A 57068-nucleotide genomic window follows, 5' to 3' on the forward strand; every position below is an offset into this window, starting at 1 on the left:
GATAGCTGATAGCTGATATCTATTCCCTTTTATTTTAGCTACAATACGCGCCGAACAAATTTTAGGTAATAGCCCCCTTGAAAAATCCCCAACATAACTCAGTATTAGTTTTACGTGCTCAGCAAATTAGCGAATCGCGCCGTGAGTTTAATGCCCGCGGTGGTAAAATGGAACGTTGTGAGCAATGTTTAATAGCTAAGCATTACTGTATATGTGAGGGTGTAGAGCAAGCGCAGTGCGATGCTGGGGTGTGTTTGTTAATGTATCATAACGAAAGTTTTAAACCCTCAAACACAGGGCGTTTAATAGCTGAAATAGTCCCAGATAACTATGCATTCAGATGGGATAGAACAGCGCCAAGCGCTGAGCTATTAGCCTTATTAAACAACGCTGATTATCAACCTATGGTGATATTTCCAGCTGAAGATGTAGAGCCGGGCAGAGCAACCACCGAAGTAAATATTACGCCTGGTAAAAAGCCATTATTTATATTTTTAGATGGCACTTGGCGTGAAGCTAAAAAAATGATCCGCAAAAGTCCGTATCTTGATAATTTACCGGTGTTGTCGATCACGGCTGATAAACTATCAGATTACCGTTTACGCGTTGCACCTCACGCTTATCAGTTAGGCACTGCTGAGGTAGGCATTATGGTGTTAGCGCTCGCAGGTGAGCAAGATGCCGCCTTAAAGCTTGAACAACACTTTATAAAATTTCGTGATGCGTACTTACTTGGCAAGCGAAATAAGGGCAGGCCACAATAACTTAATTTTAGACAAAGAAAAGCGCGCTCTATCTCTAGGCGCGCTTGCGGAATCTTCTAATTTTGCATCCTGCAATTGAACTTAATCAACTCCAATTTTTACTTATCCATGTGATTACGATATTACTTTTTAGTTCTATGTAATTTAGGCTATCCGGGCCTATCTCCTTTAAATCCCTGTACATCCTGTATTGGTAAAAACTATTACCCATTCCTTTTAGCACGTCCTAGTGCAGTCCGTTAATTTACAATTCCATTGCGTTGCCTCAAGGGCCTGTCCATTTAATTCCATGTAACTTCCTGTTAAACAACTATCCGATGTTGTTATCCTTACTATATCATCCTGATACGTTCCTTTGTGCAACAATCCATTGCGATACTCATCCTGAGCCTGTCCTAATTTCCGTGTTGTCCGTAGTAACCTAATCATTGGTTGTTCGAGTAAGCAGTCCATTTCCATTTACTCGATAAGCATCACTGCTTGGTTGATGTAGTAATTGTAGCGTGTTGATGCAACTAAAATAGGTTAAAACGGTAATAGATTTACTTATAAAATATGAGAATTTTAATAATATTAATTAAAAACAATGCCTTATAGTAATTCTAACTAGTTGTTATCGCTTTTTTTACTCATTAGCTGTCACCCCTGTAAGAGATGTCTTACGCAGTATTTCTGTTTTGTACATTAATTACTTATTTACATTTATGTAAAGAGTGTATATTTTCACTTATCGCGATAAAATTCCCTGTAAATAAAGACTATTTAGGTACACTGATATGAGAACTGCATTGGCTATACTCACCTGTATTATTAGCATTTCACCTGCGTTTGCGAGTGATGTTGTTAATATTTACTCTTTTCGTCAACCGTTTCTAATTCAACCAATTTTAGACGATTTTACAAAACAAACGGGCATTAAAACGAATGTAGTTTTTGCAAAAAAAGGGTTAATAGAGCGCGTTAAGCGTGAGGGAAAACACAGTAAAGCCGATTTAGTCTTAACATCTAACTTTAGTGCACTCATTCAGCTAGAAGACCTAAATTTAACGCAAAGTATTAACAGCGATCGTATTAAAAATAATATCCCCGCATCATACAGAGATAGCGGTGGGCAGTGGGTGGCGTTAACTAAGCGAATACGTAATGTGTACTCATCAAAAGAGCGCCTAGGTGCATTACCTGAACTTACCTACGAAGATTTGGCAAACCCTCAGTATAAAGGGCAAATTTGTACCCGCTCTGGTAAGCACCCTTATAATCTTGGCTTGGTTGCTTCGATGATTGCTCACCATGGCGAGGCAAAAACTAAAACATGGCTAGAAGGTGTCAAAGCTAATTTAGCACGTAAGCCACAAGGCAATGATCGCGCGCAGGTCAAAGCGGTTAAAGAAGGTTTGTGCAACCTTGCTTTAGGAAATAGCTACTACCTTGGCAAAATGCTTCAAGACGACGAACAAAAAGCATGGGCTGAGTCTGTTTATATTAATTTCCCTAATCAGCAAAATCGCGGCTCACACATTAATGTATCGGGAGCTGTTATTACTAAGTATGCAAAAAATCCTGATAATGCCCTTAAACTTATTGAGTTTATGAGCGAAACCAAAGCACAGAACATGTATGCCTCTGTAAATATGGAGTACCCAGTTAAGCAAGGTGTTGAGCTATCAAGCTTAGTTGCATCTTGGGGGAGCTTTAAAGAAGATGGCCTAGCACTTGATGAGATCAGTAAATATCGTCCGTTAGCCCTTAAGCTAATAGATGAGGTGAAGTTCGACCTTTAATGAATTTAATATTTAAGCTGTCTAAATGGCAGCTCTTTGCTTGGTCGACAGGCCTTTTATTATCGGCCCCGCTGTTTTTTTTGATATATGAATCTTTACAAGGCGATTCAGAAGTATTTTCTCATTTGTGGGATACCGTGCTGTGGGATTATATTACCAATACTGTATTGCTTATTTTTGGCGTATGCCTGCTTAGCTGTGCAATTGCGCTACCGCTTGGTTGGCTCAGCGCGTATTGCTCCTTCCCCGGAAAAAAGCAATTTGAATGGGCGCTTATGCTGCCCCTTGCAATGCCTACCTATTTAATAGCCTATGTGTATACCGACTTGCTAGATTACGCAGGCCCGGTTCAAATTGCCCTTAGAGACTGGTTTGATTGGCACTCGCCAACGGATTATTGGTTTTTTGATATTCGCACTTTGCCAGGCGCTATCGTGATGATTGCACTTGTGCTGTATCCGTATTTATTTTTAATTTTTAAAACCGCACTGCGAGAGCAGTCATTTAAGTTAGTGCAAGCGAGCCAATTAATGGGCTTATCGCCTTGGCAAAGCTTTTTTAAGGTAAGCATAGTACTCTCTCGTGGCTCAATTGTGGCTGCCCTTGCGCTTATTAGCATGGAAACCATGGCCGACTATGCAACGGTGAGCTACTTTGCAGTGAGCACATTAACCACCGCAGTGTACGATACATGGTTTGGTTATTACTCACTCACAGCTGCAGCAAAAATATCAGGCGTTATGTTGTTACTGCTATTTTTAGCGTTAATGGCGGAGCGCTTTAGTCGGCGTAACCAGGCCGTGTTTGAGCGCCAGTCGGGCGTTAATAGCGAGTCGTTGTATAAACTTAAAGGTAAACATGCATGGTTGGCTACGTCATTTTGCAGTGTTATTTTACTCATTGCTTTTATTATACCTATGTTTGTGTTGCTAAATTATGCAATAACTTACTTTGATAAAGCGTGGAACACCGCATTTTTTAGTTACGCGTGGCAAAGTCTAAAAGTAGCTATTATTGTCAGTGTGGCCAGCATAATACTCGCTACACTAATCGTTTTTTATCAGCGCGTGGCAAAGCAAGGCTACTCTTTAATACCAGGTCGCTTAGCAAGCACCGGCTACGCACTGCCAGGTACGGTACTGGCTATTGCAGTGTTATTACCGCTTAGCGTATTAGAGAACTCAATAAACACAGCGCTTGAGAGCTACAACCTCGATATAGGTTTATTACTGACCGGTAGCATTGTCACTATTATATTGGCTTACATAGTGCGTTTTTATGCCATAGCGCATGGTGCGATAGAATCGAGTTTTGTACGTATTAGCCCATCACTAGATATGGCTAGCCAATCTATGGGTAAAAGCCAAGGGCAAACACTGCGTCTAGTTCATCTTCCTTTATTACGACGAGGGCTTTTAACGGCAGCATTACTTGTATTTATTGAGTGTATGAAAGAGCTGCCAGCCGCTTTACTATTAAGGCCTTTTGATTTTGAAAGCTTAGCTACACACGTATTTCAATATGTGAGCGATGAACAGCTTGAGCTTGCTTCTATTTCCGCTTTATTTATTGTTTTGGTTGGGTTGATCCCTTTGTATTTTATTAACCGTTCTATGGAGCAACACAGTTAAATGAGCCGTTTAAATTTACAAGGTGTAGGTTATCACTACAATGGCACACCGGTGTTAAACAATTTGGATTTAACGGTGGGTCAAGATGAAATAGTGTGTTTACTTGGTGCCAGTGGCTGCGGTAAAACAACCACCTTAAAAGCCATTGCTGGCCTTATTGAAGTAAAGCAGGGGAGTGTATCTATAGAGGGCAAATGCGTAAGCGATAAGGATACATTTGTCTCTCCAGAGCATCGTAATATTGGGATGATGTTTCAAGATTATGCTCTGTTTCCGCACCTCAGTGTGGCCGATAATATCGCATTTGGACTAAGTAAAATAAGTAAAGCTCAAAAACAGCACCGGGTAGAGGAAATGCTGGAGCTGGTGCATTTAACTGGCTGTGCAAAACGCTACCCTCATCAACTCTCAGGTGGCCAGCAGCAACGTGTCGCTATTGCGCGAGCGCTGGCTTATAAACCTAGCTTATTGCTCCTTGATGAGCCTTTTTCGAACATAGATACACAAGTGCGTTTTGAGTTAATTGCTGATATTCGGCGCATTATTAAAGCGCAGCAGGTTTCTGCGGTGTTTGTTAGCCACTCAAAAGAAGAGGCCTTTGCGTTTTCGGACACGTTGGCCATAATGCATCAAGGAAAAATAGCCCAACAAGGTACGCCGGAGCAGCTTTTTGCCAAGCCAGCGACAAAGGAGGTTGCAGAGTTTCTGGGTCAGGGCATATACTTAGGCGCAGAAGTGTTAACGGCAACTGAATACGAAACCGCTTATGGTGTTGTTCAATCGCAGCAAGAACATAAGCACAGTGCAATAAAAGGGCTGGTGTATATACGTCCGCACCATATTGAGCTTGCGCAAAATACGCAGGCTGATAATCCTCAAAGTGTGAGCATTTTAAGCCGTCGGTTTATAGGTTCTGCTTATGTTTACACTGTTTTAATTGCAGATCAAGAGATTGAAGTTGCCGCACAATATGGCCAGTCATTTGAAATAAATGAGCAGGTTATAATAAAAATAAAACCTCACACGGTGAATTTTTTCGAATCATAACAAACGTGTTATTCGCTGTGTTTTATAAAGCTAAGGAATAACAATGGCGCAAGCGCAATCTGGGATTTGTGCTGAAGCAAACTTACACGGTTTGCATTTATTTTTTAATGTATTTGATGGTCAAGACGAGTCATTGCGCGCAAAGCTTAAGCGCGTAAGCGCAATTGAAGAAGAGTTTAGTGATCAGTTCTCGGAGGCCATGCTCTCTTGCATGGTGGCCATAGGCGCGCAATATTGGCCGCATATACTACCTGAATATATCCCAAGCGAGCTGCAAAGCTTTCCTAATATAAATCACAGCGATTTTGTTATGCGCGTACAGCCCTGTGATTTATTTATCCAAATTCGCTCAGACCGAGAAGATGTTAATCACCTTTTTGCATTGCAAATATTAAAGTTGTTTTCGCCCGATGTAGAGCTGGTTGAACAAATTCGCAACTTTAGGTTTTTAGATGGGCGAGACTTTAACGGCTTTATTTACGCAGGCGACACCCCGCATGGGCGGCAAAAACGAATCACGGCACTGGTTAATAAGCCCGACAGCTTTGAGCACCAAGGTAGTTATATTCATGTCCAGCGTTATAAGCATGACTTGAGTGTATGGCAGCATTTATCACTCAGCGAGCAAGAGCATATTATGGGGCGCACGCGTTTAGATAACACTTTAATTGAGCCTAAGGTAGATACTAGCCACGCCACTAGAAGTGAGCTAAAAAATGAGAGCGGCCAAGCAATATTGCTTAACCAAAGCATGCCGTATGGCGATGTTTATGAGCAAGGTATGCTAAGTATTACATGCTCTGCATCGGGAAGTGCGTTTGAAAAGGTACTCAACAGCCGCATAGGAAAAGGAGAGTGTTACGACCATTGGCTTGATTTTACTCAAGCCGATATGGGCTCAGCGTTTTTTGCACCGTCAGTTAGTTTTTTAAAACAGCTTTAAACCGTATCAAATAAAATGCGTACGCGCTCAAGCGTAATGTCAATTTCAGAAATTTTTGCAGGCGCAATAAAAATAGTGTCATCCCCAGCAATTGTGCCTAAAACACCATCAGCTTTACCTAAAGAATCTAACAAACGAGCAATTAACTGCGCTGCGCCTGGGCTGGTGGTAATAATAATCATCATCTCGTTATGCATAATATCAATAACAAGCTGGCGCAGTGGGCTTTTAGCTGTTGGTACGCCCATTTCTGCGGGAAGGCAATACACCATTTCTTGTTTAGCATTACGGGTTCGCACAGCGCCAAACTTGCTAAGCATACGCGACACTTTACTCTGGCTTATATTGTCAAAGCCTTGCTCTTTTAATGCTTCGACTATTTCGCCTTGCGAGCCAAAATTCTCTTCTTTTAAAAGTGCTTTAAACGCTTTTACCAGTGCTTCTTGTTTGTCTTGAGGTTGCATAGTCTTTATTCATTTTTGTTATTTATAATGCAAATTCTACACAAAAATGAATAATTATGCAGCAGTTGTTTAGTTAACTTGCCAGTTTACTGCGATAAACCAACAAAGTTTACAACTATGGTCGAAAATATACCTGAAATAAGCAGGATAAATTTGTTTTTAGTCGCTAATTTCATTATCTTAAGAGCCACAAATATTTCCTACCTCAAATTACGGAGAATTCCAATGAAAGTTGCTGTATTAGGTGCTGCAGGCGGTATCGGTCAAGCGTTGTCTTTATTATTAAAAACAGGTTTACCAGCTGGTTCTGAATTATCACTTTACGATGTTGCACCAGTTGTACCAGGTGTTGCGGTTGACCTATCACACATCCCTACAGATGTTAAAGTAGCAGGTTTTGGCGCAGACGATTTAAATAAAGCGCTTGAAGGGTGTGATATCGTACTTATCCCAGCGGGTATGCCACGTAAACCAGGTATGGATCGTGCGGATTTATTTAACGTAAACGCAGGTATCATCAAAACATTAGCAGAAGGCATTGTTGCTAGCTGCCCTAAAGCATTAGTGGGTGTTATCACTAACCCAGTAAATGGCACTGTGCCAATCGTTGCTGAAGTATTCAAAAAAGCAGGTACTTACGATGCAAGCCGCGTATTTGGTATTACTACGCTTGACGTAATTCGTTCAGAAGCATTTGTTGCTGAGCTTAAAGGCGTAGACGTAGCATCAGTAAAAGTACCCGTAATTGGTGGCCACTCTGGCACAACTATTCTTCCTCTACTTTCTCAAGTTGAAGGCGTAAGCTTTACCGAAGAAGAAGTTGCTACACTAACTCCACGTATCCAAAATGCTGGTACTGAAGTAGTAAATGCTAAAGCGGGCGGTGGTTCAGCTACACTTTCTATGGGTGCTGCTGCAGCACGTTTTTGTATGTCTTTAGTTAAAGGCCTACAAGGTGAAGACGTAGTAGATTACGCATACGTTGCTGTTGAAAATGGTGATGCAGAGTACTTTGCTCATCCAGTACGTTTAGGTAAAAACGGCGTAGAAGAAATTCTTTCTTACGGCGAGCTAAGCGCATTTGAAGAAAAAGCTAAAAACGATATGCTTGAAACGCTGAAAAAAGACATCAAAGAAGGTGTCGATTTCATGGCGTAATAGCCAAATTTCATACAAAAAAGCCTGCATATGCAGGCTTTTTTATTGCTCGAAAATTATTACCCTTTACTAATTAAGGGCTATGGCCTTAGTGATCTCGCTCTACAGCAATACGCGCTAGGCTTATTAATGCTTGCTTATACTGTGATTCAGCTAAAAAGTCTAAACAGGCTATCGCTTTATCTGCTTCTTGCTGCGCCTTTTGCATTGTAAATTCAAGCGCCTTGGTTTCTTTTAAAGCCGTTAAAATAGCCTCAAGGTTATCCATACCATTGCAATGTTCAATAGCATCTCGAATAAGGGCTCTTTGCTCATCACTACCATGCTGCATAGCATAGATTAATGGTAAGGTAGGTTTGCCTTCTGCTAAATCATCACCAATATTTTTACCTAACTGGTTAGCGTCTGCGTTGTAATCAAGCACATCATCAACTAATTGAAAAGCAGTACCTAAGTGCATACCGTATAAGTTAAGCGCATCTAGCACACTATTATCTTGCTCGGTAATAATAGCCGCAAGCCCTGTAGCGGCCTCAAACAATTTAGCCGTTTTAGAATAAATAACCTGCATGTAACTTGCTTCGGTAGTGTTAGGGTCGTTGCAATTCATAAGCTGCAATACTTCGCCCTCGGCAATAACATTGGTTGCATCAGCAAGTACTTGCATAATCTGCATTTTACCAAGTCCCACCATCAGCTGAAACGAGCGGGTGTAAATAAAATCCCCAACTAACACGCTGGCAGCGTTACCAAATTCGGCATTGGCAGTAGGTGTACCACGGCGTAGGTTAGATTCATCAACAACATCATCGTGTAATAGCGTTGCAGTATGAATAAATTCAACAATTGTTGCTAAGGTAATGTGATCTTTACCTTGGTAGCCCAAAGCTCTTGCAGCCAATAGAGCAAGCATAGGGCGTACGCGTTTGCCACCGCTGTTAACGATGTACAGCCCAAGTTGATTGACTAACGCCACATCTGAGCGCATTTGCGCGTGTATAAGTTGATTGACGTCATTCATATCGCTTTCGATTAACGCCTGGATAGCTTTTATATCCATTGATCTCCGAGCCAATTTTTATGTGTGAACGGCGCCGATTGTACAACAAAAAATGCACTAGCTCGATATTTTGTGACGATTCATTAAAAAAACCGAGTTAAAAACCTGAATTAGTGCTTAATTAGCGTATTTAACTGTGTATTTAATAGACTTTTTGTGGGTGTTTATTATTCAGTTGGTAGGTTCTAGAGCAGGCATCGCTGCACGGAAATTTATTTTATTTTTACGCTAAAAAGCGCTTGGCAACAGGGCAATTTAATATAAAATGGGGGAAATATTGAATTGCTCTCAATGCAGCTACTTTTTATTCATTTTAATTACAAAATAGGCTTGCTAGTTTTTATGCATTAGCGTAAACTTCGCGCCCTATCGAAGAATATTTTAGTTGCGTCGATTTGAGGGCGCACAGACGGAGTTAATTATGTACGCGGTTTTCCAAAGTGGTGGTAAACAGCATCGTGTGACTGAAGGTCAAACGATTCGTCTTGAAAAATTAGACGTTGAAACTGGTGCAGCAGTTGAATTTGATTCAGTACTTTTAGTTGCTGATGGTGAGAAAATCGAGATCGGTGTACCGTTCGTAAACGGTGGTAAAGTAACAGCTGAGGTTGTTTCACATGGTCGCGGTGAGAAGATTAAGGTTGTTAAATTTAGACGCCGTAAGCATTCTCGTAAGCAAATGGGCCATCGTCAATGGTTCACTGAAGTTAAAATCACTGGCATTAGCGCTTAATTAGAGGTACTTAGAAATGGCACATAAAAAAGCAGCTGGTAGTACTCGTAACGGTCGCGATTCAGAAAGCAAACGCCTAGGTGTTAAGCGTTTTGGTGGCGAATCAGTTCTAGCGGGTAGCATCATTGTTCGTCAACGTGGTACTCGTTTCCACGCTGGCGCAAACGTAGGTATCGGTAAAGACCACACTATCTTCGCAAAAGCAGATGGTAAAGTTCAATTTGAACAAAAAGGTCCTTTAAACCGTAAATACGTAACTATCGTAGCTGAGTAATCAGTAAGGTAGTAAAAAACCCCGCCTTTGCGGGGTTTTTTGTTTTCAGATGTATCAAATATATACCCAAGCCTGCATTTGTGTTGGCTTGGGTATATAATAGTTAAATTAAAGCCAATCCCTAAAGTGAGTAATCATGAAGTTTGTAGATGAAGTAGAAATTCGCGCAGAAGCTGGTGACGGCGGCAGCGGTGTCGTGTCTTTCCGTCGAGAAAAATATGTACCCGACGGTGGCCCGGACGGCGGTGACGGTGGAGACGGTGGTAGTGTTTATCTACAAGCTGATGAAAACTTAAATACCCTAATTGACTACCAGTTTGAGCGTTTTCACCGTGCAGAGCGTGGTACTAATGGTCAAAGCCGTAACTGTACAGGTAAGAAGGGCGAAGACTTAGTAGTGAAAGTACCTGTTGGTACACGTATTACCGATGTAGATACCCAAGAGGCGTTAGGCGATTTAACGCAGCATGGTCAAAAAATTGTGGTTGCAAAAGGTGGTTTCCATGGCTTGGGGAATGCACGTTTTAAATCAAGTACCAACCGTGCTCCGCGTCAAAAAACGTTGGGAACACCAGGCGAGGTTCGTAATCTTAAGTTAGAGCTTATGCTCCTTGCTGATGTAGGCCTTTTAGGGTTACCAAATGCAGGTAAATCAACGTTTATTCGTAGTGTATCGGCAGCAAAGCCAAAAGTAGCTGATTACCCGTTTACCACGCTGATTCCTAATTTAGGGGTTGTGCGTCCAGAGGCTAACAAATCGTTTGTAATAGCTGATATTCCGGGCTTAATTGAAGGTGCCTCAGATGGTGCAGGCCTTGGTATTCGCTTTTTGAAGCATTTAGAGCGTTGTCGTGTTTTGTTACACGTGATTGACGTTATGCCTGTTGATGGTTCAAACCCTGTTGATAATGCATTTGCCATTATTAACGAGCTACACCAATACAGCCCTAAGCTCGCAGAAAAGCCACGCTGGTTAGTGTTTAATAAAATAGACTTGTTACCAGAAGATGAAGCGCAAGCCTTGTGTGAGCAAATTGCGCAAGAGCTAGGTGAGGAAGAAAACGTTTACCGTATTTCTGCAGTTAATAAGCTTAATACTCAGCCGTTAATTCACGATATTATGGCGTTACTTGATAGTATGCCTAAAGAGAAATTCGAAGAAATCGAAGACGAGGAAGTTGAGTTTAAGTGGGATACTTACCATCAAAAAGCGACTAAGAATGACGACGATGATTGGGACGACTGGGACGAAGACGACTACGATGTAGAAGTGGTCTACGAGCGTTAATAAAAACATATTTTTAAAAAAGGAGCTCAAGCTCCTTTTTTTATATTTTTAAGAATAAAGTACTAGGTATTTAATGTGATAATTTCAATGATTGCCGCTATGGCAAATAACCGTGTAATTGGTCTTGATAATAAAATGCCGTGGCATTTACCCGCCGATCTACAGCATTTTAAAAAGGTAACAACAGGCAAGCCCGTCGTTATGGGGCGTAAAACGTTCGAATCAATTGGGCGCCCTTTACCAGGGCGTCGTAACATAATTATTACCCGTAATAGCCAGTATAGCGCTCAAGGTATTGAGACGGTTACTACCCCAGAGGCAGCGCTGGAGCTGGTTAAAGCCGAAGAGGAGGTAATGATTATTGGCGGTGGTAATATTTATCAGCAGTTTTTATCAAGTGCTGAACGTTTATATTTAACCTTTATAGATTTGGAGGTTGAAGGGGATACGCAGTTTCCAGATTACCAAGCGGTAGCAACGTGGGAAAGCGTCGACGAACAGTCAAATAAACCCGATGAAAAGAATCAATATAGTTATAAATTCGTAACTTTATATAAAAAAGATTAACATTATTGCGAAACTTACAGTAGGTTGGTACAATATTAGACAATCAACATAGGTAAAAAGTACCATAAAGGGTGTTTCATGTTTAAATTGTCAAAGCTAATTGTTATTACAGCCGTTGCTGCTGGTTCGTTAATGTATACCGTGCCTGCTAAAGCCAATGACCAATTAGCAGTATCTATTTGTGAATATATCGCAGCTGATGATAAAAACCGTTTACGTAGTAAACTAAAAAGCTCACGTGTAAAAATTCGCAATATTTACGATGCTATTCAATGTAACGGTAATAACTTACTTCGCCATGCTGTAGCTAGTAACGCTGTCGATTCTGGCGAGTATATAGTTAAAAACTTATCAAAAAGCGCACTGTCTGATGGCGCTGATATAGCGTGGGCTGAAGGCAATGGCCACGGTGGTTCACCGTTAATTGCTGTAATTAAAGACCGTGCTGGCCTTTAATTAACACAATAAAATAAAAACCGCGCTGGTCGCGGTTTTTTTGTGCCTGGCGTTAGCTAATACACAGCGCTTTAATAAATAGCTGTATTAAGGCTATTTAATTTACTCACCCAAGTGATAAAATTCTCACCTTGTAATTAATCCGCATCTATTATCTTTAAGAGCATATAAATTAAGTCGATTTGTTTGATAATGTGATCGCTAAGCCTTTACTCGTATATTTGCCGCAAAAATACGTGTTTTCTCTGAGTTACATAAAATTGTCATAAATAGTTAATAGTCTACGCGCTTAAACAATAGGGGGTGTTATTTATGCGCGTTTCTTCTTTTACTCGGTTATTAGCTATTTTGCTAACGCTTGCTAGTATTTTATTGGCCATCACACTATTTTGGGCAAGCCAAACTTTACTTAAGCTTGAGCAACAAGACAGCGCATACAGTAAATTAAAAAACACGATTTTAGTGGATTTAGCCGGTGACCTAGGCAGTTATCTAGAACAAGGTGATAGCCAGTACTTAAATCAATCATCAGCCCTAATTGAACAAGTAAAAACACAGCAACTCGCAGTGCTCCCCTCGGTACTTGCTGAGCAGTTAAACGAGCAGCTAAGTACGTTAGATACCGATATTAAAGGTAAGTACAGAGCGCTGGGTAAATTATCGGGCAACGAAACGGCGTTACTTGATAATGCAATTCGCCAAATGGCCGGCTCAGGGTCGTCACTGATTGGTTATGCAAATAAGTCCCCTAATCAAAATAGCGATCCGCAAGCTTATTACACACTTGGCGCTGATTATTATAATGAGGTGACCAACCTTGCCTTATTTACTTACCAACTAGTCGTAAGCTACGACAGCAATACTGAACAAAGTTTGCAGCAAAGTATTGCTAATTTAAATGCGTTGGCAGCTAAAATAGAGCAACTCCCTAATTTGGGTGTTATGAGCGAAGTTGACGAGGATGCTTTATTTTTTGACGAAGAAGCTGAAGATTTGGCCGATGAAATAAAATCTGAAATTATAAGCTGGCCTAACCGTTACCCCCGCGATTTAGCTAATACAATAGCGCAAGCACAACAGCGTGAAGCGGGCACTGATGAATTACGTGAGCAAATTAGCTTGCTCTCTAAAACCGTTATTAATGCAGAGCAGCAACTAAAACACGCACAAGGGGTGCTAAAAGAAAACGTATTTTGGGTATTTTGTTTTGCTATTGGCGCTTTGGTAATGCTAGCCGCGGGTGTTTATATTGTACAGCGTAACCAAGTGCTGAACCCATTAAGGCAACTAAGAGACGGGTTTGCCTTTTTAATTGAAAGTAACGAGCTTAAAAATATTAAAAGTAATAACCCAAAAACAGAGGTTGGCGAAATAGCCAGTTACTTTAATTTATTAATTGAGCGACAGCGCAAAGAGGCACAAGCGCGTGCCCAAATGCTAAAAGTGGTAAATGATTTTATGCAGCAAATCGGCGAGCAGGTAAATAATATTAATGCCCAAGTGGCAGATAACGCCCAACACACGTTTAGTGCTATGGAGCAAAGTTTAGGCTTTGCACAAAGCATGCTAAGTGCCAGTTCAGATACGCAAACACGGGTTGAGCAAAGTATGCAAAACCTACAAGAGCTGCTTGCGGGGGTTGAAGGCGTTGGGCAAATTATTGAAGTGATCCGTAATATTGCCGAACAAACAAATTTACTCGCGTTAAATGCAGCAATCGAATCAGCACGCGCTGGCGAGCATGGCCGAGGCTTTGCTGTTGTAGCTGATGAAGTACGCCAGCTTGCCCGTCAAACTCAAGGCTCATTGAGCGATATTAATGAGCAACTCACACTACTGAGCGAAAATTCGGGCACAGTATCTACACAAATTGCGGCCTTGGCAGATGGCGCACAATCGCAAACACAAAATGCACAAGAGCTAAAAGTAAATTCAGAAGGCGTGGCCGACAACGCTCAGCAAGCCAACAAGGTGGCCTTTGAAGCCATGGAGTTGGCTAAACAACAAAGTACTTTACTGGATAACTTTAGTCAGTCAATGCAAAGCATGAAAGGCCAAGTAAGTGAATCAAGCCTACTGGTTGACGATATTCGCGCTCAGCTTCAGCAACAAATGCAGACGATAAAAGCGAATCTCGGTTTGTAAATTCAGCATTAAAACTTTGCTTTTAAGCGTGCTTTATAACGTTATACTGTGAGTACATTAATCAAATGCTTAAGGATTTATCATGATTGAACAAGGCCAAACGTTACCTGCAGTGACATTAACGCAGCTAACAGACGAAGGCATGCAAACTCACACTAACGCTGAGCTTTTTAACGGTAAAAAGGTTGTGCTTTTTGCTGTACCCGGTGCATTTACGCCTACCTGTTCAAATGCGCATTTACCTGAATTTATAACCCTTAGTGATAAAATTAAAGCGAAAGGTATTGCGGCAATTTACTGTGTATCAGTAAACGATGCGTTTGTAATGAAAGCATGGGGAGAGTCTCAAAATGCGCAAGAAATTGATATGCTTGCAGATGGCGATGCCAGTTTTACTAAAGCATTAGGCCTTGATAAAGACACCGGCGGTTTTGGTGGTACACGTTCTACGCGCTATGCAATGATTGTTGATGACAACGTAGTAAGCGGTTTATTTGTTGAAAAAGACAAAGAGTTTTTAGTGAGCCGTGCTGAGTCTGTGTTAGAAGCATTATAATCGATTTATGACGGCCCTAAGTGCATGCACTTAGGGCCATTTTAATTATGGCTGGTATTGGCCACTTAAAGTTAAACCTGAAAAGGTTCTGTAAGCGTTAACGCTTAAATGCCATGTACCCGCTTGCGGATTACTAAATGTACATGTTTCTGCGTTGCCGTTTTTATAAGGGCGACAATCGTAGCTAGATGCGGTAGGTTGGCTGCCATATTTAACAAATAAGTCAGCATCACCTGTACCACCTGAGGTGGTGACTGTAAATGTACTCATTCCTGCTGGCACATCTAAAGTGTAGTGCTTCCAATTACCTGTTGTAGCCGTTACATCGCTTACCGTGCCGCCACCGGCTTCTGGTGTAGTTGAACCGCCACCTGTTGAGCCTCCTGTAATATTACCCACTAAACTAACGCCAGAGTATGCAGAATAGCCACGCAGCATTACATGGTATGTACCAGCTGTTGGGTTATCAATAGAGCATTCTTCGCTATTACCGCCTTTATACGGACGACAATCGTAGCTTGATGTCGTTGGTTGGCTGCCAGCGCGCACGTATAAATCTGCATCGCCGCTACCGCCACTCATAGTAAATGTCACATTCGTTGCGCCACTTGGTACTGTCATTGTGTAATACGCTTGTGAACTTGCAGCACCGCTTAAGCCTGTTTTAGCTTCGCCATCTGTCAGTTCGTTATCGCCACCTGTAGGCGGTGTTGTACCGCCACTTGCTGCAGCTACTGCGGCTGCTGCATCAACAATACCCGTACCACAACTTGTACACGTTGCAGGGAAAGAGCGGGTGGTTGATTTTAAAATGCTTTCTATTTCATCTGGGGTCGCATTTGGTTTAGTTTGTTTTATCAGGGCAGCAACGCCGGCAACATGAGGCGCCGCCATTGATGTACCTTGAGAGAACGCATAGCTATCGTTTGATGGTGTAGATGAGCCAGAGTTATAGGTTGATAAAACCCCTTCAGAATCGTTTGCAAAGCTTTGTGCGCCGCCCGGAGCTGCAACATCAATATTGCTGCCGTAGTTTGAATAATATGCTCGCCCGCCGTTACGTCCTACAGAGGCAACATTGACAACGCCGCTACAGTTACCTGGGTTATAGTTTGCTGAGTTATCGTTATCATTACCGGCAGCAATAACCACAACAGCACCATTACTGCGTGCCGTGTTAATGGCATTTTGTGTGGTAGAGCTACACGAGCCGCTGCCACCTAAGCTCATGTTAATTACATCAGCAGGATTTGGGTTAGCAGGAATGCCTGATACACTTCCGCCAGATGCCCAAATAATGCCATCTGCGATGTCGGATGTTAAACCACCACATTTACCAAGTACACGTACAGGCACCACTTTAGCGCCATAGGCCACACCGGCAACACCTTCACCGTTATTAGTAACAGCCGCAACCGTACCTGCTACATGCGTACCGTGCCAGCTTGAGCCTTGTGCACCGTTATTTCCACATTCGCCAGCAACTACAGCATCACCCGGATCACGTGCGTCACTGTCGCGACCGCCGCCATCGTTTGCTACCGATAGGTTAGAGATCATGTCGTAACCCGGTAAAATGTTAGCATTTAAATCAGCATGTGGGCGGTAGCCAGTATCAAGTACCGCAACCACTACGCCACTGCCCGTTGCTGTATCCCAAGCAGTAGGTAAGTTAAGCCCGCCAGCTTGCTCGTAGTAGTGCCATTGATCGCCGTAACGAGGGTCGTTAGGCGTTGCAAATGGTTTTAACATTTGATCCACTTCAATGTATTCAACATTGCCAGAATCAACCATTTCTTGCATAAATTCTTGTGCTTCTGCAGCGCTCAGTTTTTTATCTGCGCGCATAACGTGGTGGTTATTAAGGGCCATTGCACGAATATATTTCGCTTTCACTTTGCCTTTTTTAGAAGCGAAATTTTTTACAAAGCGCTGAGCACGCTTTTTCATATTTGCGGGGCTAGCGTCAGCTGACGAGATGCTTAACATATCGCTCGCGCTATCTTTATATTTAATAATAAACTGTGTTTCAAAGCCCGCTTGGGTTTGTAGCTTGGCTGAGGTTTCTGCCATTGAGGTTGAAACATCTTGAGCAACACTTGCAGATGCTGCAAATACCGTACTAATAGTGAGCGCGATAGCGCACCGCTTAAATGATTTACTTGTTGTCATAATTATCCCTAGTTGTTATTAGTCAATTCGTAATGCTTGATTACGAAACAGAAACAAAGGTAAATGATCTGTTAACTTCTTTAAAATACCAATTACTTATGTACCTATTTCTTTTGGTTATAACTTAGGCAGTTAGCGGTTTTGCAGCATTTTAGTATTTGTTATTAAATAACAAAATAAGGTTTAAGTATTAGTGATTTTAACTGCTTTAATATGGAGGGTAATTAAGCGTAATTACATTTGTTGCTATAAAATTAACAATAAATTCTGTTCAGGGTGTTTAGCTAAACTTTGCTATAATCGAGCAAATTTTTTAGTAAGGTAAAGTAATGAATCAAGTAGATGTAATTGTGATTGGCGCTGGTGCAGCCGGATTAATGAGTGCAGCACAGGCCGGTTATCGCGGGCGCAGCGTTACAGTGCTTGATATGGGGAAAAAACCAGGCCGAAAAATTTTAATCAGTGGCGGTGGGCGTTGCAACTTTACCAATGAAAATGCCAGTCCAGAGAACTACTTATGCAGTAACCCTCACTTTGTTAAATCGTGCTTAAGCCGTTACACGCAACACGATTTTATTGAGCTGGTAGACCGTCATGGCTTGGCTTATCACCATAAAACTTTAGGCCAGCTTTTTTGCGATAACAGCGCGCAAGATATAGTCGATATACTAATTACTGAATGCGAGTGGGCAGGTGTTACTATTAAATTGCGCAGCGAAGTGTTAAGCGTTTCTAAAACTGAGTCTGGCTACAGCGTTACTACAGAGCAAGAAATCTTAACATGCGAGTCGTTAGTTATCGCATCGGGCGGTTTAACAATGCCCAAACTAGGCGCCACTCCTATAGGTTATAAAATTGCAGAGCAGTTTGGCTTAAACGTACTACCTACCATGGCGGCGCTAGTGCCATTTACTTTGCATCAACACGATAAAGAGCGCTTTGAAGGGCTTTCGGGTATTAGCATACCGTGCGAAGTGTCAAGCGAAGACGGCACAGTATTTAAAGAGAATATTTTGTTTACCCACCGTGGTCTTTCGGGCCCTGCTATATTGCAAATAAGCTCATTTTGGCGAGCAGGGCAGGCAGTTACTATAAACCTACTCCCTGAGCTCGATTTAAAACAGCAACTGGCCGATTGGCGAGAGACACAATCTCAAAAGTCATTAAAAAATAGTCTGGCAACTATTTTACCCAAACGCTTTATAGACATACTGCACGACAGCAAAGCCATTCCAGATTGTAATGTTAATCAACTTACCCATGCCCAAATAGATGAGCTGGTAAATTATATTCACGCGTGGCAAATAAAACCTAATGGTACAGAAGGCTATCGTACCGCTGAGGTAACGTTAGGCGGCGTTGATACAGGCGAGCTTAGTTCTAAAACCTTTGAAGCTAAAAAAGCCAAAGGCTTATATTTTATAGGCGAAGTAACCGATGTAACAGGCTGGCTTGGCGGCTATAACTTCCAATATGCGTGGAGTTGTGGGTTTGCATGTGGGCAATACGCATAAGTATTTTTGCGTATTGTGATAGGCGAGATAAAAATATTACACTCTTAATTAAAGGTAACTTTGAAGAGTGTAATATCAGTGCGTATATTTTTGCTGTTAAGTATTGCCGCTACCAGTTTTAATGCATTAGCATCTGAAAACTACAGCGATCATGAAGTGTTTTGCTTGCAACAGCCCCAAACACACTGCTTAACTTATATTGAAACGCGCCTTAATAAAGCCCAAGGTAATCCTGCACAATGGTTTAAACTAAAAACCTACCAATTTGATTACTACTACGACTACCAACAGTTCGAAAACTTACTTAACGCAATTACTCCGTTTTTAGAGCAAGATAAGCTGCCCGATGTATTTAAGCTACAAATGTATTTTTATTACGCTAAAGCACTTAATTATATTGACAAAAAAGCAGAGGCTAAAGCGTATGCAGCAAAAGCATTTACCCAGTTAGACGGTATTTATAATGCGTTTGGCGATCCGCTAAGGCTGGTGGAGTTGGCTAACTTGCACTATGTGTTTGGAAGTAAAAAAGCCGCCATGCGTTTGCTAATAGATGCCGAGCAGCGCTTTGCAAAAAACAATGATCCTATTTTTCATTTAGAGCTGCATATTAACAAAGCGCATATTTACTTAAATTGGCAGCAATACAAGCAAGCTATACGTAGTAATTTAATGGCCTATAACGCCATAAAAAGCACAAATCATGTCGCTAAAATAGTGCTTACGAGTGGTAATTTAGCTTACAGTTATCATCAAAATAAAAATTATAAAGAGGCTATTAGCTATTATAAAAAAGCGTTTGATTACACAGAGCCGCAAAGTATTTACCACGCTATTTATAGCTTGCGCTTAGCGCAGGTATATTTACAAATAGGTAAAAAGGCACAAGCGAAAGAATGGCTTAGTAAAATTGATAGAAACGCCACTATGCTTGGTAAAGGGCATGCTGCATTGTATAGCAAGCTGCAACAAGCCCTAACAGAGTCGTAAGACTAACTAATAAACTAACTCTAGAACTTTATAAAAGATCTTATTGAGTATTACTTACTCTTCAACGAACGGTTCACCTTCTGTCATCCACTTAGCGGCTGGCTTGCCTTTTAAGTAATGATCAAAGTACTGCATCATACGTACTGAAAAATCGACCTGATTAGGAAACTTTTTCAAATGATGTGGTTCGCCTTCATATTGTAAAAAGGTCGCGTCTTTACCCGCTCTGCGCAGTGCTAAGTAGTATTGCACGCCTTCGTGCCAAGGCACTGCATCGTCTTTATCGCCAAACATAATTAAAATAGGGGTATTTACTTTATCTGCAAAAAACACTGGTGAGTTTTCTATATACAGCTCGGGTGCTTCAAATAAGTTTTTACCTATACGGCTTTGTCCTGTTTCGTATTGGAATTGACGTGCAAGGCCCGACTTTAAACGTATGCCACTATACGCACTGGTCATGTTTGATACCGGTGCGCCGGATACAACCGCTTTAAACATATCTGTTTGAGTGATCATAAATGCACTTTGATAACCCGCCCATGAGTGCCCTTGTAGGCCTATTTTATCTGGGGCGGCTATGCCTAAATCTATAAGCTTTTGTGTGGCGTTTATCATGGTTTGCGTTGACGATTTACCTGGGTGGCCTATTTCAAAGCGAATATCAGGCAAAAATACAGCGTAACCATTTGAGGTGAACATAGGGAAGTTAGGACGATGATTTAGCTCCATTTTAGGAAAATCATACATGCGCTGGCTCATATAGCGGTAAAAGTATACAACAACCGGTACTTTATCGCCTTTTTTGTAGCCTGCAGGTTTAATTAATACCCCTTGTAGGTCTTCGCCGTCAAAGCCTTTATAACTAATTAGCTCTGGCTTTTCGCCCCAGGCAAAATCAGCAATTTGTGGGTTTAAATGAGTCACCTTTTTAGGCGCTGAAAAGCTAAAATCAGTTTGGTAGTAATCAGGGAATTGTTGGTAAGTTTGCTCGGTAAATAGGTATTTATCGGCATTTTTTGCTTTTTTAACTACATCAAAGCGTTTATTACCGTTAAGTACTTTAGTGACTGTGTTTGAGCCTAAGTCGAGCTTAGCAACTTCACGCTGTTTTGATTGTAAGTTCACAGCTGATAGTAGCAACGTGTCGTCTTTATTATAGCCAACTAGGTTTTTATCTAGCTGAATTACGCGGTATTGGGTGTTTGTATCTTTACCGTTTGTAAGTTGGGTTGCTTGCTGCGTATTTACATCAAACGCCCAAATATCGTATTTGCTATACACTAATACTTGGCTGCTGTTATTTAACCAACCGGCAAACCCATAACCAGGCTGCGCTGACGGGTAGTCGTGCTTGTCATCTGCAAAGGTGGCATTAATGGCTTTGCTAAGCGCGGTTACTTTATTATTTTTTAAATTTTTAAGCTGAGCTTGGCTATTAGCAAAATAAGCAGCGTACTGACCATTTGGCGCAAGGCTTGGTGTAAACGGTGAGTTTTTAACAATGACTGTTTGCTCACCAGTATTTACATTGATGCTGTAGTAGTCGGCAAAAAAGCCGCCGTACATTATTTTTTCAAGATGTGCTTGGTTTGAATAGCCTAATACACTTTGACTACGGTTAGTGTTAAGCGCTAAATCGCTCACTTTTTCATTACTAAGCTGTACTGTTTTTTGACTATCTAAATGTAAAACTGCGCTGTAATGGCGGTTTTTATTTACCTTGTTCCACTGTTGTTCTTCGCGTGGTTTTATTTGAGCGTCGTTATTGTGCCAAACTTTCAGCCCTTTATGCTCACGAATTGTGTCAAAGTCATACAATGACGCTTGGTCGGTGTACTCTTTTGCTTTTACTTTTGCAGCAAGTTTTGGGTGGTTTTCAAAGTATAAACGCTCGCCATCTTCGGAGAATGTAATTTTTGCTGTTTTACCTATTACCCAGTCTTTATTAGGGGAGTCGATAGTGCTAAGGGTATTATTTTGCCAAAGTTTTAGTTCATATTGCCTACGGCGTGTATCGTCATTTACATAATTACCTAAGCTAAATGCTGCAATATCTTTACTTGGGTGCCACACAATTGTTTGCGCAACAACACCAGGCTCATCGATTAGTACACTTTGTGCAAAGTTGTTGTTTAGTTCAAGTAGTACAATTTGATTATTATTGCCATCGCTGTAACTTTGGCTTGCGAGTAACTGGCTGGCTTTAGGGTTTAGGGCGTAACTAAATACATTATTTATGCTATGTGTTGTATTGTTTTTTAAATCGACAATAACCAGCTCAAAGCTTTTATCTTTTTTATCTGGCGTGATCTCGCTTTTTTCTTCTGTTTTATTGTCGGTGGTTTCGTCTTTTTCAGCTTTTTGATCAACTCTGTAAGCAAGCCACCGGCCATTATCAGCTAATACATAATCTTTAACGTCGGCAAATTGTTGTTTTTCGCCTGTTTGAGTGTTGATGAGTATAAGGTTGTTTTTTAGCTCAGACTTCTTTTTAGCGGTCTCTTGCTCTAGAAGTGTTGGCACTTGTGTAAAGGCCACCCAGTTAGCTGATTTATTAATAACAGGCTTAGTGCCACGCTCTACAGTACTTAATAGGGTGTTTGTAGCTAAATTATAAACTTGGCCACTGGCGTTTCCGCGATATGGTTTGGCGCTAAAGCTAAGAATGTTTCCGTTTTCAGAAAGTTGCGTTTGCTTAGCGTATTTAAAATCAAATACATCTTTAAATGCTAACGCCTGCTGAGCAAAAGCAGAGGAACTCGCTAAGCTTGCTATAAGTGCAGAGCTTAAAAAGGTGAGCGTTGTTTTCATTATTGATTCTCGTTTTTACGGTGCTTTTAGGGTAACAACCATTGTAACGAGTTTGGCTTATATTTCGAGCGGATCAGATAAGCGGTATAAGAAAAGGGATGAAAGGGGGTAAGCTAAGCGCGATTAAGTACCGCGCTTAAACGAAGTGAGTAAATTTGTGTTATAGCCAAATTTTTTGTAGTTCAGGCCATTGTTTTTCAAATTGAGAGCTTGGCTTTACTTTAAAGTCGCTGCGTACAAACTGGTTCATTTTACCTTCAACATAGGCTAGTAAAAAGTTAGCCAGGGTAAGTTCGTCACTTTGGAAGGTTTTTCCTTCACGAAGCTTTCGCTCGCGCAGTACTTGTTTAAATTGCGTTTCTAGTTTTTCAAATAAACCTTGTACACGTTCGCGTAAACGCTCTTGCTCGCCTTGTAGGGCGTCGCCGGTAAGTATACGTGTAATTCCTGGGTTTTTTTCTGCAAAGGTGAGTAGTAATAATAAAATATTATAAACGCGTGTTTGGCTTTCTTTTTCGTTTTCTAAAATAAGGTTGATGCGCGATAAAAGTGTGTCTTCGATAAATTCTATTAGGCCTTCAAACATACGTGCTTTGCTTGGAAAGTGACGGTAAAGCGCCGCTTCAGACACGCCCACTTCAGCAGCAAGCTTTGCAGTTGTAATCCGTTGTCCTGGGCTGGTTTCTAACATTTGCGCGAGGGCTTGCAGTATCTGCTCTTTGCGATTACTTCTTTTTGTCGCAGGCATGAACCTTCCTTTTTTATTTGTTATTTTTAGCTGGGGCTAGTCATTTTCTGTTCAAATGAGTGGCTTATGTTAATGTTTTATTCAGTTTGTTTCCAGCATTTTTATAGATGTTTAGCGAGCTGTTCGATCACTTGATGCGCAATTTCTGTTTTACTTGTTGCTGGTAATTCTACGCTTTGATTATGCCAATAAAGTGTTAAAGCATTATGATCGGAGTTAAAGCCTAAGCCACTTTTTGATACATCATTTGCACAAATCATATCTAAGTTTTTATTTTTAAGTTTACCCTTTGCGTAGCTCTCTACATTTTGTGTTTCTGCTGCAAAACCTACTGTATAAGGGCGGCCTTGCTCTAAGCTTGCAACGGCGGCAATAACATCGGGGTTTTTAACAAGGGTAAGGGTGAGCTCATCGCCTTGTTTTTTCATTTTTTGAGTAGCTACATTCGCTGCTCTGTAGTCGGCAACTGCTGCACAGCCAATAAAAGCGTCAGAATGTACGGCATAGGCTAATGACTCGTTTAAAAGTTGTTCAGCACTTTCTATGTTTATTAAATTAGCACCAGCAGGGGCTTTAATAGTCACTGGGCCTGAAATTAAATTAACCTTAGCACCAAGCTCTAACGCAGCTTGTGCAAGGGCATAGCCCATTTTTCCTGAGCTGTGATTAGAGATAAAGCGTACAGGGTCAAGTGGCTCACGTGTTGGCCCAGCGGTAATGGTAATTGTTTTACCCGCTAATAATTGCAGCTGCTCTGTGGCCGTGCACAAAGCTACAAGCTCATGCGGCTCTAGCATGCGCCCAGCACCTACATCGCCACAGGCTTGCTCGCCTTTGCCAGGGCCCCAAATTAATACATTGCGAGATTTAAGCGTTGCCAAATTAGCTTGTGTAGCAGGGTGAGCATACATTTGCTGGTTCATTGCAGGCGCTATTGCTACTTTTGCGGGGGTTGCCAGTAATAACGTGGTTAGTAAGTCATCGGCAATGCCTGCAGCCATTTTGGCAATAGTATTACTCGTTGCAGGTGCGACTAAAATTAAGTCAGCCCACTTTGCAAATTCTATATGGCCCATTGCAGCTTCAGCTGAGGGGTCAAGTAATGAGTCAGACACTATCTCGCCGCTCACTGCTTGCATGGTTAATGGAGTTATAAAGTGTTTAGCTGATTCGTTCATAACGACTTTTACTTCGCAACCTGCGTCTTTTAAACGCCTAACGAGCTCTGCGCACTTATAGGCTGCAATACCGCCGGTGATGCCAAGTACAATTTTTTTGTTTGATAAGTTAGTCATGAGTGTTTTCAGCTTGAGTATATATGTAGGCTAAAATAACAAATCTTTGTGCTTTGAGCTAAGTTTTTAAGATTAAATAATCAGGCTAATTTTGAAATTTGCATTACAGTTATATGACTGTTTTTTAATCATCAAGGATGAATAATGCAATTAACTTCGTTACCTAATTCACTTCGCCCCCGTGAAAAACTCATTGCTAAAGGACCTAAAGCCTTGAGCGATGCGGAGTTATTAGCAATTTTTTTGCGTACGGGTTTACCTGGCATGAATGTTATTGAGCTTGCGCAGCACCTGCTTAACGAAAATAAAACATTGCATAATTTATTTAACGCCAGCCAAGATGAGTTTTGTGCGCAAAAAGGCTTAGGGATGGCAAAATATGTGCAATTGCAAGCTGTGCTTGAGCTAAGTCAGCGTTACATGCAGGAGCGCTGCCAGCGCGATGCGGTGTTTAATTCGCCAAATGCGGTATATGAATATTTAACACTGCAAATGCGTGGGTTACAGCAAGAAGTGTTCATGGTGCTCTACCTTGATAGTCAAAACCGTTTGGTAAAAGACGAAATATTGTTTTATGGCACGATAAACTCAGCCAGCGTTTACCCAAGAGAGGTGCTAAAAGCGGCCTTAAAAAACAATGCTGCGGCTATTATTTTGGCGCACAACCATCCTAGTGGTATTGCCGAGCCAAGCCAAGCAGATAAACTTATCACTCAAAAATTACAGCAAGCGTTGCAATTGGTAGACATAAATGTGCTTGATCATATTATTGTGGGAGGAGAAACGTGTGTTTCATTTGCACAGCGAGGCTTGATTTAACTTTGCTTGGTGAATAAGTGTGTTAAAAATGAGCTGTTTGAGGTGTTTTGGCAAATTAGTTTAATTTAAATGCAGTTTTTACTTTCCCTAAGGGCATTCGATCTTTATAATTAGCCGCTATCAAATTTACATATGAGCTGGTTGGATAGATCAGTATTTGATCTTTGCCTGTAAAAGCTGTATAAAGAGCGCCCTTCGATTTATCTAGGGCACAAATACATGGCCTTAGGTTAAATTAAGCTCGAGCGAAGTTATTGGAGATATATAGACATGTCTAAAGTATGTCAAGTTACAGGTAAGCGTCCAACGGTTGGTAACCACCGTTCACACGCGAGAAACGCGACTAGACGTCGTTTCCTACCTAACCTACAAACACACCGTTTTTGGGTTGAAAGTGAAAAACGTTTTGTAACACTACGCACTACTACTAAAGGTATGCGTATTATCGATAAAAAAGGCATCGACGCGGTACTTACAGATATCCGTGCTCGCGGCGAAAAAGTTTAAGGAACTGAATCATGCGCGATAAAATCCGTTTAGTTTCAACTGCTGGTACTGGTTTTTTCTACACTACCGACAAAAACAAGCGTAACATGCCTGAAAAGATGGAAATCAAAAAGTTCGATCCTAAGGCTCGTAAACACGTGATTTTCAAAGAAGCTAAAATCAAGTAATTTAGTTTTCTTTCAGAATTGTAAAAACCCAGCTTATGCTGGGTTTTTTGTTTTTTAAAATCACATACTCGTAATGTATACGCTAACTTACGCTAACTTACGCTAAAATTTAGGCAAAAAAAAACCTTGCAGGTAAAACCCACAAGGTCATTATTTTAAAGCTTAAAGCTTGGCAAACACGTCTTGTAGTGGTGGTACTACTTGCTTTTTACGGCTTAATACACCGTCTAGCCATACTTTACCTTCGCTTAGTTTTTCACCATAAGCTTGCTCTACAAGTGTTGCATCATCTGATGCGATTAACATTTGTGAGCCTTCTTTCATGATGTCGGTAAGTAGTAAAAATACTGAGTGGCGGTTACCTTCAATTTTTAGCTTAGCAATATCGGCTTCTAAGTCGGCTTTAATTTCGTCAAACACTGCAAGGTCGATTACTTCTAGCTGGCCAATGCCGACTAGATTGCCGTTCATGTTGAAGTCTTTAAAATCACGCATTACTAAGTCACGTACTGGCGTGTCTTCAACTGCAGACTTAACACGGAACATGTCCATGCCTAGTTCTTTAAAATCTTCAATGCCGGCGATCTCTGCAAGTGCTTCTACACATTTAATATCAGCCGTTGTACAAGTAGGCGATTTAAAAATAACGGTATCGCTTAAAATTGCACATAGCATGATGCCAGCGATGTCTTTAGGGATTTCTACGTTGTAGAAGTCATACATCATTTTAATAATAGTGTTAGAACAGCCAACTGGGCGAATCCAGCACTCAAGTGGTGTAGATGACGTTAAGTCACCTAACTTATGATGATCGACAACGCCAACAACGCGTGCTTGGTCGATATCGTCAGGTGCTTGTGTTTTTTCGGTGTGATCAACAATATATACATCTTCGCCAGCGTAGCTTAATTTAAGCTCAGGTGCTTCGAAGCCAAATTTATCTAGGATAAATTGTGTTTCTGGTGACACTTCACCAAGGCGTGTTGGAATTGCTGGCTCATCGATTTGGTTTTTTAAATAAGCCAGTGCAATTGCACCACAAATAGAATCTGAATCTGGGATTTTATGGCCCACTACATACATAGACATTGACGGAACTCCTTTAAATTTGCAGATATTCTACCAAAGTCTGTGGCCTTTAACATATAGACAGTGCAATTAAGTTTTAGTTACACTTTAAAATCTTGAATTTACTGGGTGTATAAATATGCGACTAGGCCGCAAAGGTTGGAACAACGTTATTATTTTTTCGATGTTGATTATGATCTTTTTTTTAAATGGCTGGCATAAGCAGTTTTTAGGGGGCGAGGACGGGCCTAAATTACAGCCTGTACTGCCATCACAAAGTTTTGTGTTAACACTGAGTTTTGTTGATCAGAAAATTGAACGTATTGGTACTAGTTGGCGTACAACCGCATTAAAAGAAAATACGCCAGTGAGCTGGGATGCATCACAGCAGCAGTTAGCTGAGCTAATCAATAGGTGGCAAACGGCTGCCTTATTGGAAGTAAATGAGTCGATGGTATTTAACCCCAATTCACCACTTTATGTTGCCACCTTTGAGTTGGCTGGCGAGCGCTTACCTTGGGTTTATTTACTTTATAAAGGCAGCGGGCAATATTATTTGCTCGAGAAAAATAGCCAGCGTGTTATGGGGCTTGATTTAGAAACTGCAAAGCAGTTATTTCCACGTGTTGATTTTTCAAAAAGTGAGTTGCATTAATGCCTGAATTACCAGAGGTAGAAGTTAGTAGACTGGGGATCACCCCACATATTGAAAACCAAGTTGTAAGCAAAGTTAATATTTATAATGCCAGTATGCGCTGGCCTGTGCCAGATGATGTTTATAAGTTAGAAGGGCTCAAGCTAGAGCGAATCGAGCGCCGTGCAAAGTATTTGTTACTGCACTGCGAATTAGGGAGTGCTATTTTACATTTGGGAATGTCGGGTAATTTGCGCGTTGTGGATAAACGCGAGCCACTTAAAAAACATGATCATGTTGAGTTTATTCTTAGTAATGACAAGGCGCTGCGATTAAACGACCCTCGCCGGTTTGGTTGCTGTTTGTGGCAAGCACCGGGGGATGTACATAAGTTGCTTTCAAAGCTTGGGCCTGAGCCGCTTACGGATGATTTTTTTGCAAAGCGTGTATACGAGCAGTCGCGAAATAAAAAAGTCCCCGTGAAGCAATTTATTATGGATAACGCGGTGGTTGTGGGCGTAGGTAATATTTATGCCAATGAGTCGTTATTTAAAGCGGGGATACACCCAAAACGCGAAGCAGGCAAAGTCTCGCTAAAGCGTTATCAAACCCTGGTTCCTATTATTAAAGACACTCTCGCAGCGGCAATAACACAAGGTGGTACAACCTTAAAAGACTTTGCCCAAAGTGATGGCAAACCAGGTTATTTTGCGCAGCAGTTATTAGTGTATGGGCGAAAAGGAGAGGCGTGCGTAACGTGTAAAACGCCACTTGAAGAAATTAGGCTAGGGCAGCGCAGTACGGTGTTTTGTAAGCACTGCCAAAAATAGCCATGTTATAGCTCAAAGGGTGCCACACCGACGGCTTTCATTTTATAGCCCACTTGGGCTATTTCGCCCGACCAGGTTTCAGTGCTGATAACGCCGGTAACTACAATCGCATCGTACAAGCTCTCTATGGGCACTCCGCCTTTTACTGTTACATGAACGATTTGATTTGGCGGCGGGGGCGGTACGTGAATACACGCGCCAAAGTAGGGCACAAGTAAAAACTCAGTAATGACTTCGCTGTCGCCCTCAAGTGGAACAACAAACCCCGGCAAGCTCACTGATTGCCCATTTAATGCTTCAACCACGGGAGCATCTAGCTCTGGTTGCACCCAGTTTTGCTCGCTGCCCTCGTGATTGGCCTGTGCTTGAGTATCTATTTGTACATGCCCTTGTGGGATTAAGTCTTCCCAAAAAATTTCTTTTGGTGGATTTGCACTGCTGTTAAAGCTAATAAGGAAGCAGCCCACTAGCATGCTGTAATAAAGCGCAGATTTAAAAAGTATCATGAAATTCCTAAAATTAAGTTTTTATACTCATACCATCGCTAAGCGAATAAAAGTAAGCGCGAGTGGCGGGTATTAAGCCAATTATAAACCCAGCGGCCATAATAACGCCTATTAAAGTGAGTTCATAGTAAGAGAGCATGGCTATATTAACGCTTATACCTGCATGGCTTTGCAAATAGCTACTACTAACAAGCATAACGCCATAATATAAACCACAGCCAACTAGGCAGCCTAATAACGTTGTAAATAACGACTCCATGCTTATGAGTGTAAAAAGCTGCCATGGCCTTGCGCCCACTGAGCGTAAAATAGCAAGCTCTCTTCGGCGTTGGTTTAAATTGGCCAGTAGTGTGGTTAACATGCCCAATAAACTGACCAATATAACAACGCCTGAAAACAGTAAGAGTACTTTTTCGACAATGGCGAGCATTTGCCACAGCTCTTTTAAGGTGACTGTGGGCATAATGGCCAGCAGAGGCTCTTTCTTGTATTGGTTAATATTGCGTCTAATTTGCAATGTATATAAAGGTGAATCGAAGCCCATTAAAAATGCAGTAATTTGATTTGGTTCACCGATTAGGTTGTTATGTTCATCGTGTTCATCGTGGACATGGTGCTCATCGCTTTCACCATGTTCAACATTCGATGAGTGTGCGCCGCCATGGATTAAATCAATTGCAGCTAGAGGTATGTGCAAGGTTTTATCTACTGGGGTGCCGGTGGCGTTTAAAATACCGATTACAGTAAACGGGTTGTCTTTATGATGGTGAAAACTTGTATTACCCATGCCGTGTGAGATTACTATGCTATCACCTAGTGTATACCCTAAACGGCTCGCCACATCGCTGCCAAGTACCACCTGGTTTACACGCTCAAACGGGTGGCCTTGTTGAAAACTTAACGTTTGCTTTTTACCAAAGCGATAGTGGGTAAAGTAATCGCGGGTTGTACCAATTACAGCTTGGCCTTTATGACTGTCGCCTAAACTAATAGGAATGCTCCATTTAACACCACGTTGAGCTGTGATGTACTGATAACTTTGCCAACTCACCCCATTATTGGCATGGCCTATTCTGAATACGGATGAAAGCAATAGCTGTATGTCGCCGGTACGGGCACCGACAATCAGGTCTGTACCGGAGATGGTATTACTAAAACTGGTTTTTGCATCCACGCGAATTCGCTCAATACTGAGTAATAGCATCACGCTAATAGCAATGGTAAACAATGTCAGTAGTACACTCGCTCGGCGGTTAAGCAAACTTTTATATGCTAATTTAGTCAGGATCATAACTGCTCCTGTAAGCTAGCTAGGCTGATTGCACGGTTAAATAGCGGCTTCAATGTTTCGTCATGGCTTACAAAAACGAGCGTGCTGTTGGCACGCTTAGCCTGTTCGAATAACAGTTTTATAAAGCTTTCTCTATTTGCGGTATCAAGTGCCGAGGTAGGCTCATCAGCAATTATGAGCTCTGGGCTACCAATAAATGCGCGAGCAGCGGCAACCCGCTGTTGCTGACCAATGCTGAGCGAAGCAACATCTTTACTATGATATGACTCACTTAAACCTAATGCTGTTAATAAGCGTATCGCTTCTTTTTGTAAGCTTGGCTTAGGCTCTGTTGTTTGCTGTAAGGCTTTTTGTTTTCTGCTTTTTGAAAATTCACAGCCAAGCGTGACATTCTTAATGGGGGTCAAATACGGTAATAAATTAAAGTTTTGAAAAATATAGCCAATATTCTCCGCTCTAAATACATCTCTTTGCGTATTGCTAAGTGTATTCAAATCGCAATTTAAAATACGTATGCTGCCACTGCTTGGTGTGTTTATACCTGCCAATAGCGCAAGCAGGGTTGACTTACCGGCGCCGCTGGGGCCGTGTAAAAAAATATGCTCACCTTTATCAATCCTAAGGGTTGGGATATTTAGCGTAGGCTTGGCGTCATTTTTATGCCATTTAAAGGTTACATTATTAAGCTCAATCATACTATGTGGTGTTACCAACCCCAAAAGTTGAATTCTTTACGCATTTTAAGATTTCGAAATAGGTTAAGAGGTTTAGGTTTTAGCTTTTCGTTTTTATGCAAAAATTCATTTGCAGCATTAAGCACACGTTGGCTAGATTTTCCATCCGTGTATGGGTGTAGCTCTTGGCAATAGTCTTCAATATATTGCATTAAGTCATTAGGTCTCGTTAATGCACGCTCAATTGCTGGCTCAACTTCATTTGCGTTGGTAACGTCAAGTAAATGAGGCATAGGCTTTTGATTACAAAAGGTAACTACAGGTTTGCGAAGTAACAAAAACATCAGTAACACCGATGAGGTATCACAGAGCATTACATCAGCTGCTTTAAGCAGAGGTAACACGTTATCTGTTTCAATAAAGGTTAAGTTTTTATTGCTTAGTGCTTTGTACTTATTTACCCATTCGGTTGGCATTTTAGGATGAAACTGCATTAGGATTCGCCATTTACCTTGTTCACTAAAATGCTTTATTTGCTCATATAGTTTGGGGGCTAGTGACAACTTACGAGAGAAGGTTGAACAAATAAGTAAAGTAGGGCGTGGATCGTTACTTTGGTATGGATTGCTTTGTGATTCGTTAAACAAAGGGTCAAGAGTAGGCCAACCTGTTTCTGTTACTTTAAAAAAACCATGTTGTTGTGCAAGTTCTTTAAAGCGCTCAGTTGTATTAGGACCTTGAGTGCAATATAAATCATAACAGCCCCTAATGGTAAAATGGCCTCTGTTCCCTTCAGAGCTTCGCTTTTCAGAGTTGAACCCATGAAAAACGGCTACTTTTTTACCAGGGATAAAGCTTGGAACAATATTGCCAGGAATATATGTAATATCGGGTTTCCAATTCCTTACATCTGTAATTGTATATAATCGCTGCTCGTCATCATTTAAAAAGTCAGAGTTTACCTCATTACCCGCTAAAAACCAACGTACCTCACCACCATGCGCTAAAATTTGTGCTTGTAATGGCCTTAAAATAGCGTACGAATAATTTTGCGAAATATACATTAGGTATTTTTTATTTGCGGTCGCGGTTAGGTAGTTCAAGCGGTACTCCTCTAGTTAGCACGCTAAGTTTACCGCATTATTACAGCCATATAAATATTGCTTAGTTATTTAACCTGAGCTTTGGATAATAAACCAGCAACTATTTTCAGCGCTAACGCCGTTGAATTTACTTGCAATAGGGCAGCTATCAACGCGTAAATTCGCCTTGTTATCATTGAAAACCTCTGGCTAGAGAAAATAAATTAGATATCACCATAATTCAACACGCCCTAGTAAATCTCTTAACCAAGGGTCAGGTTATTTAGTTTTCAGTGCTGATTGAGCTTTAGGGTAGGCTGATTTATTATATAGTGCTTATAACCCCATACCATACTTTGCTCTTTGAGCACCCCTAACCCCGGAGATAGCATGACTAGCTATAAAGTTTTAGACATTAACGATGATTTACCCATTCGCACTAAAGGTGACGTACACAGCGGTAAAGTTCGTTCGGTTTATTGGCTAACAGATGAAGACAGCGCACGCCTCATTAAAGAAAAAAACTATAAAGTTCCGCAAGGAACTGAGCTTGCAATTATGGTTATTTCAGACCGTATTTCTGCTTTTGATTGTATTTGGCAAGGCGAGAATGGCTTAAACGGCGTGCCGGGAAAAGGCATTGCGCTTAACTCTGTTGCATCTCATTGGTTTTCGTTATTTGATAAAGCTGGCCTTGCGGGCAACCACATTGTTGACATTCCGCACCCTTACGTATGGATTGTGCGCAAAGCAAGTACCGTTAAAGTAGAAGCAATTGCGCGCCAATACATCACTGGCAGCATGTGGCGTGATTACAGCAAAGGGATCCGCAACTTTTGTGGCATAGATTTACCTGAGGGATTAACGGCAAACCAAAAGCTTGAAAACGTACTAATTACGCCTTCTACAAAAGGGATTATCGAGGGCGTGGCTGATATTCCACCCGTTGATGATGTAAACATTACGCGCGCTAACATCACTGATAACTTAGATGTATTTAATTTTAAATCAGCTGAAGATGTAACTAAGTACGAAAAGCTATTAGTTGAGGGTTTTAAGCTAATTAGTGAAGAGCTGGCAAAGCTTGATCAAATATTTGTAGATACAAAGTTTGAGTTTGGTTATGTAGAGGATTTAGACGGTAACCAACAGCTTATTTATATTGATGAAGTGGGTACTCCTGATTCTTCACGCATATGGGATGGCGCGGCGTACCGCGAGGGTAAAATAATCGAAAACTCTAAAGAAGGGTTCCGCCAGTTATTAATTTCTAATGTGCCAGAAAGTGATGTGCTATTAAATAAAGACCGTATGAGTGAGCGCGAGCAGCTTGCTAAAGACTTTATTTTACCAGAATCGGTGATGCTTGAGGTGTCTAACACTTATGTAGGCATAGCGAGTAAAATTATTGGCGAAAATATTGTAATTCCTGAAGATCCTCGCCAAGAAGTGGTTAATATTTTAGATACTGATTACGGCCTTATTGTAAAATAGTACAACTAAAGTACTAAAATAAACAAAGCCCAGTCTTTATTTTTGGTTACTGGGCTATATTCCTTGCAATTAGTGCTGGTCTCTAATTAACTTAACCTAAGATTAACTTTTAGGTGTTGTTATGTTTAGGCAAGTGCAGCAAGTTTTTAATAAAAGAGGTTATTTACTCGCCGCTACTTTATTTTTTAGCCAAGGCGTACTGGGTGCAAATGTTGACTTAGTAATTCAAGACCAACATGGTCAGCCATTACCAAACGCGGTCGTTGAGCTTTATAAAGCGGCAAAGCATGAGCGCACTACGTTACCCGTTGCAGTAATGGACCAAGTAGATAAAGCGTTTTTGCCTGATTTGCTTGTGGTGCAAAAAGGGCAGCAGGTTAACTTTCCTAATAGTGATAATATTCGTCATCATGTTTACTCTTTTTCTCAGGCCAAGCCATTTCAGCTAAAACTCTATTCAGGTCAACCTAAAGAGCCCGTTACTTTTGATCGACAAGGTATTGTTGTACTAGGCTGTAATATACATGACTCTATGGTTGGCTATATTTATGTAGCCAATAGTGAGCACGTTTATAAAACCAACAATACGGGTAAGTTAACCTTAGACATAACCTCTTTACCGACTACGCTGAGTGTGTGGCATGCGCTACAAACTGCACCGTTGGAAAATAAAAAAATGATAACAATAAATAATAATGAGTTACTAATTCAAATAGATACATCCACCCCAGCCCCTAGAAATACGTTTGGTAATAAGTTTAAGGGCGGTAATGACTAACAGTTTAAAAAACCGCATTATTGTTTTGTGTGTAGGCTTAGTGTTACTGACCACTATGCTGAGTATTGCTAGTTTTTGGTGGTCCACAAGTAAATTTCAAGAAGAAAAAGTAAATCAAAACATTAGCGTGGCGCAAAATGTATACAAGCAGTATCTGAGCGCAAAAGAAAGCTTGTTGCTGACAGCTGCTAAAGTACTCACAGCCGACTTTGGCTTTAAGCAAGCGGTTGCCACTCGCGATGCGGGCACCATAAGTAGTGTGTTGTTTAACCACAGTCAGCGTATTGATGCAGAGCTTATGCTACTGATTGATTTATCGGGTAAATTAATTTCAGCCAATACTCATGCCGATTTATACCCTCAAAACTTAAAGTCGTTACTGGATGAGTTACTAACTTCGCCAGAGCAATCGAGCTTTGTCGTTCTTAATAAACAGCTATACCAAGTTATTTTACTACCTGTAAGGGCGCCTAGAACCGTTGCTTACAGCTTAGTGGGTTTTAAAATTGACGACGAAGTCGCTCTTGAACTTAAAAACCTAACAGGAATGCATGTCAGTTTTATTGCTGAGGAAAATAACTTAGTAAGGAGCTCTTTACTTGAGCGCCCAGAGGTTTTTGCACCTAAAAACTACTTTAATACCACCACAACAACGCGTTTGTTTGGTGATTACCCTATATATAAAAACCGAGACATCACGCTGCCCTCCCTGCAAGGAAGCTTAGTAACTATATTACTTAGCGCTGATTTAACACAAAGCTATAACGATTTTGAAAACTTATTGTTTACGTTAATTATTATGGCGATTCTAACGATGCTAGTGGGGGTTGTTACCAGTAGTTTACTGGCAAATAACTTAATCACTCCCCTGTCGCAGCTTGCACTAATAGCCAAACAATTTGCTCAAGGTAATTACGCGTTTGAATTTAATGCTTCTAAACAAAGTACTGAAATAGCAACCCTTGCTAACGCCTTTGATAATATGGGTAACGATATTAACGAGCGTGAACAAAAAATTAGTTTTCAGGCACGCCATGATTCGCTAACAGGTTTTTATAACCGCTCGGCTATGCTTGAAGTGCTCGACGATGAGCTTATTTCCTCTACACAATACACCCTTGTGGCTATAGATATAAAAGGCTTACGGCATATAAACGATAAACTTGGCCCACGGGTAGGCGATGAATGTTTAAAAGCCGTTGCCAATCGAATTAGTGGTTTTTCGGACGAACTTGGCGGCTTTCATGCGCGCATTGGGGGGGATGAATTTTTAACTGTGTTCCCAAGCGCCGCCGCCAGAGAGAAAAAAAGCGGTATAGTAGGTTTAATGGCACAGCTTTTAGCTTGCTATACCATTAAAACACTAAAAATTAACTTACGCTTTAGTGCAGGGGTTGTAGAGTACCCAACACAAGGGATTACCAGCGACGACTTAATGCGCCGTGTACTCATTGCTGTAGACAATGCAACAGATAGCCAAGACAGTATTCACTATTATCAAAATGGTGAAGACGAAGCACATTTAGACCGTTTAAAAATACTCGATGAACTAAAACAAGCCATTAACGATGATGATGGGCAGTTGTTTATGACCTATCAGCCCAAGTTGCATTTACACACACAAAAAATAAATAAAGTTGAATCCCTCATCCGATGGCAGCGTAAAGATGGCAATTGGGTAAACCCAGAGCTGTTTATTGATTTAGCCGAGCAATCGGGGCTTATTGTAGAGCTTACATCTTGGGTTGTTAAAACAGTGGTTTCTCAAGTGGCTGATTGGCAGGCTAAAGGAATTGAAATGCAAGCTGCCATTAATGTCTCGGCGCAAGATATTGCCTCCCCGAGTTTTCACTCTGCGCTCGTGCGTACATTAAAAAAATACAAGGTTGATCCAACCCTTATTACTGTTGAATTGACTGAGCGCGACATGATTGAAAACGAAGAAAAAGGCATAAAAGCGTTACAAAACTTAAAAGCCATTGGTGTCAAAATTTCATTGGATGATTATGGCATAGGGCAAACATCATTGGGCAGATTAAAAACTCTACCTATTGATGAGCTAAAGTTAGATAAGTGCTTTATTTTAAAGCTAGATGAGTCGCGTAAGGATCAATACATAGTGCAGTCGACTATTACCTTAGGGCATGAATTAGGCTTTAGTGTTGTTGCAGAGGGCGTTGAAAACAGAGATTCGTTAGATTTACTTAAACTTATGCATTGTGACCATGCTCAGGGGTATTACCTAAGTAAGCCTTTAAAAGCAGAATTGTTAGAACAGTGGCTAAAGGAATATTATGAAAAAAGTTAAGTGTTTATTGCTAGGGCTATTAATGACTTCGAGCTTTTACGGTTTAGCAAGCGACGGTAAATTGTTAGCAACCCCTGGGGTTTCGCAAATAGAAGGTAGCGGGGGCGGCGGTATTGTGCCATGGGCACAACTTGCAGGCTATGCCAGTGAAGACGAGTTCTCTGTAAATGGCTTTTGTAGTCATGCCGATGTAACCGATTACACATTAGATGTGTGTGGAGCGCAAGTTAACTTATTTAATCGAGTCGAGTTTAGCTATGCACAACAGCGCTTTGACGTGCCTGCACTTGATACCGAAATAGAGCAATCTATTACGGGGGCTAAAATTCGCTTATACGGCGATATAGTTTATAGCAAATGGCCGCAATTGAGCTTAGGGGTTCAGCATAAATCCCTTGATGATGGCGCTGTTGCGACTCTTGTAGGGGCAAAGGATACTAGCGGCACCGATTACTACCTTGCTGCAAGTAAACTCCATTTAGGCGCTGTAGGGGGGCTTAATTGGTTTTGGAACCTCACAACGCGCTACAGTGAAGCTAATCAACTCGGGTTACTTGGTTATGGTGGGGCAAATGATAATGCAAAAATTTTATTTGAAGGCAGCACTGCAGTATTTTTAAACCGAAGTGTTGCTGTTGGTATTGAATATAGGCAAAAGTCCAATAACCTTAATTTAGGTGAGCAAGACTGGAAGGATTTGTTTATTGCGTGGATGCCAAACAAGCACGTGAGTGTTACCGCCGCATACTTAGATTTAGGTAGCATTGCAGGTGCGAGTGATCAAACAGGGTGGTACGTATCGGTAACAGGGTATTGGTAATGAAAAACGTGGTTATTTTATGGTTATGTTTAAGTGCACTGGCTGGGTGTGTAAGCTCAACACGTTTATCTCTTTATCAACAACTTGATGGCCGGGCGGGGCTTACGCGTATTGTAGACAGTTTTATTTACCAGATAGGTAATGATGAGCAAGTTTTACATTACTTTGAGCACAGTGACATAGACCACTTTAGGGAGGGCTTTATTATGCATATGTGTATGCTAGTTGATGGTCCATGCAAGTACACAGGAGATTCTATGGTAGATATTCATACAGGGATGCATATAACTGAGAAAGACTTTAACCATGTAGTGGATTTGCTTGTTAAGGCTATGGAGGAGCAAAATATTAGCCATAGCATACAAAACGAAATCCTATCTAGAATGGCGCCGCTGCGTAGTAAAATTATAAAAATTTAGGTAACATCTATAATTTATTTACTTGTCGCGGTGAACCTTACTTTTGTAATAGTGTCCACTTAGTATTATTTTCTTAAAAACAATAATTGGCGCGCACAGCTTGTATGTCTTACCTATTTATCTCTCGCAAAAATGTACACGCAAAGTACTATAAAAAAATAATCAAAAAGCTGAGTATGGATTGCCAACAGCATGTTATGGGGGCGCCAAAGCTTTCAGCTATAAACTATTTAGCCAAAGCGTTTAAAGTTGATTTTACCGATGTTATTACTGCACAACTAAAACGTAAGCGCGCCCGTAACAACCTTTGGAACAATGCTTTAGTATCTGCGGTTTACAAGGCGGGGCTGCGCTTTTTTGAACGTTTACGTTATGCAAAATATTTAGCTTTATTAACTGAAGTTAACCCTGATGTAATAGTTATATGGAATGGTAATAAGCTGCCTAACACTACCGTTGCTATGGCTGCCAGGGCACTGGGCATTAAGCAGTTTTATTATGAAAATGGTTTGCTTCCGGGAACCACTAGTTTAGACCCCCGAGGTATCAACTTTAATGCGTCGCTAAGCCGAGATCCTGATTTTTATTTAAATTTTAATGTAAATAATGCCTTAAACTTTGATGCTCCAGCATTGGTCCCACGAGAAAATCATAAAAAACGCTGTGAATTTGCAGCTGAAAATATACCTGAACGTTATATTTTTGTGCCGTTTCAAGTGCCCCACGATACGCAATTAGCGAGTTTTTCACCATGGGTTGATTCTATGGAAATGCTATACGATGAGGTTATAAGCGCAGTGAAGGCGTTAAACGATCCTAGTTTAAAGGTCGTTTTTAAAGAACACCCCTCATGGCATAAGCATTACACTCATTTATACAATAAGGACCCCATTGGGTTATTTGCAAACGGGAATAAAACCTGTGAACTTATTGAATGCGCAGAGGCGGTAATAACAATCAATTCTACGGTAGGTTTAGAAGCGTTGTTATTAAATAAGCGTGTTATTACTGTAGGACAGGCCTGTTATAATATAGAAGGCTTAGTTAAGCATGCGGGTACTCGCGAGGAATTAGCTGCTCAAGTAGCAGAGGTCGCTCACGGTTGGTATTTTAATGCGCAGCTGCGCGATAAGTTTTTTTGCTATTTAAAACATGTTTATAGTGTGCCGGGCGTTTGGAAGCACGCAGAGGAAGAACATATCAAAGCAATCGAGTTACGTTTTAAAGGGGCAGATAAATTTACTCAATTCAGCAATATCGCAGCTGATTAGTTCTTTCAGTTGCGTATTAATTATTAACGTGTGTGATTTACCCATAGGGGCAATTTTTACAGCCATTTTTACAGCACGTTCCTCGTTTTAAAAAATACCACTTACTAAACACCATGTAGCCACTTTGCATGGTGTAATCTAGCCCTTCTATTAAGTGGTCATTACCTCTAAATTTTTTAGCAAACTCAATTTGTGCTTTTATTGGCTGCGTATAAATATGCGCTAAATAAGCGTTTATTTCATTAAGTGTACATTGCGGGCATAAACAGCTTGTTGCTGACTCTTCAAGCGGTAAAATAGCAGGTAATTGATTACACCAACATGCGTTTATATCGTTTACATTACAATCAAGCGCAGTGTGACATTGTGAGCAGTTTAATCTCGTCATTTTAACTCTTATCAGCAGTGGGGCAGCAAGAATAACAAATATTATGAATATACAAAAAGCATTGGCCGAATTTATTACTTTTGGTGAGCAAAGAGATGATGCTATTAGCGTGATTATCTCTACTCCCGCAAAGGAAAGCGCCCCCCTTTATACACTCACAAAACCGATATTGATTCACGTGCTAACACGCTGTGTAAATAACGAAATAGAGCTGGATGATTTAGAGTTATGGGCAAATGTTGTTGATTCTAGAGATGATATAGATAGCGGCGAATACGAAGGGGTTATTTTTGCGCTCAGTAATAGTGAGCAAATGGGAGAGCTTGATCGCCAAAAGCTTGAAAAATTATTGGCATTATTAAAAGAGTAGATATTTAGGCTTATTCACATTTTTAGATGTGGGCTTATTGCAGTTATATGTAGCGAATACATAAAAAAGCCGCATTTAAATTAAATGCGGCTTGGTATTTTATTTTTTAACTGACAAAGTGTTTACTTGTGGTATCCCAAGCATGTTTCTACTTCGTTTTTAGAGCCTAATATGACTGCCACACGCTGGTGGATTGCATCAGGTTGAATATCCATAATTCGCTCAGTACCCGTTGAGGCTATACCACCGGCTTGCTCAACTAGCATAGCCATGGGGTTGGCTTCGTAAAGTAAGCGTAGCTTGTTGGGTTTATTCGCATCTTTAGTGTCGGTTGGGTAGGTAAATAAACCACCACGGCTAAGTACACGGTGCACATCGCCAACCATGGCAGCAATCCAGCGCATGTTAAAGTTTTTAGCGCGTGGACCCGTATCGCCAGCGAGTAAATCATTAATATAGCGTTGCATTGCTGGTTGCCAATGACGTTGGTTAGACGCATTAATAGCAAATTCGTTGGTATCAGCAGGAATAGTGGCAAAATCTTGTGTTAGTAAAAAGCTACCTTGGGTTTTATCTAGCGTAAACATGCGTGTGCCTTTACCTGTAGTAAGTGCAAGCATAGTTGATGGGCCGTAAAGTACGTAACCTGCAGCCACTTGTTTGTGGCCAGGCTGCATAAATATACTTTGATCGGCGGCATCTGAGCCTTCAGGCGCTTCCATAATCGAAAATATAGTACCAACCAGTGAATTTATGTCGGTGTTTGATGAGCCGTCAAGGGGGTCAAACGCCACAATGTATTTAGCGTCTTGGTTACCTGCAACTGTGTAGTCTTCTTCTTCTGAGGCGATGGCTTTAACTGCCCCAGACTCCAGTAAAATATCTTTAAAAAGCTGATTAGAGAGTACATCGAGCTTTTTTTGTGTTTCACCTTGAATGTTTTCATCAAGCGTTGACCCTAATACGCCAGAAAGCGCACCTTGGCCAACACGAAACGATATTTCTTTACATGCTGCTAAAATGGTTCTAATTAACGATAAAAGTTCTCTAGGGCAACCGTCTTCTAGTAATACGGGTGGGAGTCTACGCATTCTATTTTCCTGATAACGTGTACTAGCTAATCTAAATGTGAGAGAGATTAACTTAGTGCGCTGAATTTCGTCTTAAATACCTGTATTGTTTAAATAGCACTGTAATAATGGTGCTACCTAATCGTACTTAAAACGCCAATAACAAAGATAAGATTATGAAAAAAATACCACTAATAAGTTACATACTCTTTACTGTGCTGTGCTCTATCATAACCCAAGCGCACGCAGCAATTAAGTCTATAGATGAATTTACTGCGCAAATGAATCACTTTCCAGGGTACTTTTCGTTTTATTACGATACGCAAAACGGCAAAGTGTTCTTAAAAGTAGATAAATTAGAACAGCAATTTTTACTTCAGCAGAGCTTACCTTATGGAGTTGGCTCAAACGATATTGGTCTAGATAGAGGCCAACTTGGTAATACGCACCTTGTGCAGTTTGAGCGTTTTGGCAATAAAATAATGCTGCGCGCTGTAAATACTTACTATCGTACTAATACCAATAATAAAGCCGAGCAACAAAGTATTAAAGAGGCCTTTGCATCTAGTATCTTAGCGGGCTTTAAAGTTGTTGCACAAGATAAAACCAGCGCATTGATTGACTATACACCTTATTTATTGAGTGATGTGCACGGGGTTAGTCGAAAATTAGCTGCACGTAAACAGGGTAATTTTAGCCTTGATGAATCACGCAGTGCTGTGTACATGAGTCGCTCGAAGGCGTTTGTAAAAAACACCGAGCTTGAAGCTGTATTAACGTTTAAAGGCACAAAGCCGGGTAAATTTGTTCGCCAAGTGAGTGCCGACCCGTTCGCACTTACGGTGCATATGCATCACTCCCTTATTAAATTACCCGATGATAATTACACGCCGCGCAAATTTGACCCGCAATCAGGGTATTGGAGTATTGAGCATAAAGACTATGCCGCTGCGCTTGATGAGTCCATGTTTGTGCGTTACATACCGCGTCACCGTTTAGCTAAAAAAGATCCAACTTTACCGATAAGTGAGCCCTTAGAGCCTATTATTTACTACCTAGACCCAGGCGTTCCTGAGCCAGTTAAAAGTGCCTTAATAGAAGGCGGTAAATGGTGGAATGATGCATTTAGTGCTGCTGGTTACAAAAACGCATTTGTAATAAAAGTACTGCCGAGTAATGCAGACCCTATGGATATTCGTTATAACGTAATTCAGTGGGTGCACCGTGCTACACGTGGTTGGTCATACGGAAGCTCTGTAATAGACCCTCGCACAGGTGAAATATTAAAAGGCCATGTTACGCTAGGTTCACTGCGTGTGCGCCAAGATATATTAATAGCCGAAGCACTTGCTGCTCCCTATTTAAAAGGGGACGAGGTAGCTAAAAACCTACAAGCAATGGCGCTTGATAGAATCCGTCAGTTAAGTGCCCACGAAATTGGTCATACACTGGGCATTGCACATAACTTTGCAGCCTCGGTGGGAGATAGAGCGTCAGTTATGGATTACCCGCACCCACTACTTAGCTTTAACGAGCAAGGCGAGCTTGATGTAACCCGCGGCTATGTAAGCGGTATGGGTGTATGGGATACCCAAGTTATTAAATATGGTTACAGCGACTTTACTAATCAGGACGAAAACGCTGAGCTTGCTGCAATAATAAAAGAGAACAAAGCCAAGGGCCTTGAATTTATATCTGACAGTGACGCACGCGCTAAGGGCGGGGCACACCCTACAGCGCACTTATGGGATAACGGTACTAACCCAGCGCAAGAGTTACTTAGAGTGCTTGATGTACGTAAAAAAGCGCTTTCGCAATTTGGCATTAACAACATTAAAACGGGCGATGCTCTTTCGCAGTTAGAAGAAAAACTTGTGCCGCTCTATTTATTTCATCGCTATCAAGTAGAGGCTGCAGTTAAACTTATAGCAGGGGTTAATTACGAGTACGAAACACGCGACAATTCACCTGTTAAGGGCGCACAAGTGGTTGCAAAAACTCAGCAGCAAGAAGCGGTAAATGCTATTTTATCCACATTAAAACCCGCTAATTTAATTTTGCCCGAGTCGGTGTTAGCGCTTATTCCGCCAAAGGCCTATGGGGAGTCTAAATCGCGCGAAAGCATAACTGGACGCACAGGTTTAACACTTGATGCAATGGCTTTACCAGAAGTCGCTGCACAGCATAGTTTATCTTTATTATTAAACCCACAGCGTTTAAATCGTTTGGCTCAACAACAAGTGCGTAATTACAATTTCTATAGCTTAGATGAGTTGCTTGAGCAGCTTTACAGTCACGTGTTTAATGTGTCTTCACCTAATACGATGAAAGGTAAAGTCACTCAACGTGTACAGTTTTTAACTGCAAAAAATATAGCCGATTTAGCGGCAAGCGATAAAGTAAGCCCAGAGGTGCAAGCGCAGTTACGTTACTACTTAGTTAAGTTGAGTGATGAGTACAATCAAAACTCAATGCTGAGTAACACCAGTGTCGGCGAAAGCGCGTTTAAGCAGTATTTAGCAGAGCAAATTAAACAGTTTATAAAAGCTGGTAAGTGGCCTGAAAACTTTACTAATTTACCAATGCCACCAGGCTCACCAATATAATTTTACGTTTTAACTAATAGTGGCTACTTAACCTAGGGTTAGGTTGCTAAATAAGTAGCCACGTTGCTGTGCCTAAAAAGGCAAAAATACCAACAATATCAGTCACAGTTGTTAGTACAACACTGCCGGCAAGTGCAGGGTCTATGTTCATTTTTTTCAATAAAATAGGAATACATGCGCCAGCAACACCCGCTACTACAAGGTTCATAAACATAGCAAATGCGAGCACGCCGCCAAGCATAAAATCCCACTGCCAAAGTGCAATTACACCAGCGATAAGTAATGACCAAATAATCCCGTTTAATGCGCCTATGGCCAATTCTTTAGCCATTAAAAAACGTTGGTTAGTTTGATTAATATGCCCCACAGCTATACCGCGAATAACCAGTGTTAAAGACTGACTACCTGCTACACCGCCCATTGAGGGCACTATGCCATTGAGTACAGCTAAAATAGGGAGAATGTCTAAGGTACTTTCAAAAAAGCTGGCCACAAAGGCAGCAGCCAGGGCGGTAAGTAAGTTAACGCCAAGCCATACTGAGCGTTTTTTTGAACTTTTTAAAACAGGTGCAAAGGTATCTTCTTCATCATCAAGACCCGCTAAGCTTAATAAGCTATGCTCAGCATCTTCACGTATAACATCAACAATATCATCAATGGTGACACGCCCAAGCAAGTGTGCGTTATCATCGACTACCGGTGCCGATATCCAGTTGTGGCGTTCAAATAATTGAGCGACCTCACTTTCATCCATCGAAATTGGGATAGACTCACAGTCTTCATCCATTAAATCTTGAACAATTTTTTCAGGCGGATTAGTTAAAAGCGTACTAAGAGACAATGCACCTAAAAAGCAGTTGTGCTTATCAACAACGTATAAATCATCAGTGCCTTCTGGTAGCTCGCCTCGTAGCCTAATATAACGCAGTACAACATCAAGTGTAACATCTGGGCGAATGGTCACCGTATCGGTGTTCATTAGCGCGCCTGCAGAGCGTTCTTGGTAAGATAAAGCCTGTGTCGCCCGTTCACGGTCTTGCGTGTCCATCGCGCTAACCACATCTTTATACACGGTGTCAGGTAGGCTACGTAGTACTTCACCTAAATCATCGTGGCCCATATCCTCAGTGGCGGCGGCAATATGTTCAGGTTCCATTTGTGCAATGATACCTAAACGTACATCTTCAGAGAGCTCTTCTAGCACGTCCCCTTGTACATCTGGGTCAACCAGCTGCCAAAGCATGCGTCTAATTTTATGCGGAGAGGATTCAAGTAAAAGGGCAGTATCACACGGGGCAGTTTTTGCTAGCATGCGTCTTACTTGAACAAATTGCCCACTATTAAGTGATTTAGTCACCTGTTTTAGTTGTTGCAGTGGGTAGTCTTGTTCAAACGCTTCTGGCATTGGCATCCTAATTTTTTATATACGAGGGGAGGCGATTAACCGCATTGTGATTAATCTAATTAAACACTATTCATTTACCAAGCTACACAAATCAGGGTATAAAGCGAAAATGTATGAGTAAGCTTGGTAATTAAACGTTTATTCTTGTTCGTTAAATCGCTGTGCGATTAATTGTCCGACCGCATGCAAAGCCTTTTCTGAGTCTGGGCCTTCACATACAACTTTAACTTCTTTGCCTTTACTACTTTCGAGTAGCATTAAGGCTAATACGCTATCACCAGCGGCTTCTTTATCATCTTGATGTAAGGTAATTTTAGCATCAAATTGCACAGCTAATTGCGCAAGGACCGTTGCCGCTCTGGCGTGTAAGCCTAATTTATTTTTTATTAAAAACGTGTCTTCACAACGCATAAATTACTATACCTAAACTGAACAGGTTATTATTTTAAGGTTACTTTTCTTGCTCACGGTGCCTAATTTTTACATTTGGATGTGTCATTGCAAAGCTCTCACCTATAGTTTGGGCTAAATAAACCGAGCGGTGTTGTCCACCCGTACAACCTATTGCAATAGTCAGGTAGCTGCGGTTATTGCGCTCTAAGTGTGGTAACCAAGTTTGTACAAATGTTTGAATTTGCCAAGTAAATTTTTGCACTATGCTGTGGTTTGCCAAAAAGTCTTTTACAGGTTGATCAAGACCTGTAAGCGGTTTAAGTTCAGGCTCCCAATGCGGATTTGGCAAAAAGCGAGCATCAAATACATAATCAGCTTCTTTAGGTATGCCGTGTTTAAAACCAAACGATTCAAACGTTACAATTAGTTGTTTATCTTTTTTTCCGAGTATTTTTTCGCGAATTGACTCAGCCAATTGGTGAACACTTAAATCAGTCGTATCAAGCATAAAGTCTGCGCGGGTTACAAGTACATCAAGCAGCTCTTTTTCTTTTTTTATTGCTAAGTCGAGCGGCAATGAATCGATGGATAAAGGATGTAATCTGCGTGTTTCTGAAAAACGTTTTATGAGTGTTTGATCATCACTGTCTAAATAAAACAGAGTGGGTTTAGCAAAGTCCGGTAGGTATTCAAGAATATCGTTAAACTCGTCTTGCTCTTTGGGGATATTACGAACATCGATACTAACAGCTATTTTGTCATAGTTATCTGAAACACTACGTACTAAAGAGGGCAGCAGGTTGACCGGGATATTATCTACGCAATAATAACCTAAATCTTCAACCACGCGTAAAGCAACCGATTTACCTGAACCGGAACGGCCGCTTATGATTATTAACTCCATTTATAGCCCTTAGTATTTACTACGATTGATCAACAATTACTTGATACAGTTCTGCATCGGTTTTAGCGCTTCGCAGCTGTTTGCAAAATTCTTTATTGCTCAGTTTATCAGCTATGGTTGCTAGAGTCTTTAGGTGCTGCTGGTTATCGCCATCTGGTACGATGAGTGCAACAAAAATATCAACAGGACAGTTATCAATAGCATCAAAGTTTACAGGCTTGTCACTAACGAGTACTAACGCAAGCGGTTCTTCTACGCCACCCATTCTACCATGCGGAATTGCGATACCGCGGCCAATACCCGTACTACCTAGTTTTTCTCTGCTGGCTAGCGCATTAAGAATATCCTGTTGTGGTAAGTAAGGGAGCTTTTCATGAGCAAGCTCACTGATAAATTCTAAAATTCTTTTTTTACTACTAAAAAGGACCGCAGCTTTGCTGCAGTCCTGGCATACTAATGTACTTAATTTCATAATATTAGTGTCTAGCAAGCTTCTCTTTATGTTTTATGACTTGACGATCGAGCTTGTCAATCAACGAGTCTATAGCAGCATACATATCTTGGTGCTCTGTTGAGGCAAATAAATCTGCGCCGCTTACATGAATAGTCGCTTCTGCTTTTTGGTTGAGTTTTTCTACATCGAGAATGACATGCACATTGCTAATATGATCTGAGTGCCTTTCTAGCTTTGCAAATTTATTATTTACATAGTCTCTAAGTGAATCAGTTACTTCTACGTGACGACCAGTTAGGTTTAGTTGCATAAGCATTTCCTCTTTGTTTTTTACGTCTTATATCAAACTCTTTCTCTGATTTGACGGTGGAATAGCTAGCGATTCACGGTATTTTGCTATTGTGCGTCTAGCTACTTTAATTCCTTGCTCTGCCAATATATCCGCAATTTTACTATCACTCAATGGTTTGGCTGAGTTTTCCGCGGCAATTAGCTTTTTAATTAAGGCACGTATTGCGGTTGACGAACATTCGCCACCGTTTTCGGTGCTTACGTGGCTTGAGAAAAAATATTTAAGCTCAAAAATACCACGTGGCGTATGCATATATTTTTGCGTAGTAACACGCGAAATTGTTGATTCGTGCATTTCTACCATTTCAGCAACATCGTTTAAAACCATTGGTTTCATGGCTTCGGGGCCATGTTCAAAAAACGCTTGTTGCTGTTTTACAATACAGTTTGTTACTTTTAGCAGCGTGTCGTTTCTGCTTTCAAGACTTTTTATAAACCATTTAGCTTCTTGCAGATGAGAGCGAATAAACTGGCTATCTCCACTTGATTTTACGGTACGTGACATGGCCGCATACTGACTATTTACGCGTATTTTTGGCATGCTATCTGGGTTTAGCTCTACCACCCAACGGCCCTTAATTTTTTTAACTGACACATCCGGTATGACATACTCAGACTCTTCCCTTACTATTGTGTCTGCAGGTTTTGGGTTGAGGGTATGTATAAGAGTCATGACCTCTTTAAGCTCGTCTTCTTTAAGCTTAGTCTTTTTCATTAATGTACGATAGTCGCGTGCCGCTAATAGATCAATGTGATCGGTTAAGATCATTTTAGTTTGTTCTATAAAAGGGGTGTCTTTATCAAACTGGTTAAGCTGAATACACAAGCACTCCTGTAAGCTCCGCGCGGCTATACCTACAGGGTCGAATAATTGAATACGTTTTAAAACGGCTTCTATTTCATCCAGTTCAACTTCAACGTCGTCATCGTTTTCTTGGTTAAAGCTTTCTAAAATCTCTTCACAACTTAGCGTTAAAATACCCGAGTCATCTACAGCTTCTACAATGGCTATAGCAATGGCTTCGTCAGTTGGGCTAAAAGGAGTAAGCTGAAGTTGCCACATTAAGTACTCATGTAGCGTTTCAGTAGAGGCGCCCTGATAAATAGACTCATCTTCTGGCATTGGGCCTGAGGATGCCGCAGGGGCTGCACTCATGTACTCATCCCAAGTTACATCCATCGCCATATCATCGCTAACAGTGTCTTTATTTAAAGCTTCACCACTGTCTTGCTCGTATTCACTGGTTGTATCATCAGCCGATGCGCTTACGGTTACATCATCCGTATCTGCTTTTTGTTCATTTTTTCCAGCCGACTCTTCCGTGTAATCTTGCTCTTCTACTTCTAATAGCGGGTTGCTATCAAGTGCTTCTTGTATTTCTTGCTGGAGATCCAATGTACTGAGCTGCAGCAAGCGAATCGCTTGTTGCAATTGTGGAGTCATTGTAAGTTGCTGGCCCATGCGCAGCTGTAATGATTGCCTCATGTATCTCTAACAATCCTTTTATGTTGTTATAATTAATATTAGCAGATGCTTGTAGGTGTGGCTTAAATGTTACAGCCTAAATTGCTCGCCTAAATAAACATCGCGTACAGTTTTGTCATTTAATACGTGTTCTGGGGTGCCAGATGCAATTAGCTCCCCATGAGAAACAATGTAGGCTTTTTCACAAACATCAAGGGTTTCTCTTACATTGTGATCGGTAATTAATACGCCAATGCCACGATTTTTAAGATGTTCTATTATTTTCTTTATATCTAACACTGAAATCGGATCAACACCAGCAAAAGGCTCATCCAACAAAATAAATTTAGGGTTCGCTGCGAGTGCTCTGGCTATCTCTACACGGCGGCGTTCGCCACCAGAAAGTGCCATACCTTGGCTATCACGTATATGTTGAATGCTAAATTCATCAAGTAAGTTGTTAAGCGTTTCTTCTCGCGCGGCTTTATTTAGCTCTTTGCGCGTTTCTAAAATAGCCATTAAATTTTGATAAACTGTTAGCTTTCTAAATATAGATGACTCTTGCGGCAAATAGCCAATGCCTAAGCGAGCACGACTGTGCATAGGTAATAACGTTATATCGTTATCATCAATAGATATTTTACCTTTGTCGCTAGGTACTAACCCTACAATCATGTAAAAGGTGGTGGTTTTACCTGCGCCATTAGGGCCTAATAAGCCCACTATGCTGCCGGCTTCTACCTCAAGGCCTACATTTTTTACAACTTGGCGGCCTTTATAGCTTTTTGCTAATAGTTCTGCTTTTAAGGTGCTCATGGTTGACCTTCGTTACCTGTTTTTTCTTTAATATTTGCTTCAACAGGCACTAAAATTGTGTGGACACGATCCGTTGAGTTTTCGTCTTTTTCTGCGCTAATAAGTTGCTGCTGCATATCGTAGGTAATACTTTTAGCATTAATTTTTTGACCGGCTTGCGCGACTTCGGCATCCCCAACAAGTGTTAAAAAGCGCTTTGCTACGTCGTAACGTACTTCGTTTGCACTGGCACTCATTACGGTACCATCGTCTTGTTTTTCTTCGAAGTAGGCAGGGCTGCCAGTGGCAATAAGCAGTTGTTTGTTATCCCCTAGGTCTTCACGTTTATGTACTTCGAGTCGGTCGGCTGTAATTTTGCGGTTCCCATGCACAATTTCGACGTTTTTTTCAAAAATACCTACGTTTTCTTTAAGTTGACCTTCTTGACGGTCTGCACTAATAGAAATTTGGTTTGCTGGCGGTTGAGCAGCAGGCTCAGCAGCAGAAGCGCTACATGCAAGCATCAGCGATGGGATAATAAGTATTTTAGAGAGTTTATTGGTCATAATATATTGTTCGCGTATGGTTAATTAGTTTTATTACTTCGGTTTTCAAATCGGCTTCAAGGCCTTTACCGATAATCTTTAAATTTGGCCCAGTGACAACCACTGGCTGCTCAGAGCGCATTGTTAGCGCTTTAATGTCGACTTCGATGTTGTCGGCATTGATGTTATCTATCATGGCGTTATCAACTAAATTTTTGGCAACCACGTTGCCTTCTAAAATAAGTTGTTTATCTTCGTAAAGCGTTGCTTCGTCAGCGTTTATTCGCCAAGTTTGTGTTTCGTTATATAAAGTAAAAATAGGTTTTTCAAAAAATGTAAAACCAAGTTGTTGGTACAGCTCCATTTTAGCTGCTGTAACTTTATGGCTAATTTTACCTTGCTCGTCATAGGCTGTTTGCTTAAGCTCTATAGCGGTGTAATCAGGCTTTGCAATGACTTCTGGTTCTTGCTCTGGCGCTACATTGCTTTGCGTAAAATAAGGGTACCAAAGCCAAACCATACAGCCGATGAATAACGCACTGAGTATAACGCGTGCTGCATTCATGAACTGGTACCTTGTGTCGTAAGTGCTATACCGTTTTCAAGCATGAGTAAATCTGTGAGCTCTCTCACTGCACCAAAGCCACCAGGCATTTGTGTAGTGTAATGCGATAAGCGTTTAATTAGCGGGTGCGCATCGTTTACTGCGACGGCAAAACCAACGCGCTCCATGACGGGCATGTCAGGTCCATCATCGCCAATATAGGCTATTTGTTCATCAGTTAACTTTAAAGTGTTTTTGAGTTCTTGATAAGCAATAAGTTTGTCTTCTTGGCCTTGATAAATGTGCTGTACGGTTAAGCTGCTCATGCGAGCTTGCACTATTTTTGAATGACGCCCCGTAATAACCGCGACTTCAAAACCGCTATTGATCAGTGCCTTAATGCCAAAACCATCTTTTGTATTAAATGCTTTTAACTCTTCGCCTTGGTTACCGAGGTAAATTCGGCCATCAGAAAATACACCATCAATATCGCATATGAGTAGTTTTACTTTTTTGGCGCGTGCTCTGGCATCATCGCTTAGCGGTTGATAGAGATCTTCAAATTGCATTTATAATACTCCTGCTTTTAAGAGGTCTTGCATATTTAAGGCGCCCACAGGCTGGTTTTGCTCATTAACTATGATTAAACCATTAATCCGCTTATTTTCCATTATATTTAGTGCTTCTGCTGCAAGCATATCGGCCGTGGCGGTGGTGCATGACTTAGTCATAACTTGGCTAATAGCGGTGTTATGTATATCGACTTTTTGCTCTAAAATACGACGCAAGTCGCCGTCAGTAAAAAGGCCAGCAAGCTGTTGATTGTTATCTACAATAGCAGTCATGCCTAGTCCTTTGGCTGACATTTCTATTAACGCGTCTTTAATTGTTTGCGTTACACCTATAATAGGGGTGTTTGTGCCGCTGTGCATTACATCTTTTAAAGTGAGCAACAATCGCTTACCTAAGCTGCCGCCAGGGTGAGAGAGTGCAAAGTCATCGGCGGTAAAACCGCGTGCTTCTAAAAGCGCAACCGCCATTGCATCACCCATTGCTAAAGTGGCTGTGGTGCTTGCTGTTGGCGCTAAACCTAACAAACATGCTTCTTGTTCTACCTTTATGCATACGTGCACATCGGCAAGTGTTGCCATAGTAGAAAGCGGGTTGCCCGTCATCGATATTATTTTTGCACCGAGGCGTTTAAGCACCGGAATAATATTTAGTACTTCACTGGTTTCGCCCGAGTTTGATATAAGCATAACCACGTCATTTTTGGTTATCATGCCTAAATCACCATGGCTTGCTTCGCCTGGGTGAACAAAAAAAGCAGGGCTGCCTGTACTTGCAAGGGTAGCAGCAATTTTATTACCAATATGCCCTGATTTACCCATGCCAATAACAATAATACGGCCTTGGCAATCAAACATGGCCTGACACGCATTATTAAAGTTTTCATCAACGTATTGTTTAATATCCGCAAGCGCTTGGCGTTCTATGTTTAATACGCGTAAACCTTGCTCTATAAAGTTTAGTTGTGCCATTGTTACCCTACTTGACTAAAAATATAACCTTGGTACGCCAAAAATGCGATGAGTAATAGACCACCTTCTACTCTATTGATACGCTGAGAACCTCTAAAGTTCAATGACATAATAATAAGTGCAAGCGTTGCACCTAACATAATAAGTATGTCGCGGTTTGCAAGTGATGGGTCGACCACTGATGGGTTAATAATACCTGCAAGCGGCAATACCGCTAGAATATTAAATATATTTGAGCCAACAATATTACCTAGCGCTAAATCGTCTTCGTTTTTAAGAACGCCTGCAACAGAAGCCGCAAGTTCAGGCAAGCTTGTGCCAATGGCAATAATAGTTAAACCAATAACTAAATCGCTTAAACCAAAGTATTTTGCTATATCGACAGCTGAACCAACTAAAAAATGGGAGCTTACAGGCAATAAAACCATACCAACAATAAGCCAAAATATAGCTTTTTTAGTGGGAACATCATTAGGGACTTCATCGCATGCTTCTGAAACAAATGGATCATCTTGGTTTTTAGCTCGTAGGGATACAATAATTAAACCACCAATAAACACAATAAAAGCGACTAATAAGGCGATACCTTCGGTGAGTGAAAAGTAGTTATCTGAAAACACATACCACGTAGCCAATGATGCCAACATTACGAGCGGCATTTCGCGTTTTAACGTACTTGAGGAAACACTCAGCGGGCGCAGCAATGCAGTTATCCCTAACACAAGTAATATATTTGTTATATTTGAGCCCACCGCGTTACCTACCGCTGTATCGGTTTTATTGGCCAGAGCAGCCGAGGCCGACACCATCATTTCAGGGGCCGAAGAACCCATAGCAACAACCGTTAAGCCAACTATTAAAGTAGGCACTCCAAAGTTTTTAGCAAGCGCAGCCGCACCGTATACAAATCGGTCGGCGCTCCACACAAGTGCAGCAAAACCAAGAATTAAAATAACAAACGAGGTAACCATTATGTTAAGCCAGATGTTCAAAATACAGATGGCGCGAATAGTAACAAAAGCCAACATGAAAGTATAAGCAAAAGAGTGGGGTCTACTATAGCAGTGCGCGAATTTTATGCGCTTAAGCAAAGGTTAAGGCAATTTACTTCAGCCTTACAGCGCTTTTTGTAGGCGTATTACAAAATCTTACGAATTGTTTTTTCCATCTTGGTTAAAAAACCCTTAAAATAGGAGCACGAGTGAACATTGTTACGGAGAGCGACTTGTCGCAATCAATAGTAGAAGTCAAGGATGTTAGCTTTTCGCGAGGCGATAGAACCATATATAAAAATATGTGTTTTAGTGTTCCTAAAGGTAAGATAACAGCGATTATGGGGCCAAGCGGAATTGGCAAAACCACAATGCTACGCTTAATTGGTGGGCAGCTTAAGCCTGACGCCGGCGATATTTTATTCGAAGGTGGCAGTATTCCTAAAATGTCGCGCAAAGAGTTATATGCGGCACGAACCAAAATGAGCATGCTGTTTCAAAGCGGTGCGTTATTTACTGATATGTCGGTATTTGACAACATTGCATTTCCCCTGCGAGAGCATACCAAGTTAAGTGAAGCGTTAATAAAACTAGTCGTATTAATGAAACTGCAAGCAGTGGGTTTACGCGGCGCTAAAGATTTAATGCCTTCTGAGCTTTCTGGTGGTATGGCCAGACGAGCAGCACTTGCACGTGCTATTGCGCTGGACCCAGAGCTCATTATGTACGATGAGCCTTTTGCCGGCCAGGATCCTATATCTATGGGCGTATTGGTAAAGCTTATTAAGTCATTAAATGAAGTGCTAGGTTTATCATCCCTTATTGTAACCCACGATGTGACGGAGGTAATGAGTATTGCCGATCACGTTATTATTATTGCCGACCAAGGCGTAATAGGTGCAGGGACACCGGATGAAATGCGAAATCATGAATCTCCATTAGTACAGCAGTTTTTAAAAGGGTTATCGGATGGGCCTGTGCCATTTCATTACCCAGCACAAACGTATGCTGATGAGCTGTTAGGAGAAAACACTTAATGTTGGATTTATTTCAAAAGTTAGGTCATAAAACGCTGGGGCGTTTTGCAGCATTAGGGCGCTCTGCCACCATGCTTTTTAATGCACTGTGGAATGTACCTAACTTTAAAAAAGGCACACCGTTGTTAGTGCGCCAACTTTATATGGTTGGTTCGCAATCATTATTAATTATTATGGTGTCGGGTTTGTTTATTGGTATGGTGCTTGCGTTGCAAGGTTATACCGTACTAGTAGGCTATGGTGCCGAAGACAGCCTAGGTCCATTAGTTGCACTTAGTTTGTTACGTGAATTAGGTCCTGTAGTAACTGCGCTATTATTTGCAGGGCGGGCCGGCAGTGCACTAACCGCAGAAATTGGCTTAATGAAAGCCACCGAACAACTCTCTTCACTTGAAATGATGGCAATTGATCCTCTCAAGCGCATTATTGCTCCGCGTTTTTGGGCTGGTTTTATTAGTATGCCATTGCTTGCACTTATTTTTTCTGCGGTTGCCATTATCGGTGCTCATTTAGTTGGGGTTGATTGGTTAGGCGTAGATACCGGCAGCTTTTGGTCGATAATGCAGTCGCAAGTATCGTTTCAAGAAGATGTATTAAACGGCATGATCAAAAGTTTTGTATTTGCCATGGTAGTGACCTGGATTGCGCTTTATAAGGGCTACGACTGTATTCCAACCTCAGAAGGGATCAGTAAAGCAACAACAGAAACAGTTGTTCACTCATCACTGGCAGTATTAGGGTTTGACTTTATTTTGACAGCGGTAATGTTTACCAGCTAATAGGGTATAGATAATGAATTCACGGAAATTAGAGATTTTAGTTGGCTTTTTTGTCGCATTAGGCATTTTAGCGTTTGCAATGTTAGCACTTAAAGTGGCTAATTCGGGTATTAGCGGGTCGGGCGAAACCTACACGCTAAATGCAAAGTTTGAAAATATTGGCTCACTTAAAGCGCGCGCACCGGTAAAAGTAGGGGGCGTAGTAATAGGACGTGTTGAATCTATTTATGTCCATCCGCAGGAGTTTTTGCCTGTGGTCAATATGACTATTGATGCACAGTATTTATGTCGTTTTTCAGACACGAGCTCAATCTCAATTTTAACATCGGGAATTTTAGGGGAGCAGTACTTAGGTATTCACCCTGTTATATCTCCTAACGCAGCGGAACAACGCTGTTTAGGTGAAACCGTGACCGAAAACGCGCAAGATCAAGCAATCGATGAGTTATTTGGCGTAGAAAGCAAAGCGCTAGGTGATGGTGATTCAATCACAGATACGAAGTCTGCACTTGTTTTAGAAGAGTTAATTGGGCAGTTTTTATTCAACCAAGGTAGTGAGTAATTATTATGTTGAAACAGTTTTTAGCCGTTATTGCACTTGGTGCAACCCTTGCTGTGCAAAGTGTTAGCGCAGCCGAAGTAAAATTGACAGATCCTAATAAAATGGTACGCCAAGTATCAGAGCATACTTTTGAACGCATTAAAAAAGATCAACCGCTTATCGTTAAAGATAAAGAACACCTTCGTGTTATTGTTGAAGAAGAGCTTATGCCTTACATAGACTACAAATATGCAGCATTACGCGTATTAGGTAGTGAAGTGTCTAAAGTACGTGCGATTAAAGATGAAGCGCAAAAGGCCAAAGCGATAAAAGACATCCAAGAATTTATTGGCGCGTTTAGAAGCTATTTAGTCGCAACTTACGCCGGGGTATTTACTCAATATACAGACCAACATGTTGAGTTTGGTGCAGCACAACCATTTAAAGGAAAAGATGTGGTTGTAGTAAAAACTAAAATCATTGAAGATGGTAAACCTGACATAAAAATTGATTTTAAAGTGCGTGAAGATCGCAGTGGCGAATGGCGTGCATACGATATGATTGCAGAAGGAATTAGCTTACTTGATGCAAAACAAAGTGAGCTACAAGGTATTTTGCGCCAGCAGGGTATTGCGCATGTAAGCAAATTACTAGAGCAAAAGAGTCAGCTACCTGTGCAATTTAGAGGCAACAACAGCAATGACTAAATTGGCAATTAGCCAAGTTGATGAGCAGCATTATAGGGTAAGTGGTGAACTTACCCGCAGCTCAATTGGCAATGAACAGCTTCTGAACGTCCAGTCATTAAGTAAGCATAAAACCATCTATTTTGACCTTTGTGAGGTAATGAGGGTTGACACAGCGGGCTTAGCTTGGTTAATTCACTCTTTTGCTGAATTTAAGCAACAGGGCACACGCCTTGAATTGCAAAACCCACCTGAGCAATTGCAAAATTTAATGCAATTGGGTCAGGTAACAACTTTATTTGAGTGAGAGTTATGGAAACTAGCCAAGTCGAAACGTTATTACGCGATGAACTTCAATTATCTGAAGTAAAAGTAAAAGCCAATGGTAGCCATTATGAAGTAATTGCGGTAGGTGAGTGCTTTGACGGTTTAAGCCGCGTTAAAAAGCAACAGCTAGTTTATGGCCCATTAATGAATACTATTTCAGACGGTACAATTCACGCTGTATCAATTCGTGCATTTACGCCAACTGAGTGGAAGCGTGAACAAAAATTTATTTTACCTCAATAGTTAAGGCCTCTTAATGGATCAGTTTGTAATTCAAGGTGGCACTTCACTTGCTGGTGAAGTAACTATTTCTGGCGCTAAAAATGCCGCATTACCAATTTTGTTCGCTGCATTGCTTGCTGACGGTAAGAGTACATTTACGAATGTACCTCGCCTTCGCGATATTGTAACCACCGAAGCGCTTTTAAGCACCTTAGGCGCGACCGTAAATTGGCAAGGCGATACACTCTACATTGACGGTGCAACCGTTAACAAAACACTTGCTCCTTACGATTTAGTTAAGCAGATGCGCGCTTCTGTTTTAGCCCTAGGGCCTTTAGTGGCACGTTTTGGTGAGGCGCAGGTATCGCTACCTGGTGGGTGTGCAATAGGCGCTCGCCCAGTTGATATACATATTCAAGGTTTAGAGCGCATGGGCGCGCAAATAAACGTTGAAAACGGTTATATCAATGCAAAAGTAGAAGGTCGTCTTAAAGGCGCTGAAATTTTTATGGAAATGGTGAGTGTTGGCGCAACCGAAAACTTACTAATGGCCGCAGCACTTGCCGATGGTAAAACGGTACTTGA

Annotated in this window: 60 protein-coding genes (1 of these 60 running past the window's edge); 35 read left to right on the plus strand and 25 right to left on the minus strand. The window is 41.2% G+C overall.

The genetic code is table 11. The annotated features are described in order from the left end of the window. Positions 1-77 precede the first annotated feature (77 nt). From CWC17_RS01465 to CWC17_RS01485, 5 genes are all read left to right on the plus strand, one after another. The gene (locus CWC17_RS01465) at positions 78-764 is read left to right on the plus strand and encodes a tRNA-uridine aminocarboxypropyltransferase (protein ID WP_138611904.1); all 687 of its coding nucleotides are present in this window, start codon (positions 78-80) and stop codon (positions 762-764) included. A 776-nt stretch (positions 765-1540) separates the two neighbouring features. Beyond that, the gene (locus CWC17_RS01470) at positions 1541-2545 is read left to right on the plus strand and encodes an extracellular solute-binding protein (protein ID WP_138611905.1); all 1005 of its coding nucleotides are present in this window, start codon (positions 1541-1543) and stop codon (positions 2543-2545) included. Continuing rightward, positions 2545-4176, plus strand: coding sequence for an ABC transporter permease (locus CWC17_RS01475; protein ID WP_138611906.1), 1632 nt, complete (start codon positions 2545-2547; stop codon positions 4174-4176). Before CWC17_RS01470 ends, CWC17_RS01475 begins: the two co-directional genes overlap by 1 nt. Next, on the plus strand, positions 4177-5223 hold the full coding sequence (locus CWC17_RS01480; RefSeq protein WP_138611907.1) for an ABC transporter ATP-binding protein: 1047 nt from the start codon (positions 4177-4179) through the stop codon (positions 5221-5223). A 43-nt stretch (positions 5224-5266) separates the two neighbouring features. After that, on the plus strand, positions 5267-6166 hold the full coding sequence (locus tag CWC17_RS01485; protein ID WP_055017552.1) for a Dyp-type peroxidase: 900 nt from the start codon (positions 5267-5269) through the stop codon (positions 6164-6166). Here CWC17_RS01485 and argR read toward each other — a convergent pair. Continuing rightward, positions 6163-6630, minus strand: a complete 468-nt coding sequence (argR, locus tag CWC17_RS01490; protein ID WP_004587918.1) for a transcriptional regulator ArgR — start codon at positions 6628-6630, stop codon at positions 6163-6165. The genes CWC17_RS01485 and argR overlap by 4 nt on opposite strands. Before the next feature lie 225 nt (positions 6631-6855). Between argR and mdh the strand changes: the two genes are divergently transcribed. Next, the gene (mdh, locus tag CWC17_RS01495) at positions 6856-7788 is read left to right on the plus strand and encodes a malate dehydrogenase (RefSeq protein WP_055017551.1); all 933 of its coding nucleotides are present in this window, start codon (positions 6856-6858) and stop codon (positions 7786-7788) included. An 88-nt stretch (positions 7789-7876) separates the two neighbouring features. Here mdh and ispB read toward each other — a convergent pair whose 3' ends face one another. Further along, positions 7877-8848 (minus strand): octaprenyl diphosphate synthase, encoded by a 972-nt coding sequence (gene ispB, locus CWC17_RS01500; protein ID WP_138611908.1) that lies wholly within the window; start codon positions 8846-8848, stop codon positions 7877-7879. Positions 8849-9269: 421 nt separating this feature from the next. Here ispB and rplU point away from each other — a divergent pair, with 421 nt between their 5' ends. The 7 genes from rplU (at position 9270) to CWC17_RS01535 (ending at position 14867) form a co-directional block, all read left to right on the plus strand. Next, positions 9270-9581: a 50S ribosomal protein L21 gene (gene rplU / locus CWC17_RS01505; RefSeq protein ID WP_004587921.1), complete on the plus strand. Its 312-nt coding sequence runs from the start codon at positions 9270-9272 to the stop codon at positions 9579-9581. 16 nt (positions 9582-9597) lie between these two features. Then, on the plus strand, positions 9598-9855 hold the full coding sequence (gene rpmA, locus CWC17_RS01510) for a 50S ribosomal protein L27 (protein ID WP_004587922.1): 258 nt from the start codon (positions 9598-9600) through the stop codon (positions 9853-9855). A gap of 136 nt (positions 9856-9991) precedes the next feature. Continuing rightward, positions 9992-11143 carry an Obg family GTPase CgtA gene (gene cgtA / locus CWC17_RS01515; protein WP_055014271.1) on the plus strand — a complete coding sequence of 384 codons (1152 nt, stop codon included), beginning with the start codon at positions 9992-9994 and terminating at the stop codon, positions 11141-11143. Between the two features lie 75 nt (positions 11144-11218). Next, entirely contained in the window at positions 11219-11710 is a 492-nt protein-coding gene (folA, locus tag CWC17_RS01520) for a type 3 dihydrofolate reductase (RefSeq protein ID WP_138542178.1), read from the plus strand. Positions 11711-11788: 78 nt separating this feature from the next. Beyond that, on the plus strand, positions 11789-12166 hold the full coding sequence (locus CWC17_RS01525; RefSeq protein WP_138542177.1) for a DUF3718 domain-containing protein: 378 nt from the start codon (positions 11789-11791) through the stop codon (positions 12164-12166). A gap of 312 nt (positions 12167-12478) precedes the next feature. Continuing rightward, the gene (locus CWC17_RS01530) at positions 12479-14311 is read left to right on the plus strand and encodes a methyl-accepting chemotaxis protein (RefSeq protein ID WP_138611909.1); all 1833 of its coding nucleotides are present in this window, start codon (positions 12479-12481) and stop codon (positions 14309-14311) included. An 82-nt stretch (positions 14312-14393) separates the two neighbouring features. Then, on the plus strand, positions 14394-14867 hold the full coding sequence (locus CWC17_RS01535) for a peroxiredoxin (RefSeq protein ID WP_138542175.1): 474 nt from the start codon (positions 14394-14396) through the stop codon (positions 14865-14867). Positions 14868-14912: 45 nt separating this feature from the next. Here the strand turns inward: CWC17_RS01535 and CWC17_RS01540 are convergent, their stop codons facing one another. Further along, positions 14913-17039: a S8 family peptidase gene (locus CWC17_RS01540; RefSeq protein ID WP_138611910.1), complete on the minus strand. Its 2127-nt coding sequence runs from the start codon at positions 17037-17039 to the stop codon at positions 14913-14915. 329 nt (positions 17040-17368) lie between these two features. On the opposite strand from CWC17_RS01540, the gene CWC17_RS01545 reads away from it, so the two are divergent. After that, positions 17369-18553, plus strand: a complete 1185-nt coding sequence (locus tag CWC17_RS01545) for a BaiN/RdsA family NAD(P)/FAD-dependent oxidoreductase (protein ID WP_138611911.1) — start codon at positions 17369-17371, stop codon at positions 18551-18553. A gap of 78 nt (positions 18554-18631) precedes the next feature. Then, complete coding sequence (locus CWC17_RS01550; RefSeq protein WP_249935873.1) at positions 18632-19543, plus strand: tetratricopeptide repeat protein; 912 nt, start codon at positions 18632-18634, stop codon at positions 19541-19543. Between the two features lie 54 nt (positions 19544-19597). Here CWC17_RS01550 and CWC17_RS01555 read toward each other — a convergent pair whose 3' ends face one another. The 3 genes from CWC17_RS01555 to coaBC all read right to left on the minus strand — a co-directional run bounded on the left by CWC17_RS01555 (position 19598) and on the right by coaBC (position 24400). Then, entirely contained in the window at positions 19598-22357 is a 2760-nt protein-coding gene (locus tag CWC17_RS01555; RefSeq protein ID WP_138611913.1) for an alpha/beta hydrolase family protein, read from the minus strand. 160 nt (positions 22358-22517) lie between these two features. Beyond that, positions 22518-23105 (minus strand): nucleoid occlusion factor SlmA, encoded by a 588-nt coding sequence (slmA, locus tag CWC17_RS01560; protein ID WP_004587943.1) that lies wholly within the window; start codon positions 23103-23105, stop codon positions 22518-22520. Between the two features lie 101 nt (positions 23106-23206). Continuing rightward, positions 23207-24400 carry a bifunctional phosphopantothenoylcysteine decarboxylase/phosphopantothenate--cysteine ligase CoaBC gene (coaBC, locus tag CWC17_RS01565; RefSeq protein ID WP_138611914.1) on the minus strand — a complete coding sequence of 398 codons (1194 nt, stop codon included), beginning with the start codon at positions 24398-24400 and terminating at the stop codon, positions 23207-23209. A gap of 144 nt (positions 24401-24544) precedes the next feature. On the opposite strand from coaBC, the gene radC reads away from it, so the two are divergent. From radC to rpmG, 3 genes are all read left to right on the plus strand, one after another. After that, positions 24545-25219 carry a RadC family protein gene (radC, locus tag CWC17_RS01570; protein WP_055017537.1) on the plus strand — a complete coding sequence of 225 codons (675 nt, stop codon included), beginning with the start codon at positions 24545-24547 and terminating at the stop codon, positions 25217-25219. A gap of 270 nt (positions 25220-25489) precedes the next feature. Further along, positions 25490-25726 (plus strand): 50S ribosomal protein L28, encoded by a 237-nt coding sequence (gene rpmB / locus CWC17_RS01575; protein WP_004587946.1) that lies wholly within the window; start codon positions 25490-25492, stop codon positions 25724-25726. An 11-nt stretch (positions 25727-25737) separates the two neighbouring features. After that, positions 25738-25893 carry a 50S ribosomal protein L33 gene (gene rpmG, locus CWC17_RS01580; protein WP_004587947.1) on the plus strand — a complete coding sequence of 52 codons (156 nt, stop codon included), beginning with the start codon at positions 25738-25740 and terminating at the stop codon, positions 25891-25893. Between the two features lie 162 nt (positions 25894-26055). Here rpmG and CWC17_RS01585 read toward each other — a convergent pair whose 3' ends face one another. Next, positions 26056-26982, minus strand: coding sequence for a manganese-dependent inorganic pyrophosphatase (locus CWC17_RS01585; protein WP_055014233.1), 927 nt, complete (start codon positions 26980-26982; stop codon positions 26056-26058). Positions 26983-27100: 118 nt separating this feature from the next. Between CWC17_RS01585 and CWC17_RS01590 the strand changes: the two genes are divergently transcribed. Both CWC17_RS01590 and mutM read left to right on the plus strand, forming a co-directional pair. Then, the gene (locus tag CWC17_RS01590) at positions 27101-27616 is read left to right on the plus strand and encodes a hypothetical protein (RefSeq protein ID WP_138611915.1); all 516 of its coding nucleotides are present in this window, start codon (positions 27101-27103) and stop codon (positions 27614-27616) included. Continuing rightward, the gene (mutM, locus tag CWC17_RS01595) at positions 27616-28425 is read left to right on the plus strand and encodes a bifunctional DNA-formamidopyrimidine glycosylase/DNA-(apurinic or apyrimidinic site) lyase (protein WP_138611916.1); all 810 of its coding nucleotides are present in this window, start codon (positions 27616-27618) and stop codon (positions 28423-28425) included. Before CWC17_RS01590 ends, mutM begins: the two co-directional genes overlap by 1 nt. Before the next feature lie 5 nt (positions 28426-28430). Here the strand turns inward: mutM and CWC17_RS01600 are convergent, their stop codons facing one another. Genes CWC17_RS01600 through CWC17_RS01615 form a run of 4 tightly spaced genes read right to left on the minus strand, consistent with a single transcriptional unit; the run spans position 28431 to position 31999 of the window. After that, the gene (locus CWC17_RS01600; protein WP_138541420.1) at positions 28431-28931 is read right to left on the minus strand and encodes a DUF3299 domain-containing protein; all 501 of its coding nucleotides are present in this window, start codon (positions 28929-28931) and stop codon (positions 28431-28433) included. Between the two features lie 13 nt (positions 28932-28944). Next, the gene (locus CWC17_RS01605) at positions 28945-30222 is read right to left on the minus strand and encodes an ABC transporter permease (protein WP_138611917.1); all 1278 of its coding nucleotides are present in this window, start codon (positions 30220-30222) and stop codon (positions 28945-28947) included. Beyond that, a complete protein-coding gene (locus CWC17_RS01610) occupies positions 30219-30917 on the minus strand; it encodes an ABC transporter ATP-binding protein (RefSeq protein ID WP_138611918.1) in 699 nt (232 codons plus the stop codon). The genes CWC17_RS01605 and CWC17_RS01610 overlap by 4 nt, the downstream gene beginning before the upstream one ends. 11 nt (positions 30918-30928) lie before the next feature. Next, a complete protein-coding gene (locus tag CWC17_RS01615) occupies positions 30929-31999 on the minus strand; it encodes a CDP-glycerol glycerophosphotransferase family protein (protein WP_138541417.1) in 1071 nt (356 codons plus the stop codon). Between the two features lie 369 nt (positions 32000-32368). Between CWC17_RS01615 and CWC17_RS01620 the strand changes: the two genes are divergently transcribed. The 6 genes from CWC17_RS01620 to CWC17_RS01645 all read left to right on the plus strand — a co-directional run bounded on the left by CWC17_RS01620 (position 32369) and on the right by CWC17_RS01645 (position 39068). Next, positions 32369-33472 carry a phosphoribosylaminoimidazolesuccinocarboxamide synthase gene (locus CWC17_RS01620; RefSeq protein ID WP_138611919.1) on the plus strand — a complete coding sequence of 368 codons (1104 nt, stop codon included), beginning with the start codon at positions 32369-32371 and terminating at the stop codon, positions 33470-33472. 121 nt (positions 33473-33593) lie between these two features. After that, positions 33594-34250, plus strand: a complete 657-nt coding sequence (locus CWC17_RS01625; protein WP_138611920.1) for a methylamine utilization protein — start codon at positions 33594-33596, stop codon at positions 34248-34250. Next, on the plus strand, positions 34243-36558 hold the full coding sequence (locus tag CWC17_RS01630) for a bifunctional diguanylate cyclase/phosphodiesterase (RefSeq protein WP_138611921.1): 2316 nt from the start codon (positions 34243-34245) through the stop codon (positions 36556-36558). Before CWC17_RS01625 ends, CWC17_RS01630 begins: the two co-directional genes overlap by 8 nt. Further along, positions 36545-37378 (plus strand): DUF3034 family protein, encoded by an 834-nt coding sequence (locus CWC17_RS01635; RefSeq protein WP_138541413.1) that lies wholly within the window; start codon positions 36545-36547, stop codon positions 37376-37378. Before CWC17_RS01630 ends, CWC17_RS01635 begins: the two co-directional genes overlap by 14 nt. Further along, positions 37378-37797: a group I truncated hemoglobin gene (locus tag CWC17_RS01640; RefSeq protein WP_138541412.1), complete on the plus strand. Its 420-nt coding sequence runs from the start codon at positions 37378-37380 to the stop codon at positions 37795-37797. Before CWC17_RS01635 ends, CWC17_RS01640 begins: the two co-directional genes overlap by 1 nt. A gap of 104 nt (positions 37798-37901) precedes the next feature. Beyond that, positions 37902-39068 carry a capsular polysaccharide export protein, LipB/KpsS family gene (locus CWC17_RS01645; protein WP_249935874.1) on the plus strand — a complete coding sequence of 389 codons (1167 nt, stop codon included), beginning with the start codon at positions 37902-37904 and terminating at the stop codon, positions 39066-39068. A 37-nt stretch (positions 39069-39105) separates the two neighbouring features. On the opposite strand, the gene CWC17_RS01650 is transcribed toward CWC17_RS01645, so the two are convergent. Next, positions 39106-39456 carry a DUF5522 domain-containing protein gene (locus CWC17_RS01650; RefSeq protein WP_138541410.1) on the minus strand — a complete coding sequence of 117 codons (351 nt, stop codon included), beginning with the start codon at positions 39454-39456 and terminating at the stop codon, positions 39106-39108. Between the two features lie 43 nt (positions 39457-39499). On the opposite strand from CWC17_RS01650, the gene CWC17_RS01655 reads away from it, so the two are divergent. After that, entirely contained in the window at positions 39500-39826 is a 327-nt protein-coding gene (locus tag CWC17_RS01655; protein WP_138541409.1) for a hypothetical protein, read from the plus strand. Between the two features lie 122 nt (positions 39827-39948). On the opposite strand, the gene CWC17_RS01660 is transcribed toward CWC17_RS01655, so the two are convergent. Continuing rightward, positions 39949-40917 carry a class 1 fructose-bisphosphatase gene (locus tag CWC17_RS01660; RefSeq protein ID WP_138611922.1) on the minus strand — a complete coding sequence of 323 codons (969 nt, stop codon included), beginning with the start codon at positions 40915-40917 and terminating at the stop codon, positions 39949-39951. A gap of 155 nt (positions 40918-41072) precedes the next feature. On the opposite strand from CWC17_RS01660, the gene CWC17_RS01665 reads away from it, so the two are divergent. Next, positions 41073-43502: a zinc-dependent metalloprotease gene (locus CWC17_RS01665; RefSeq protein ID WP_138611923.1), complete on the plus strand. Its 2430-nt coding sequence runs from the start codon at positions 41073-41075 to the stop codon at positions 43500-43502. A 46-nt stretch (positions 43503-43548) separates the two neighbouring features. On the opposite strand, the gene mgtE is transcribed toward CWC17_RS01665, so the two are convergent. From mgtE to CWC17_RS01725, 12 genes are all read right to left on the minus strand, one after another. Next, the gene (gene mgtE, locus CWC17_RS01670; RefSeq protein WP_055014217.1) at positions 43549-44907 is read right to left on the minus strand and encodes a magnesium transporter; all 1359 of its coding nucleotides are present in this window, start codon (positions 44905-44907) and stop codon (positions 43549-43551) included. 138 nt (positions 44908-45045) lie between these two features. Then, positions 45046-45318, minus strand: a complete 273-nt coding sequence (locus CWC17_RS01675) for an HPr family phosphocarrier protein (RefSeq protein WP_055014216.1) — start codon at positions 45316-45318, stop codon at positions 45046-45048. Between the two features lie 40 nt (positions 45319-45358). Next, the gene (gene rapZ / locus CWC17_RS01680; RefSeq protein ID WP_055014215.1) at positions 45359-46204 is read right to left on the minus strand and encodes an RNase adapter RapZ; all 846 of its coding nucleotides are present in this window, start codon (positions 46202-46204) and stop codon (positions 45359-45361) included. A gap of 19 nt (positions 46205-46223) precedes the next feature. Next, positions 46224-46676, minus strand: coding sequence for a PTS sugar transporter subunit IIA (locus CWC17_RS01685; RefSeq protein ID WP_138541406.1), 453 nt, complete (start codon positions 46674-46676; stop codon positions 46224-46226). A 4-nt stretch (positions 46677-46680) separates the two neighbouring features. Beyond that, positions 46681-46968, minus strand: a complete 288-nt coding sequence (hpf, locus tag CWC17_RS01690) for a ribosome hibernation promoting factor (RefSeq protein ID WP_004589084.1) — start codon at positions 46966-46968, stop codon at positions 46681-46683. 27 nt (positions 46969-46995) lie between these two features. Beyond that, positions 46996-48495, minus strand: a complete 1500-nt coding sequence (locus CWC17_RS01695; RefSeq protein WP_055014213.1) for an RNA polymerase factor sigma-54 — start codon at positions 48493-48495, stop codon at positions 46996-46998. A gap of 69 nt (positions 48496-48564) precedes the next feature. Further along, the gene (gene lptB / locus CWC17_RS01700; RefSeq protein ID WP_004589086.1) at positions 48565-49290 is read right to left on the minus strand and encodes an LPS export ABC transporter ATP-binding protein; all 726 of its coding nucleotides are present in this window, start codon (positions 49288-49290) and stop codon (positions 48565-48567) included. Beyond that, positions 49287-49835, minus strand: a complete 549-nt coding sequence (gene lptA / locus CWC17_RS01705; RefSeq protein WP_138611924.1) for a lipopolysaccharide transport periplasmic protein LptA — start codon at positions 49833-49835, stop codon at positions 49287-49289. The genes lptB and lptA overlap by 4 nt, the downstream gene beginning before the upstream one ends. Continuing rightward, complete coding sequence (gene lptC / locus CWC17_RS01710; RefSeq protein WP_138541404.1) at positions 49825-50379, minus strand: LPS export ABC transporter periplasmic protein LptC; 555 nt, start codon at positions 50377-50379, stop codon at positions 49825-49827. Before lptC ends, lptA begins: the two co-directional genes overlap by 11 nt. Next, complete coding sequence (gene kdsC, locus CWC17_RS01715) at positions 50376-50927, minus strand: 3-deoxy-manno-octulosonate-8-phosphatase KdsC (protein WP_055017522.1); 552 nt, start codon at positions 50925-50927, stop codon at positions 50376-50378. Before kdsC ends, lptC begins: the two co-directional genes overlap by 4 nt. Further along, positions 50928-51899, minus strand: coding sequence for a KpsF/GutQ family sugar-phosphate isomerase (locus CWC17_RS01720; protein WP_138611925.1), 972 nt, complete (start codon positions 51897-51899; stop codon positions 50928-50930). Between the two features lie 2 nt (positions 51900-51901). Then, complete coding sequence (locus CWC17_RS01725) at positions 51902-52870, minus strand: calcium/sodium antiporter (protein WP_055017521.1); 969 nt, start codon at positions 52868-52870, stop codon at positions 51902-51904. Positions 52871-53193: 323 nt separating this feature from the next. Between CWC17_RS01725 and CWC17_RS01730 the strand changes: the two genes are divergently transcribed. The 7 genes in view from CWC17_RS01730 to murA are tightly spaced (at most 13 nt apart) and all read left to right on the plus strand, a layout consistent with a single transcriptional unit that may run on beyond the window. Continuing rightward, positions 53194-53928: an ATP-binding cassette domain-containing protein gene (locus CWC17_RS01730; RefSeq protein WP_249935875.1), complete on the plus strand. Its 735-nt coding sequence runs from the start codon at positions 53194-53196 to the stop codon at positions 53926-53928. Further along, complete coding sequence (mlaE, locus tag CWC17_RS01735) at positions 53928-54707, plus strand: lipid asymmetry maintenance ABC transporter permease subunit MlaE (protein ID WP_138611926.1); 780 nt, start codon at positions 53928-53930, stop codon at positions 54705-54707. Before CWC17_RS01730 ends, mlaE begins: the two co-directional genes overlap by 1 nt. Positions 54708-54720: 13 nt before the next feature. Further along, positions 54721-55269 carry an outer membrane lipid asymmetry maintenance protein MlaD gene (gene mlaD / locus CWC17_RS01740; protein WP_004589094.1) on the plus strand — a complete coding sequence of 183 codons (549 nt, stop codon included), beginning with the start codon at positions 54721-54723 and terminating at the stop codon, positions 55267-55269. Between the two features lie 5 nt (positions 55270-55274). Next, a complete protein-coding gene (locus CWC17_RS01745; protein ID WP_055017520.1) occupies positions 55275-55955 on the plus strand; it encodes an MlaC/ttg2D family ABC transporter substrate-binding protein in 681 nt (226 codons plus the stop codon). After that, complete coding sequence (locus tag CWC17_RS01750; RefSeq protein ID WP_138541402.1) at positions 55948-56241, plus strand: STAS domain-containing protein; 294 nt, start codon at positions 55948-55950, stop codon at positions 56239-56241. The genes CWC17_RS01745 and CWC17_RS01750 overlap by 8 nt, the downstream gene beginning before the upstream one ends. A gap of 5 nt (positions 56242-56246) precedes the next feature. After that, positions 56247-56504 carry a BolA family protein gene (locus tag CWC17_RS01755; protein WP_004589097.1) on the plus strand — a complete coding sequence of 86 codons (258 nt, stop codon included), beginning with the start codon at positions 56247-56249 and terminating at the stop codon, positions 56502-56504. 13 nt (positions 56505-56517) lie between these two features. Next, positions 56518-57068: the beginning of a UDP-N-acetylglucosamine 1-carboxyvinyltransferase gene (murA, locus tag CWC17_RS01760; RefSeq protein WP_138611927.1), read on the plus strand. Its footprint extends 709 nt past the window's final position; 551 of the gene's 1260 nt are visible here — the first part of the coding sequence; the start codon lies at positions 56518-56520; its stop codon lies beyond the right edge, outside the window.

The sequence above is a fragment of the Pseudoalteromonas sp. S3785 genome (assembly GCF_005887365.1).
Lineage (GTDB): Bacteria > Pseudomonadota > Gammaproteobacteria > Enterobacterales > Alteromonadaceae > Pseudoalteromonas.

Bases quoted from the DNA above. Each gene is read 5' to 3' on its own strand.
- CWC17_RS01725 (WP_055017521.1), bottom strand. From the start codon at position 52,870: ATGGTTACCTCGTTTGTTATTTTAATTCTTGGTTTTGCTGCACTTGTG.
- slmA (WP_004587943.1), bottom strand. From the start codon at position 23,105: ATGCCTGCGACAAAAAGAAGTAATCGCAAAGAGCAGATACTGCAAGCC.
- CWC17_RS01535 (WP_138542175.1), top strand. From the start codon at position 14,394: ATGATTGAACAAGGCCAAACGTTACCTGCAGTGACATTAACGCAGCTA.
- CWC17_RS01620 (WP_138611919.1), top strand. From the start codon at position 32,369: ATGACTAGCTATAAAGTTTTAGACATTAACGATGATTTACCCATTCGC.
- CWC17_RS01545 (WP_138611911.1), top strand. From the start codon at position 17,369: ATGAATCAAGTAGATGTAATTGTGATTGGCGCTGGTGCAGCCGGATTA.
- CWC17_RS01650 (WP_138541410.1), bottom strand. From the start codon at position 39,456: ATGACGAGATTAAACTGCTCACAATGTCACACTGCGCTTGATTGTAAT.
- CWC17_RS01630 (WP_138611921.1), top strand. From the start codon at position 34,243: ATGACTAACAGTTTAAAAAACCGCATTATTGTTTTGTGTGTAGGCTTA.
- ispB (WP_138611908.1), bottom strand. From the start codon at position 8,848: ATGGATATAAAAGCTATCCAGGCGTTAATCGAAAGCGATATGAATGAC.
- CWC17_RS01745 (WP_055017520.1), top strand. From the start codon at position 55,275: ATGTTGAAACAGTTTTTAGCCGTTATTGCACTTGGTGCAACCCTTGCT.
- CWC17_RS01470 (WP_138611905.1), top strand. From the start codon at position 1,541: ATGAGAACTGCATTGGCTATACTCACCTGTATTATTAGCATTTCACCT.
- rpmG (WP_004587947.1), top strand. From the start codon at position 25,738: ATGCGCGATAAAATCCGTTTAGTTTCAACTGCTGGTACTGGTTTTTTC.
- coaBC (WP_138611914.1), bottom strand. From the start codon at position 24,400: ATGACTAACTTATCAAACAAAAAAATTGTACTTGGCATCACCGGCGGT.
- mdh (WP_055017551.1), top strand. From the start codon at position 6,856: ATGAAAGTTGCTGTATTAGGTGCTGCAGGCGGTATCGGTCAAGCGTTG.
- CWC17_RS01485 (WP_055017552.1), top strand. From the start codon at position 5,267: ATGGCGCAAGCGCAATCTGGGATTTGTGCTGAAGCAAACTTACACGGT.
- lptA (WP_138611924.1), bottom strand. From the start codon at position 49,835: ATGACCAATAAACTCTCTAAAATACTTATTATCCCATCGCTGATGCTT.
- cgtA (WP_055014271.1), top strand. From the start codon at position 9,992: ATGAAGTTTGTAGATGAAGTAGAAATTCGCGCAGAAGCTGGTGACGGC.
- CWC17_RS01720 (WP_138611925.1), bottom strand. From the start codon at position 51,899: ATGGCACAACTAAACTTTATAGAGCAAGGTTTACGCGTATTAAACATA.
- rpmB (WP_004587946.1), top strand. From the start codon at position 25,490: ATGTCTAAAGTATGTCAAGTTACAGGTAAGCGTCCAACGGTTGGTAAC.
- CWC17_RS01605 (WP_138611917.1), bottom strand. From the start codon at position 30,222: ATGATCCTGACTAAATTAGCATATAAAAGTTTGCTTAACCGCCGAGCG.
- CWC17_RS01590 (WP_138611915.1), top strand. From the start codon at position 27,101: ATGCGACTAGGCCGCAAAGGTTGGAACAACGTTATTATTTTTTCGATG.
- CWC17_RS01555 (WP_138611913.1), bottom strand. From the start codon at position 22,357: ATGAAAACAACGCTCACCTTTTTAAGCTCTGCACTTATAGCAAGCTTA.
- CWC17_RS01655 (WP_138541409.1), top strand. From the start codon at position 39,500: ATGAATATACAAAAAGCATTGGCCGAATTTATTACTTTTGGTGAGCAA.
- CWC17_RS01755 (WP_004589097.1), top strand. From the start codon at position 56,247: ATGGAAACTAGCCAAGTCGAAACGTTATTACGCGATGAACTTCAATTA.
- kdsC (WP_055017522.1), bottom strand. From the start codon at position 50,927: ATGCAATTTGAAGATCTCTATCAACCGCTAAGCGATGATGCCAGAGCA.
- mlaE (WP_138611926.1), top strand. From the start codon at position 53,928: ATGTTGGATTTATTTCAAAAGTTAGGTCATAAAACGCTGGGGCGTTTT.
- CWC17_RS01610 (WP_138611918.1), bottom strand. From the start codon at position 30,917: ATGATTGAGCTTAATAATGTAACCTTTAAATGGCATAAAAATGACGCC.
- lptB (WP_004589086.1), bottom strand. From the start codon at position 49,290: ATGAGCACCTTAAAAGCAGAACTATTAGCAAAAAGCTATAAAGGCCGC.
- CWC17_RS01540 (WP_138611910.1), bottom strand. From the start codon at position 17,039: ATGACAACAAGTAAATCATTTAAGCGGTGCGCTATCGCGCTCACTATT.
- rpmA (WP_004587922.1), top strand. From the start codon at position 9,598: ATGGCACATAAAAAAGCAGCTGGTAGTACTCGTAACGGTCGCGATTCA.
- CWC17_RS01530 (WP_138611909.1), top strand. From the start codon at position 12,479: ATGCGCGTTTCTTCTTTTACTCGGTTATTAGCTATTTTGCTAACGCTT.
- rapZ (WP_055014215.1), bottom strand. From the start codon at position 46,204: ATGGAGTTAATAATCATAAGCGGCCGTTCCGGTTCAGGTAAATCGGTT.
- CWC17_RS01625 (WP_138611920.1), top strand. From the start codon at position 33,594: ATGTTTAGGCAAGTGCAGCAAGTTTTTAATAAAAGAGGTTATTTACTC.
- CWC17_RS01730 (WP_249935875.1), top strand. From the start codon at position 53,194: ATGTGTTTTAGTGTTCCTAAAGGTAAGATAACAGCGATTATGGGGCCA.
- CWC17_RS01635 (WP_138541413.1), top strand. From the start codon at position 36,545: ATGAAAAAAGTTAAGTGTTTATTGCTAGGGCTATTAATGACTTCGAGC.
- CWC17_RS01665 (WP_138611923.1), top strand. From the start codon at position 41,073: ATGAAAAAAATACCACTAATAAGTTACATACTCTTTACTGTGCTGTGC.
- lptC (WP_138541404.1), bottom strand. From the start codon at position 50,379: ATGAATGCAGCACGCGTTATACTCAGTGCGTTATTCATCGGCTGTATG.
- mgtE (WP_055014217.1), bottom strand. From the start codon at position 44,907: ATGCCAGAAGCGTTTGAACAAGACTACCCACTGCAACAACTAAAACAG.
- hpf (WP_004589084.1), bottom strand. From the start codon at position 46,968: ATGCAACTAAACCTAACTGGTCGTCACGTAGAAGTAACTGATTCACTT.
- mlaD (WP_004589094.1), top strand. From the start codon at position 54,721: ATGAATTCACGGAAATTAGAGATTTTAGTTGGCTTTTTTGTCGCATTA.
- radC (WP_055017537.1), top strand. From the start codon at position 24,545: ATGCAATTAACTTCGTTACCTAATTCACTTCGCCCCCGTGAAAAACTC.
- mutM (WP_138611916.1), top strand. From the start codon at position 27,616: ATGCCTGAATTACCAGAGGTAGAAGTTAGTAGACTGGGGATCACCCCA.
- CWC17_RS01475 (WP_138611906.1), top strand. From the start codon at position 2,545: ATGAATTTAATATTTAAGCTGTCTAAATGGCAGCTCTTTGCTTGGTCG.
- CWC17_RS01645 (WP_249935874.1), top strand. From the start codon at position 37,902: ATGTCTTACCTATTTATCTCTCGCAAAAATGTACACGCAAAGTACTAT.
- CWC17_RS01585 (WP_055014233.1), bottom strand. From the start codon at position 26,982: ATGTCTATGTATGTAGTGGGCCATAAAATCCCAGATTCAGATTCTATT.
- CWC17_RS01685 (WP_138541406.1), bottom strand. From the start codon at position 46,676: ATGAAATTAAGTACATTAGTATGCCAGGACTGCAGCAAAGCTGCGGTC.
- rplU (WP_004587921.1), top strand. From the start codon at position 9,270: ATGTACGCGGTTTTCCAAAGTGGTGGTAAACAGCATCGTGTGACTGAA.
- CWC17_RS01750 (WP_138541402.1), top strand. From the start codon at position 55,948: ATGACTAAATTGGCAATTAGCCAAGTTGATGAGCAGCATTATAGGGTA.
- CWC17_RS01525 (WP_138542177.1), top strand. From the start codon at position 11,789: ATGTTTAAATTGTCAAAGCTAATTGTTATTACAGCCGTTGCTGCTGGT.
- CWC17_RS01660 (WP_138611922.1), bottom strand. From the start codon at position 40,917: ATGCGTAGACTCCCACCCGTATTACTAGAAGACGGTTGCCCTAGAGAA.
- CWC17_RS01480 (WP_138611907.1), top strand. From the start codon at position 4,177: ATGAGCCGTTTAAATTTACAAGGTGTAGGTTATCACTACAATGGCACA.
- CWC17_RS01640 (WP_138541412.1), top strand. From the start codon at position 37,378: ATGAAAAACGTGGTTATTTTATGGTTATGTTTAAGTGCACTGGCTGGG.
- CWC17_RS01695 (WP_055014213.1), bottom strand. From the start codon at position 48,495: ATGAGGCAATCATTACAGCTGCGCATGGGCCAGCAACTTACAATGACT.
- CWC17_RS01600 (WP_138541420.1), bottom strand. From the start codon at position 28,931: ATGATACTTTTTAAATCTGCGCTTTATTACAGCATGCTAGTGGGCTGC.
- argR (WP_004587918.1), bottom strand. From the start codon at position 6,630: ATGCAACCTCAAGACAAACAAGAAGCACTGGTAAAAGCGTTTAAAGCA.
- CWC17_RS01675 (WP_055014216.1), bottom strand. From the start codon at position 45,318: ATGCGTTGTGAAGACACGTTTTTAATAAAAAATAAATTAGGCTTACAC.